Source organism: Burkholderia sp. Ed8, from assembly GCF_040761425.1.
GTDB classification, from domain to species: Bacteria; Pseudomonadota; Gammaproteobacteria; order Burkholderiales; family Burkholderiaceae; genus Burkholderia; species Burkholderia seminalis.
Genome location: NZ_CP142886.1, coordinates 850,024 through 905,817 on the forward strand (window position 1 = coordinate 850,024; position 55,794 = coordinate 905,817).

50 protein-coding genes (2 of these 50 cut by a window edge) are annotated in these 55,794 nt (G+C 69.4%); 29 read left to right on the plus strand and 21 right to left on the minus strand.

The genetic code is table 11. The features are described from left to right. A protein-coding gene (gene bioD / locus VXM69_RS17855; protein ID WP_034189157.1) for a dethiobiotin synthase crosses the window boundary here: on the plus strand, positions 1–657 show its 3' portion. The gene continues 66 nt to the left of window position 1, outside the view; the window shows 657 of its 723 coding nt (coding positions 67–723); its start codon lies off the left edge, out of view; the stop codon is at positions 655–657. Positions 658–698: 41 nt separating this feature from the next. Continuing rightward, positions 699–1,718 carry a biotin synthase BioB gene (gene bioB / locus VXM69_RS17860; protein ID WP_034189156.1) on the plus strand — a complete coding sequence of 340 codons (1,020 nt, stop codon included), beginning with the start codon at positions 699–701 and terminating at the stop codon, positions 1,716–1,718. Between the two features lie 62 nt (positions 1,719–1,780). Here bioB and VXM69_RS17865 read toward each other — a convergent pair whose 3' ends face one another. The 3 genes from VXM69_RS17865 to VXM69_RS17875 form a co-directional block, all read right to left on the minus strand. Beyond that, positions 1,781–2,857: a suppressor of fused domain protein gene (locus VXM69_RS17865; protein WP_034189155.1), complete on the minus strand. Its 1,077-nt coding sequence runs from the start codon at positions 2,855–2,857 to the stop codon at positions 1,781–1,783. 50 nt (positions 2,858–2,907) lie between these two features. Continuing rightward, positions 2,908–3,633 (minus strand): copper homeostasis protein CutC, encoded by a 726-nt coding sequence (locus tag VXM69_RS17870; protein WP_059558851.1) that lies wholly within the window; start codon positions 3,631–3,633, stop codon positions 2,908–2,910. Positions 3,634–3,755: 122 nt separating this feature from the next. Then, positions 3,756–5,042, minus strand: coding sequence for an EAL domain-containing protein (locus VXM69_RS17875; protein WP_034189153.1), 1,287 nt, complete (start codon positions 5,040–5,042; stop codon positions 3,756–3,758). Between the two features lie 283 nt (positions 5,043–5,325). On the opposite strand from VXM69_RS17875, the gene VXM69_RS17880 reads away from it, so the two are divergent. Beyond that, positions 5,326–6,993 carry a Na+/H+ antiporter gene (locus tag VXM69_RS17880; RefSeq protein WP_367189969.1) on the plus strand — a complete coding sequence of 556 codons (1,668 nt, stop codon included), beginning with the start codon at positions 5,326–5,328 and terminating at the stop codon, positions 6,991–6,993. Positions 6,994–7,089: 96 nt separating this feature from the next. Here the strand turns inward: VXM69_RS17880 and VXM69_RS17885 are convergent, their stop codons facing one another. Continuing rightward, positions 7,090–10,662, minus strand: a complete 3,573-nt coding sequence (locus tag VXM69_RS17885) for an indolepyruvate ferredoxin oxidoreductase family protein (RefSeq protein WP_367189970.1) — start codon at positions 10,660–10,662, stop codon at positions 7,090–7,092. Positions 10,663–12,376: 1,714 nt separating this feature from the next. Then, positions 12,377–12,934, minus strand: coding sequence for a DapH/DapD/GlmU-related protein (locus VXM69_RS17890; RefSeq protein WP_069245716.1), 558 nt, complete (start codon positions 12,932–12,934; stop codon positions 12,377–12,379). A gap of 374 nt (positions 12,935–13,308) precedes the next feature. Between VXM69_RS17890 and VXM69_RS17895 the strand changes: the two genes are divergently transcribed. Further along, complete coding sequence (locus VXM69_RS17895) at positions 13,309–13,923, plus strand: glutathione S-transferase N-terminal domain-containing protein (RefSeq protein ID WP_034189149.1); 615 nt, start codon at positions 13,309–13,311, stop codon at positions 13,921–13,923. A gap of 23 nt (positions 13,924–13,946) precedes the next feature. On the opposite strand, the gene VXM69_RS17900 is transcribed toward VXM69_RS17895, so the two are convergent. Then, the gene (locus VXM69_RS17900) at positions 13,947–14,915 is read right to left on the minus strand and encodes an ion channel (protein ID WP_059558857.1); all 969 of its coding nucleotides are present in this window, start codon (positions 14,913–14,915) and stop codon (positions 13,947–13,949) included. Between the two features lie 169 nt (positions 14,916–15,084). Then, complete coding sequence (locus VXM69_RS17905) at positions 15,085–16,104, minus strand: sulfate ABC transporter substrate-binding protein (protein ID WP_034189147.1); 1,020 nt, start codon at positions 16,102–16,104, stop codon at positions 15,085–15,087. Between the two features lie 451 nt (positions 16,105–16,555). Between VXM69_RS17905 and dapA the strand changes: the two genes are divergently transcribed. Continuing rightward, positions 16,556–17,449 carry a 4-hydroxy-tetrahydrodipicolinate synthase gene (dapA, locus tag VXM69_RS17910; protein WP_124670243.1) on the plus strand — a complete coding sequence of 298 codons (894 nt, stop codon included), beginning with the start codon at positions 16,556–16,558 and terminating at the stop codon, positions 17,447–17,449. A 186-nt stretch (positions 17,450–17,635) separates the two neighbouring features. Here dapA and VXM69_RS17915 read toward each other — a convergent pair whose 3' ends face one another. Next, positions 17,636–18,679, minus strand: coding sequence for a LysR substrate-binding domain-containing protein (locus tag VXM69_RS17915; RefSeq protein WP_367189971.1), 1,044 nt, complete (start codon positions 18,677–18,679; stop codon positions 17,636–17,638). Between the two features lie 106 nt (positions 18,680–18,785). Between VXM69_RS17915 and VXM69_RS17920 the strand changes: the two genes are divergently transcribed. Further along, positions 18,786–20,054, plus strand: coding sequence for an MFS transporter (locus VXM69_RS17920; protein WP_226229386.1), 1,269 nt, complete (start codon positions 18,786–18,788; stop codon positions 20,052–20,054). A 26-nt stretch (positions 20,055–20,080) separates the two neighbouring features. On the opposite strand, the gene VXM69_RS17925 is transcribed toward VXM69_RS17920, so the two are convergent. Then, the gene (locus tag VXM69_RS17925) at positions 20,081–22,276 is read right to left on the minus strand and encodes a TonB-dependent siderophore receptor (RefSeq protein ID WP_034189143.1); all 2,196 of its coding nucleotides are present in this window, start codon (positions 22,274–22,276) and stop codon (positions 20,081–20,083) included. A 136-nt stretch (positions 22,277–22,412) separates the two neighbouring features. Then, positions 22,413–23,051: a glutathione S-transferase gene (locus VXM69_RS17930; RefSeq protein ID WP_049031439.1), complete on the minus strand. Its 639-nt coding sequence runs from the start codon at positions 23,049–23,051 to the stop codon at positions 22,413–22,415. Positions 23,052–23,162: 111 nt separating this feature from the next. Here VXM69_RS17930 and VXM69_RS17935 point away from each other — a divergent pair, with 111 nt between their 5' ends. The 3 genes from VXM69_RS17935 to VXM69_RS17945 all read left to right on the plus strand — a co-directional run bounded on the left by VXM69_RS17935 (position 23,163) and on the right by VXM69_RS17945 (position 26,787). Beyond that, entirely contained in the window at positions 23,163–24,083 is a 921-nt protein-coding gene (locus tag VXM69_RS17935; RefSeq protein WP_367189972.1) for a LysR substrate-binding domain-containing protein, read from the plus strand. A 254-nt stretch (positions 24,084–24,337) separates the two neighbouring features. Next, entirely contained in the window at positions 24,338–24,622 is a 285-nt protein-coding gene (locus VXM69_RS17940; RefSeq protein WP_034189140.1) for a hypothetical protein, read from the plus strand. Between the two features lie 44 nt (positions 24,623–24,666). Then, positions 24,667–26,787, plus strand: coding sequence for a phosphocholine-specific phospholipase C (locus VXM69_RS17945; RefSeq protein ID WP_367189973.1), 2,121 nt, complete (start codon positions 24,667–24,669; stop codon positions 26,785–26,787). 18 nt (positions 26,788–26,805) lie between these two features. Here the strand turns inward: VXM69_RS17945 and VXM69_RS17950 are convergent, their stop codons facing one another. Next, entirely contained in the window at positions 26,806–27,429 is a 624-nt protein-coding gene (locus VXM69_RS17950) for an alpha/beta hydrolase (RefSeq protein WP_034189138.1), read from the minus strand. Positions 27,430–27,779: 350 nt separating this feature from the next. Between VXM69_RS17950 and VXM69_RS17955 the strand changes: the two genes are divergently transcribed. From VXM69_RS17955 to VXM69_RS17970, 4 genes are read left to right on the plus strand one after another with little or no spacing between them, the layout of a single operon-like run. Continuing rightward, entirely contained in the window at positions 27,780–28,721 is a 942-nt protein-coding gene (locus VXM69_RS17955) for a glyoxylate/hydroxypyruvate reductase A (protein WP_034189137.1), read from the plus strand. 31 nt (positions 28,722–28,752) lie between these two features. Then, a complete protein-coding gene (locus VXM69_RS17960) occupies positions 28,753–29,685 on the plus strand; it encodes a hydroxymethylglutaryl-CoA lyase (RefSeq protein ID WP_367189974.1) in 933 nt (310 codons plus the stop codon). A gap of 26 nt (positions 29,686–29,711) precedes the next feature. Next, a complete protein-coding gene (locus tag VXM69_RS17965) occupies positions 29,712–30,218 on the plus strand; it encodes a YbaK/EbsC family protein (protein WP_034189135.1) in 507 nt (168 codons plus the stop codon). Next, the gene (locus VXM69_RS17970) at positions 30,215–30,421 is read left to right on the plus strand and encodes a DUF1289 domain-containing protein (RefSeq protein ID WP_034189134.1); all 207 of its coding nucleotides are present in this window, start codon (positions 30,215–30,217) and stop codon (positions 30,419–30,421) included. The genes VXM69_RS17965 and VXM69_RS17970 overlap by 4 nt, the downstream gene beginning before the upstream one ends. 243 nt (positions 30,422–30,664) lie before the next feature. On the opposite strand, the gene VXM69_RS17975 is transcribed toward VXM69_RS17970, so the two are convergent. Next, positions 30,665–31,567, minus strand: coding sequence for a DMT family transporter (locus tag VXM69_RS17975; RefSeq protein WP_059558901.1), 903 nt, complete (start codon positions 31,565–31,567; stop codon positions 30,665–30,667). A gap of 112 nt (positions 31,568–31,679) precedes the next feature. Here VXM69_RS17975 and VXM69_RS17980 point away from each other — a divergent pair, with 112 nt between their 5' ends. Continuing rightward, a complete protein-coding gene (locus VXM69_RS17980; protein WP_034189293.1) occupies positions 31,680–32,171 on the plus strand; it encodes an Lrp/AsnC family transcriptional regulator in 492 nt (163 codons plus the stop codon). A 33-nt stretch (positions 32,172–32,204) separates the two neighbouring features. On the opposite strand, the gene VXM69_RS17985 is transcribed toward VXM69_RS17980, so the two are convergent. After that, positions 32,205–33,101, minus strand: a complete 897-nt coding sequence (locus tag VXM69_RS17985) for an alpha/beta hydrolase (RefSeq protein WP_034189132.1) — start codon at positions 33,099–33,101, stop codon at positions 32,205–32,207. 290 nt (positions 33,102–33,391) lie between these two features. Between VXM69_RS17985 and VXM69_RS17990 the strand changes: the two genes are divergently transcribed. Beyond that, positions 33,392–34,351 (plus strand): nitronate monooxygenase family protein, encoded by a 960-nt coding sequence (locus VXM69_RS17990; RefSeq protein ID WP_200086544.1) that lies wholly within the window; start codon positions 33,392–33,394, stop codon positions 34,349–34,351. Between the two features lie 117 nt (positions 34,352–34,468). Here VXM69_RS17990 and VXM69_RS17995 read toward each other — a convergent pair whose 3' ends face one another. The 3 genes from VXM69_RS17995 to VXM69_RS18005 all read right to left on the minus strand — a co-directional run bounded on the left by VXM69_RS17995 (position 34,469) and on the right by VXM69_RS18005 (position 37,532). Continuing rightward, positions 34,469–35,431, minus strand: a complete 963-nt coding sequence (locus VXM69_RS17995) for a LysR family transcriptional regulator (protein WP_059558877.1) — start codon at positions 35,429–35,431, stop codon at positions 34,469–34,471. Positions 35,432–35,615: 184 nt separating this feature from the next. Beyond that, positions 35,616–36,692, minus strand: coding sequence for a porin (locus VXM69_RS18000; protein WP_034189129.1), 1,077 nt, complete (start codon positions 36,690–36,692; stop codon positions 35,616–35,618). A 345-nt stretch (positions 36,693–37,037) separates the two neighbouring features. Beyond that, the gene (locus tag VXM69_RS18005; RefSeq protein WP_034189128.1) at positions 37,038–37,532 is read right to left on the minus strand and encodes a hypothetical protein; all 495 of its coding nucleotides are present in this window, start codon (positions 37,530–37,532) and stop codon (positions 37,038–37,040) included. Between the two features lie 346 nt (positions 37,533–37,878). On the opposite strand from VXM69_RS18005, the gene VXM69_RS18010 reads away from it, so the two are divergent. The 6 genes from VXM69_RS18010 (at position 37,879) to VXM69_RS18035 (ending at position 44,835) form a co-directional block, all read left to right on the plus strand. Continuing rightward, positions 37,879–38,910 carry a bile acid:sodium symporter family protein gene (locus VXM69_RS18010; protein ID WP_034189127.1) on the plus strand — a complete coding sequence of 344 codons (1,032 nt, stop codon included), beginning with the start codon at positions 37,879–37,881 and terminating at the stop codon, positions 38,908–38,910. A gap of 185 nt (positions 38,911–39,095) precedes the next feature. After that, positions 39,096–40,934 (plus strand): phosphodiesterase, encoded by a 1,839-nt coding sequence (locus tag VXM69_RS18015; protein ID WP_069706963.1) that lies wholly within the window; start codon positions 39,096–39,098, stop codon positions 40,932–40,934. Between the two features lie 364 nt (positions 40,935–41,298). Next, positions 41,299–42,318, plus strand: coding sequence for a LacI family DNA-binding transcriptional regulator (locus tag VXM69_RS18020; protein ID WP_034189125.1), 1,020 nt, complete (start codon positions 41,299–41,301; stop codon positions 42,316–42,318). After that, positions 42,315–43,595 carry an AGE family epimerase/isomerase gene (locus tag VXM69_RS18025; protein ID WP_069706962.1) on the plus strand — a complete coding sequence of 427 codons (1,281 nt, stop codon included), beginning with the start codon at positions 42,315–42,317 and terminating at the stop codon, positions 43,593–43,595. The genes VXM69_RS18020 and VXM69_RS18025 overlap by 4 nt, the downstream gene beginning before the upstream one ends. Further along, the gene (locus VXM69_RS18030) at positions 43,592–44,500 is read left to right on the plus strand and encodes a carbohydrate kinase (RefSeq protein WP_049031811.1); all 909 of its coding nucleotides are present in this window, start codon (positions 43,592–43,594) and stop codon (positions 44,498–44,500) included. Before VXM69_RS18025 ends, VXM69_RS18030 begins: the two co-directional genes overlap by 4 nt. 113 nt (positions 44,501–44,613) lie before the next feature. Beyond that, positions 44,614–44,835 (plus strand): hypothetical protein, encoded by a 222-nt coding sequence (locus tag VXM69_RS18035; RefSeq protein WP_021163760.1) that lies wholly within the window; start codon positions 44,614–44,616, stop codon positions 44,833–44,835. A 26-nt stretch (positions 44,836–44,861) separates the two neighbouring features. Here the strand turns inward: VXM69_RS18035 and VXM69_RS18040 are convergent, their stop codons facing one another. Continuing rightward, positions 44,862–45,056, minus strand: coding sequence for a DUF2905 domain-containing protein (locus VXM69_RS18040; protein WP_006477606.1), 195 nt, complete (start codon positions 45,054–45,056; stop codon positions 44,862–44,864). Positions 45,057–45,068: 12 nt separating this feature from the next. Further along, positions 45,069–46,259 carry an SAM-dependent methyltransferase gene (locus tag VXM69_RS18045; RefSeq protein WP_034189122.1) on the minus strand — a complete coding sequence of 397 codons (1,191 nt, stop codon included), beginning with the start codon at positions 46,257–46,259 and terminating at the stop codon, positions 45,069–45,071. 13 nt (positions 46,260–46,272) lie between these two features. Here VXM69_RS18045 and VXM69_RS18050 point away from each other — a divergent pair, with 13 nt between their 5' ends. The 7 genes from VXM69_RS18050 (at position 46,273) to VXM69_RS18080 (ending at position 52,616) form a co-directional block, all read left to right on the plus strand. Next, on the plus strand, positions 46,273–47,016 hold the full coding sequence (locus tag VXM69_RS18050; protein WP_367189975.1) for an SDR family oxidoreductase: 744 nt from the start codon (positions 46,273–46,275) through the stop codon (positions 47,014–47,016). 75 nt (positions 47,017–47,091) lie between these two features. Next, entirely contained in the window at positions 47,092–47,496 is a 405-nt protein-coding gene (locus VXM69_RS18055) for a dihydroneopterin aldolase (protein ID WP_034189120.1), read from the plus strand. Further along, positions 47,493–48,485 carry a tRNA 2-thiocytidine(32) synthetase TtcA gene (ttcA, locus tag VXM69_RS18060; RefSeq protein ID WP_034189119.1) on the plus strand — a complete coding sequence of 331 codons (993 nt, stop codon included), beginning with the start codon at positions 47,493–47,495 and terminating at the stop codon, positions 48,483–48,485. The genes VXM69_RS18055 and ttcA overlap by 4 nt, the downstream gene beginning before the upstream one ends. Positions 48,486–48,620: 135 nt before the next feature. Further along, on the plus strand, positions 48,621–49,982 hold the full coding sequence (gene glmU / locus VXM69_RS18065; RefSeq protein WP_124609004.1) for a bifunctional UDP-N-acetylglucosamine diphosphorylase/glucosamine-1-phosphate N-acetyltransferase GlmU: 1,362 nt from the start codon (positions 48,621–48,623) through the stop codon (positions 49,980–49,982). Positions 49,983–50,036: 54 nt separating this feature from the next. Next, complete coding sequence (glmS, locus tag VXM69_RS18070; protein WP_059558882.1) at positions 50,037–51,854, plus strand: glutamine--fructose-6-phosphate transaminase (isomerizing); 1,818 nt, start codon at positions 50,037–50,039, stop codon at positions 51,852–51,854. Between the two features lie 91 nt (positions 51,855–51,945). Next, positions 51,946–52,398 (plus strand): hypothetical protein, encoded by a 453-nt coding sequence (locus VXM69_RS18075; protein WP_034189116.1) that lies wholly within the window; start codon positions 51,946–51,948, stop codon positions 52,396–52,398. After that, on the plus strand, positions 52,398–52,616 hold the full coding sequence (locus VXM69_RS18080) for a hypothetical protein (protein ID WP_034189115.1): 219 nt from the start codon (positions 52,398–52,400) through the stop codon (positions 52,614–52,616). Before VXM69_RS18075 ends, VXM69_RS18080 begins: the two co-directional genes overlap by 1 nt. Positions 52,617–52,722: 106 nt before the next feature. On the opposite strand, the gene VXM69_RS18085 is transcribed toward VXM69_RS18080, so the two are convergent. Beyond that, positions 52,723–53,559 carry an FTR1 family protein gene (locus VXM69_RS18085; RefSeq protein ID WP_124609006.1) on the minus strand — a complete coding sequence of 279 codons (837 nt, stop codon included), beginning with the start codon at positions 53,557–53,559 and terminating at the stop codon, positions 52,723–52,725. Positions 53,560–53,571: 12 nt separating this feature from the next. Continuing rightward, positions 53,572–53,904, minus strand: a complete 333-nt coding sequence (locus tag VXM69_RS18090; protein ID WP_011353437.1) for a cupredoxin domain-containing protein — start codon at positions 53,902–53,904, stop codon at positions 53,572–53,574. Positions 53,905–54,238: 334 nt separating this feature from the next. On the opposite strand from VXM69_RS18090, the gene VXM69_RS18095 reads away from it, so the two are divergent. After that, positions 54,239–54,439 carry a heavy-metal-associated domain-containing protein gene (locus VXM69_RS18095; protein ID WP_011353438.1) on the plus strand — a complete coding sequence of 67 codons (201 nt, stop codon included), beginning with the start codon at positions 54,239–54,241 and terminating at the stop codon, positions 54,437–54,439. Positions 54,440–54,497: 58 nt separating this feature from the next. Here VXM69_RS18095 and VXM69_RS18100 read toward each other — a convergent pair whose 3' ends face one another. After that, a protein-coding gene (locus tag VXM69_RS18100) for an aldehyde dehydrogenase (RefSeq protein WP_069707075.1) crosses the window boundary here: on the minus strand, positions 54,498–55,794 show its 3' portion. The gene runs 194 nt beyond the window's last position; only the last 1,297 of its 1,491 coding nucleotides appear in the window; its start codon lies off the right edge, out of view; it ends in the stop codon at positions 54,498–54,500.

The following is a 55,794-nucleotide window of genomic DNA, read 5'->3' on the forward strand; positions in this document are numbered from 1 at the left end:
TCGGCCGCGATGCTGCACGGCTTCGCGCGGCGCGGCCTGCGCGCGGCCGCGCTGAAGCCCGTCGCGGCCGGCGCGTACGAACGCGACGGCGTCTGGCGCAACGAGGACGCCGACCAGCTCGATGCGGCCGCGAACGTCGTGCTGCCGCCCGAGCTGCGCACGCCGTTCCTGCTGAAGGCGCCGGCCGCGCCGCACATCGTCGCCGCGCGGGAAGGCGTGACGCTCGACATCGACACGATCGTCGCGTGCCATCGCGAGGCGCTGACGCGCGCGGACATCGTCGTCGTCGAAGGCGCCGGCGGCTTTCGGGTGCCGCTCACCGACACACGCGACATGGCCGACCTCGCGGTCGCGCTCGGCGTGCCGGTCGTGATGGTGGTCGGCGTGCGGCTCGGCTGCATCAGCCACGCGCTGCTGACGGCAGACGCGATTCGCCAGCGCGGCCTCGCGCTCGCGGGCTGGGTCGCGAATCATGTCGACCCGGCGATGTCGTTCCCGGACGAGAACGTCGCGACGCTGCGCGACTGGCTCGCCCGCGAGCATCGCGCCCCGCTCATCGGCCGCATTCCGTACATGGCGCCGGCCGCGCCCGAATCCGCCGCGGCGATGCTCGACATCGACGCGCTCGTCGAGTCGCTGCGCACCGCGCGGCGTTGACCCAACCGAATCCCCATTCCCGCCCAGGACAGGAAACCGAAATGACCCAAGCCCAGACCGCCGCCGTGCAACCCGACGCGATTCCCGTGGCCGCACCGGCCCCGCAGCGCTGGCGCGTCGCCGACGTCGTCGCGCTGTTCGCACTGCCGTTCAACGACCTGATCTTCCGCGCGCAGCAAGTGCATCGCGAACATTTCGACGCGAACGCGGTGCAGCTGTCGACGCTGCTGTCGATCAAGACGGGCGGCTGCGAGGAAGACTGCGGCTACTGCTCGCAATCGTCGCATCACGACACGGGCCTGAAGGCCGAGAAGCTGATGGACGTCGACGCGGTGCTCGACGCCGCGCGCGCCGCGAAGGCGAACGGCGCGAGCCGCTTCTGCATGGGCGCCGCATGGCGCAACCCGAAGGAACGCCACATGCCGGCGCTGACCGAGATGGTGCGCGGCGTGAAGGAACTCGGCCTCGAGACCTGCATGACGCTCGGCATGCTCGAGGACGAACAGGCGCAGCAGCTCGCGAACGCCGGCCTCGACTACTACAACCACAACCTCGACACGTCGCCGGAGTTCTACGGCCAGGTGATCTCGACGCGCACGTACCAGGACCGCCTCGACACGCTCGACCGCGTGCGCGACGCCGGCATCAACGTGTGCTGCGGCGGCATCATCGGGATGGGCGAATCGCGCCGCGAGCGCGCGGGCCTGATCTCGCAGCTCGCGAACCTGAACCCGTATCCGGATTCGGTGCCGATCAACAACCTCGTCGCGATCGAAGGCACGCCGCTCGAAGGCACCGCGCCGCTCGATCCGTTCGAGTTCGTGCGCACCATCGCGGTCGCGCGCATCACGATGCCGAAGGCCGTCGTGCGCCTGTCGGCCGGCCGCGAGCAGCTCGACGACGGGCTGCAGGCGTTGTGCTTCCTCGCCGGCGCGAACTCGATGTTCTACGGCGACCAGCTGCTGACGACCAGCAATCCGCAATCGCAGAAGGACCGCGCGCTGTTCGAGCGCCTCGGCATCCGCGCGAGCGACGCGGACGCGATGTCGGCCAGCGCGTAAGCGACCTCGGCCGGCGGGCCGGGTTCGCCGACGAAACAACCGGGGCACGCCCCGGTTTTTTTTCATCCGATGGTCTGCACCGGGTTGCCGTTCGCGTCGCGGATCACCGTCTTTTCCACGCGCCAGCGCACGCCGTCGAGCCCGTCGATCGCATACTCGCCGGCGCGCGGCTTCAGCGTGCGCGCCAGCGCCCGCACCGTCGCGTCGGTCAGGCGCAGCGTCAGCGTGCCGTCTTCGTCGGTCACGCCATTCGCGTCGGCGCGCACGAATCGCACCGCGCCGTCATGGCCGACCAGGCGAAACGGCCGGTCAAACGGCAACCGCAACGGCAGCAACGCGACGAGTTCCTCGACCTGCCGTGCGCCGACGGTGATCTCGATCACGGGCGCGCGCAGCAGCCGCTTGCGCGTGCCCCATCCGAGCACGTCGGTGAACAGATAGCCGCTCGCCGAGCCGTCGCGCTGCGTGCCGGCATCGACCTGCTCGCGCACGTCCGCCCGTTCGAGCAGCGACGCGCGGCCGAGATCGGTCACCCAGAGCGGCATGTGCGGCAGCAGCGCGTCGAGCAGCGCGCGCGTGCGCCAGCGCTTCGCGGCGCGCTCTTCGTCGAGCGTGAGCCCGACGACCTGCAGGAACGCGAGACGGCCGTGCGGCGTGTCGATCGCCGGCAGTTCCGGATCGAACGCGAAACCCATCGAGCAGAGCGCCGTGCCGGTATCGAGCGCGATCGGGCCGTTGGCCGTCATCCAGTGGCCATCGTCGAACGCATTGCCGCTCTCGAACACGTAGCGCGCGAGATTCTGCAGGAAGCTGAACACCCAGCGCGGCGGCTCGTCGTCGCCGGCCGCGCACGCGACGCGCATCGTCAGCTCGAACCCGAAGCCGCTGACGGCCGGATCGTCGGACGCCTTCTCGTACAGCTCGCTCAGCCCGTACGTGACGAAGTGCCAGTGCGGCACGGGCGCCGCGCGCCTCCACACGCTGATCCCGTCGAGCGGGTCGGGGCCGCCGAGCCGCCACTTGACCAGCGTGCCGTAGTGCTTCGGCGCCTGGCCCGGATAAAGGCGGGCCAGCGCGCCGTCGATCGCGTCCCAGCCGGGGGCGGCGTCGTCCGGTGTGTCGTGGGTTGCGTCGGTCATGTGGCCCTCGTCCTCGATGCGTGTTCTGGTGCGTGGTGCCGCCGCGCGCGTCACACGTGCGACGTCGCGCCGTCGAGCGCCGCGCGCACGCGCCCGACGCGCTGTTCGTCGACGGGCGCCAGCACCTCGCCGCGCGGCCGCACACCCGAGCCGAAATGCACCGCGCGCACGCCGGTCGCGCGAACGAAATCGCCGACCGCGTCGATCGTGAGCCCCGAGCCGGCCAGCACCGTGCAGGTCGAACCGGCGGCCTGCCGCACCAGCCGCGTGATCGTCGCGACGGCATCGAGCACCGACGGATGGCCGCCCGACGTCAGCACGGACGTGACGGCCGGCACGCGCAGCAGCGCGTCGAACGCGGCGTTGAGATCGCGTGCGACGTCGAAGGCACGGTGGAACGTGAGCGCCCGGCCGTCCGCGGCGGCCGCGATGCGGGCCAGCGCCTCGAGATCGACGTCGCCGCGCGCGTCGAGCGCGCCGAACACGACACCGTTCGCGCCGGCCGCGACGGCCGCGCGCACGTCGCGCTCGATCACGCGCAGATCGTCGGCGTCATAGACGAACGACCGGCTGTGCGGTCGCACGATCACGTTGACGGGAATCGGCACGGCGGCCACGACGGCCTCGATCAGGCCGACGCTCGGCGTCAGCCCGCCTTCGGTGATCGCGGTCACGAGTTCGAGGCGGTCGGCGCCCGCGCGGGCGGCGGCCCTTGCATCGCCGACGGTCGTGGCGATCACTTCGAGAAGCACGGAAGAAGCGGCATGTCGGTTCATGGGCGGCCCGCGAATCGTCTGGACAATTCGCGCATCCTAGCCGAGCCGCGTGACGGACGCCAGCGTGACGGCGGCCGTCCCGCGCCGCCGCGCCCCGATCGCCGCATGCGATCCGGGCGGTGCTAGCCGGCGTCCGCTTCGTCGTCGACCCAGTCGATATCGCCGCACAGCACGCGCTGCGCATCGCCGACGCGCACGGCCACCGACAGCGTCACGCACGGCTGCGCCTCGTTGATCGACAGGTACGGCCGCGTAACCTGCACGCGTCCCGGCTCGGCGATCGCCGAACGGAAATACGGGCGACGCAGCCAGTTCGCGCCCTGCGCGTCGGCCAGCGGCGAGAAGCGCGCCTCGCTCAGCGCGCGATCGGCGCGCAGCACGACGTTGCGTCCCGACTGGCGGCCGTGCGCGTCGAGCAGGAAGCAGCGCGCGGCCGCGTCGAGCGCGAGGAAGTTCCAGCACACCTCGTCGAGCGGCTCGCCGGCCGCGAGACGCTCGGCCGCCCGCTCGAACGCGCGCAGATACGGCGCGAGCCGCTGCGCGTCGCGCCGCTCGCGCGCTTCGGTCTGCTGACGGAAGCGCTCGGTCAGCTCGCCGATGCAGCCCGTCGCGGTCGCGCTGTCCGGCAGCCCCGGCGCCGGGCGCCCGAAGTAGTAGCCCTGCACGAAATCGGCCTCGCACGACAGCGCGATCTGCGCCTCGTGCTCGGTCTCGATCCCCTCGACGAGCACGAGCTTGCCGGCCTCGTGCAGCAACGTGACGAGCCCGTGCAGGATCGCGGTGAGCCCGGTGCGGTGTGCCGCGTGCGACAGCATGATCCGGTCGAGCTTCACGATGTCCGGGTTCAGCTGCCAGATCCGTTCGAGGTTCGAATGACCGGCGCCGAAATCGTCGAGCGCGATCAGGAAGCCGTGCGTGCGGAATTCACGCACGGCCTCCGCGAGGCGCTCGACGTCTTCCGCGCGCTGCTCGAGCACTTCGAGCACGATGCGGCGCGGCGGCATGCCGAGCCGTTTCAGGTTCGCGAGCAGCGCGGCCGCCTGGAACGGATCGGTCAGCACGCCCGGATGGACGTTGAGAAACAGCCATTCGCGCTCGGCGCCGAGCAGCGCGAAGTTCTCGAGATGCAGCGCCTGCGCGAGCCGGTCGAGCTGCAGCAGCTCGCCCCGGCGGGCGGCTTCGCCGAACACGTCGAGCGGCGACACCGCGCGGTCGAGCGCATCGTGCGCGCGCAACAGCGCTTCGTAGCCGACCGCACGCTGGTGCGACAAGCTGAATATCGGCTGGAATACGGTCGTCAGCGTCAGGTCGTGATGCTGCGTGGCCAGACGTTCGAAGCCGGAACTCATCTCCCGCTCGAACCGGTACGGCGACGCGGCGGACGGACGCTCCTGTTGAACGATCGTCATGCCTTCCTCCTGGTCGCGCCGTCCGACGAAGCGGACAGTACGTGCAATGTCATGGTTGGACCCTCGGTTGCCCGATCGAAGCCGGGCGGCTGCCACCTTCAAGCAAGCTCCGTGCAAGGCGCCGACAACCCATATGCCATGCGGCTGCGCCGGGCCATCGCACCACCTTGGCACACGCCCGACGCACCATCTTCGTGCGCGCGCACCGGCCGCTCGAGCGCAGCCGTCACGTCGGCACGCTACACTCCGTACGATCGTTTCATTCCCCGTATTCGCCGTATCGATGGAAATCGTCTTCACAGTCCTGATTCTGCTGCTGACCGTTGCGCTGTCCGGCGCCGTCACGCGCAACCTGCCTTTGCAACTGCCGCTGCCGCTGATGCAGATCGCGTTCGGCGCGCTGCTCGCATGGCCGAAACTGAACCTGCACGTCACGTTCGACCCCGAAATCTTCATGCTGCTGTTCATTCCGCCGCTGCTGTTCGCGGACGGCTGGCGGATTCCGAAACGCGAGCTGTACCTGCAGCGCCGCGCGATCCTGATGCTCGCGTTCGGGCTCGTGTTCATGACGGTACTCGCAGTGGGCTACTTCGCGCATTGGCTGATTCCCGAGTTGCCGCTGCCGATCGCGTTCGCGCTCGCGGCCGTGCTGTCGCCGACCGACGCGGTCGCGTTGTCCGGCATCGCCGGCAAGGGCCGGATCCCGCCGCAACTGATGCACATCCTCGAAGGCGAGGCGCTGATGAACGACGCGTCGGGCCTCGTCGCGCTGAAGTTCGCGATCGCGGCCGCGCTGACCGGCGTGTTCTCGCTGCGCGCCGCGTCGGTCACGTTCGTGATCGTCGCCGCCGGCGGCCTCGCGACGGGCGCGATCGTGTCATGGGTGTTCAGTGCGCTGTCGACGCGTTTCCTGAACGCCGAGCAGGAAGGCGATCCGGCCCCCGGCATCGTGATGACGCTGCTCGTGCCGTTCGCGGCCTACCTGTTCGCCGAGCATCTCGATCTGTCGGGCGTGCTCGCGGCCGTGTCGGCGGGGATGATGATGAATTACACGAGCTTCTCGCGCAAAAGCACGGTCGCGTCGCGCGTGCGTGCCGAAAGCACGTGGGCGATGATCGAGTTCGTGTTCAACGGCATGGTGTTCATCATGCTCGGGCTGCAGTTGCCGCACATCATCGGCCGCGCGCTCGTCGATGCGCACCACACGAGCGACGCGCTGGTCGGCCGGATGATCTTCAACGTGTGCGCGATGATGCTCGCGCTGTATGCGATCCGCTTCCTGTGGGTCTGGCTGCTGCGCTGGTTCGCGAGCCGCCGCGCCGCGCGCCAGGGCCTCGCGGGCACGATGGCCGGCGTGCGCACGATCGCGGTGATGACGGTCGGCGGCGTGCGCGGCGCGGTCACGCTCGCGGGCGTGCTGTCGATCCCGGTCGCGCTGTCCGACGGCGCGCCGCTGCCGGGGCGCGACACAGCGATCTTCGTCGCGTCGGCCGTGATCCTCGGCTCGCTGATCGTCGCGGTGATCGGCCTGCCGCTGCTGTTGCGCGGCGTGCGCTCGACGCGCAACCCGCTCGGCGACGAGGAGCGCACCGCGCGCGCGGCCGCCGCGCAGGCCGCGATCCGCGCGATCGATTCGTCGCACGATGCGATCTCGACCGATCTCGACGAATCGGGCGCCGCGCGCTGCGCGGACATCTCCGCACGCGTGATGGACCAGTACCGCCGCCGGCTCTCCGCGCTGGCCGAGGACGGCCCCACGCCGCGCGCGGAAGCGAAGCAGGCCGAAACGATGGAGCTGCAGATGCGGATCGCGGCCGTGCGCGCGGAGCGCTCCGCGCTGTACCGGCTGCGCAGCGACAGCAAGATTTCCGACGAGACGCTGACGAAGCTGATCCGCGAGATCGACCTGTCGGAAACCGCGCTGTCGACGCGCAAGAAAGGCATCCTCTGACTGACGGGCCGGAAACGGCCCGCGCACAACGGTCGGGACGCATGAAAAAACGGCGACGCCCAGGCATCGCCGTTTTCACTTCCCCACACGTTCGCGTTACTTCGCGACGACGACCGGAATCCCCTTCAGCATCCCCGCGCCCTTCATCTCGTCGAGCGCGTGCTGCACGGCCGCGCTCGTCGCCGCATCGATGCCGAGCTGCAGCGCGAGCTCGCGCTCCGCGCGCTTCACGCCGGCCAGGTTGCGCACCTTCACGTGACCGAAGCCGCGCACGCGGGCGTGCAGGTCGGCCAGTTGCACGACCTGCGCCGCATTGCCGGCCGTCATCGCGGCGAACGCACGCGCGAGCGTCGTCTCGTAGTCGTCGGCCAGCGCGCGCTCCATCTTGCGCTCGACGGTGCGGCCAAACGGGTCGAGCCAGGTGCCGCGCAGGCTGCGCACGCGCGCCAGCATGCCGAACACCGGCCACATCCACTGGCCGAACACGCGCTTCCTCGGCGCGCTGCCGTCGCGGCCGGCCTTCGCGACCGTCGGCGGCGCGAGGTTGAACTTCACGCGGTACGCCTGCCCCGGCACGCCTTCGAACTGCGCCTCGAGCGCGGTACGGAACGCATCGTCCGTGTACAGCCGCGCGACTTCGTATTCGTCCTTTACCGCGAGCAGCCGGTAGAACGTCGTCGCGACCGCGCGCGTCAGCGCGTCGTCGCCCTTCGCGCGGGCGGCGTTCACGAGCGCACGGTAGCGCTCGACGTAACGCGCGCCGCCGTAGGCGTCGAGACGCGCTTCGCGATCGGCGATCAGCCCGGCGAGCGTCTCGGGCGCCGCATGCACGGCCACCGTGTGACGCGCGTTCCACAACGCGTCGAGGCCCGCCGCGTCGCCGGCCGCCATCCGGCCGATCGAGAACGCGAGCTTGTTCATCGGCACCGCGACGTTGTTCAGCTCGATCGCGCGCATCATCGCGGCGAGCGACACCGGCACGAGGCCGAGCTGCCACGCATAACCGAGCATCAGGATGTTCGCGCCGATCGAATCGCCGAGGAACTTCGCGGCGAGCGCTTGCGCGTCGCAGCTCGACAGGTAGCCGTCGCCGGCCGCGTGATGCATCTTCTCGAGCAGCGCATCCGCATGCAGGTTCGCATCCGGGTTCTGCACGAACGACGCGTTCGGGATCCGGTGCGTGTTGACGACGATCCGCGTGCGCTCGTGACGCACCGTCTGCAGCGCTTCCGCGCTCGCGCCGACGACCATGTCGCACGCGAGCAGCACGTCGGCCTGCTGCGTGTCGATGCGCACCTGGTTCAGCCACCGGTCGCTCGATGCGATCCGCACGAACGACAGCACCGAGCCGCCCTTCTGCGCGAAGCCCATGAAGTCGAGCACCGATGCGCTCTTGCCTTCGAGGTGCGCGGCCATGCTGATCAGCGCGCCGACCGTCACGACGCCCGTGCCGCCCACGCCCGTCACGAGCATGTCGAACGGCGCCGCGTCGAGATGCGTCGCCGGCACCGGCAGCCCGTCGACGCGCGCGGCGAGCGCCGCTTCGTCGAACGCGGCGCCGGCCGCCTTCTTCAGCGCCGCGCCTTCGACCGTCACGAAGCTCGGGCAGAAGCCGTTCACGCACGAATAGTCCTTGTTGCACGACGACTGGTCGATGCGGCGCTTGCGGCCGAGCGGCGTCTCGAGCGGCTCGACCGACAGGCAGTTCGACTGCACGCCGCAGTCGCCGCAGCCTTCGCACACCGCGTCGTTGATGAACAGGCGCTTGTCCGGGTCGGGGAATTCGCCTTTCTTGCGGCGGCGGCGCTTCTCGGCCGCGCAGGTCTGGTCGTAGATCAGCACGGTAACGCCCGGCGTCTCGCGCAGCTCGCGCTGCACCGTGTCGAGCTCGCTGCGGTGATGGAAGGTCGTGCCCGTCGGGAACTGTCCGTGATGGCCGTCGTACTTCTCCGGCTCGTCGGACACGACGACGAAGCGCGACACGCCTTCGGCCTCGACCTGGCGCGCGATCTGCGGCACCGAGATGCTGCCGTCGACCGGCTGGCCGCCCGTCATCGCGACCGCGTCGTTGTAGAGGATCTTGTACGTGATGTTCGCCTTCGCGGCGACTGCCTGGCGGATCGCGAGGATGCCCGAGTGGAAGTAGGTGCCGTCGCCGAGGTTCTGGAACACGTGCTTCGTGTTCGTGAACATCGCGTGCGCGGCCCAGTCGACGCCCTCGCCGCCCATCTGGATCAGCCCCGTCGTGTCGCGCTCCATCCACGACGCCATGAAGTGGCAGCCGATGCCGGCCTGCGCGATCGAGCCTTCCGGCACCTTCGTCGATGTGTTGTGCGGACAGCCCGAGCAGAAGTACGGCGTGCGCTTCACCGCGTCGGCCTCGTTCGACAGGATCTGCGGCGCGACCAGATCGACGACGCGCTCGCGCCGGTCGAGCGCCGGCTTGTGGCGCGCGAGCCAGTCGGCGAACACCGGCAGGATGCGCGACGGGCGCAGCTCGCCGAGCTCGGACAGCAGGCACGCGCCGGCGGCGTCGTGCTTGCCGAGCACGCGCGGGCGCGCGCCTTCGGCGCGGTTGTACAGGTAGTCCTTGATCTGCTGCTCGATGACCGGGCCTTTCTCCTCGATCACGAGCACTTCGTCGAGCCCGTCGACGAAGGTCTCGACGCGCGTCATCTCGAGCGGATACGACAGGCCGACCTTGTAGATCCGCACGCCGGCCGCGTCGAGATCGGCGACCGTCAGGTCGAGACGGCGCAGCGCTTCCATCAGGTCGAGGTGCGCCTTGCCGCAGGTGACGATGCCGACGTTCGCGTGCGCGCTCGGCGCGATCCACTTGTCGATGCTGTTGGTGCGCGCGAAATGGCGCACCGCGTCGAGCTTCGCGGCGAGACGCGCCTCGATCGTCAGGCTCGGCAGGTCGGGCCAGCGGTTGTGCAGCCCGCCCGCCGGCGGCGTGAAGCCGGCCGGCGCCGGCCACCGCGTCTGCAGTGCATCGAGGTCGACCGTCGAGCCCGACTCGACCGTTTCCGAGATCGCCTTGAAGCCGACCCACGCGCCCGAGTAGCGCGACAGCGCCCAGCCGTACAGGCCGAACTCGAGCATGTCGGCGATATTCGCCGGGTTCACGACCGGCATGTGCCACGCGATCATCGCGAAGTCGCTCTGGTGCGGCATCGACGACGACACGCAGCCGTGATCGTCGCCCGCGACGACCAGCACGCCGCCGTGCGGCGACGAACCGTACGCGTTGCCGTGCTTCAGCGCGTCGCCGGCGCGATCGACGCCCGGGCCCTTGCCGTACCACATCGCATACACGCCCTCGACCGTGCGCTCGGGATCGGCTTCGACGCGCTGCGTGCCGAGCACGGCCGTGCCGCCGAGTTCCTCGTTGATGGCCGGCAGGAAGCGCACGCTGCTCGCGTCGAGCAGTTTCTTCGCCTTCCACAGCTGCTGGTCGACCATCCCGAGCGGCGAGCCGCGATAGCCGCTGACGAAGCCGGCCGTGTTGAGGCCCTGTTCGGTATCGACCGTGCGCTGCATCAGCAGCAGGCGGATCAGCGCCTGCGTGCCGGTCAGGAAGATCCGGCCGCGCGTCGCGGTCAGGTTGTCGGTCAGTCGGTAGTCGGACAGGGTAGGCGTGCCGTCGACGGGCAGGCGGGCAGTCATGGGGGAAGTCTCCGGATTGTGCTGTTCTGGGCTGCGCGGCGGGCCATCGGGCGGCGGGTGACCGGCGGCAGCGAATGGCTCTATTTTTTCGCGCGCAGCCGAGAATGTTTTTTCTCATCTTGCTCGACCGGCGCTTGTGCGAGAAAAACTGCGCAGGTTTTTGCCGTGATTTGAGAGAGTTTTCACGCGAGCACCGGGCGAGCGGTTGGCGGGACGCCGGGACGGCCGGCTGGCACGACAAAAGGGGCGGCCCACCAGCCCGCGCGTGCCGCAAGGCGCGCCTCGCGCCCGTCGACTGGCGCTCGAACCCCGCGCGACAAGGGTTTCGCGGGAATCGGGCGGTCCCCCTCACCGTTGCAACGCACAGCGTTCCGATTGGTCCGGCGCGCCGGATGTCCACAACGTCGGACCCTTCTCGCCGACCGGGTTCGCGCGCTCACCGTTCGATTGCACAGCGTTTCGAGTGGCGTCGGGACCGGGATATCCACATCCGGAACCGGCACGCGGTTCGCTCGGGCGCCGACCCTCACCGTTGAAAGTCACAGCGCGGCGAGTGGTTGATGGCGGTGGATATCCCCATCTCGGCCTGCTCGTTTCGTCGATCCGCTGTCCACCCTCACCGTTCGAATACACAGGGCCGAGAGTGGCTTTGTCCGTCGGATCCTCACGCCGGAATACGCATGCGCCGCGACCACCGCTTCTCCCTCACCGTCGACATGCACAGGGTTTCGACTGGCCGCGGCGACCGTTTTCCGTGCCCGAACCTGCATTGCCTTCCGGCCATGCACGCCCCTTCACCGTTGGAAACCACAGCGCTTCGAGTGGCTTGTGACGCCGGATATCCACATCGGAGCGCCTCGGCAGATCGATCGCGAAAGCGTGTTCCAAAGCGCGCCGGCGGGCGGCAAGCCATGCCCGAAGCGGCCTGTCACCCGATCGGACGCCGACCCTCACCGTCGAAAACCACAGTGCCGCGAGTCGTTCCGATGGCCGGATATCCACACTGAAGCGCGCGCGGCGCGCCTGACCGGGCACGTGCCCCCGGCGGCGGCGTCGGCCGGACAGCCGCGTCCGGACTGGCTGCCGGCCAGCCGGACGCTCATGCTCACCATCGATTCCCACAGCATGTCGAGTCGCTCGGGAGAGCACGGGCATGCGACGAAAATCGCACGTTGGAAGCCACGCGCCCGCGCTCACCGTTAGAATGCACGACCCTGCGACCGGGATCCGCACCCGGATGCCGGCATCGCGACGCACACGGGGTTCGGTCACGCCTTCGCGCGTTCCGTTAGAATGCGCGGCGCCCCGAATCACGGCAGAGGCCGGCAAGCCTTGCCGGAACGGGCGCCTCGCGCGATCGGGCGGCGACACTCACCAGTGGATTTCACAGCATTTCGCTTCGTCTCGCGGCGAGTTGTCCACACCCCGCTTCGCCTCTTGAGCGGCATCCGGTGATCCTCACCAGTGAAATCCACAGCGCGCCGAGTCGTTTCGGGGCGAGGATATCCACAAGCGGTCGCGCGACGAGACCGCCATGCGCGCATCGGCGAACGCCTCGGCGCACCGCAACCGGAAAAGCCGGAAAGCCTTGTCCGGACGGCCTCGGCGGCACCCTCACCATTCAAATGCACAGCGTTTCGAGTCGCTGCGGGGCGAGTTGTCCACATCCGTCCGACGATGCGCCGTCGCCCCGACAGGGGCGCCCGGGCAAACGCTACTCCGCAATCGACCGGATGACCTTCGCCGGATTGCCGCCGACCAGCGTATTCGGCGGAACATCACGCGTGACGACCGCCGCGGCCGCGACGACCGCGTTCTCGCCGACCGTCACGCCGCCGATGATCGTCGCGCCGGCGCCGATCCACACATTCCGTTCGATCACGATCGGCTTCGCAACGACGCAGTCGCGCCGCCGCGAAGGCTCGACCGGATGACCGGACGTGATCAGGCTGACGTTCGGGCCGATCATCACGTCGTCGCCGATCTCGAGTCCGCCCAGGTCGTAGAACGTGCAGTTCTGGTTGACGAACACGTTGCGCCCGAGCTTCATGCCGGTGCCGCCCGTCGCGTGAAACGGCGGGATCAGCACGAAGCCGTCGTCCACTTGCGTGCCGATCAGTTCGCCGAACACTGCGCGCACTGCCGCCGCATCGTCGAACGTCAGACGGTTGAGCCGCGCCGTGATCGCCATCGCGCGTTTGACCTCGGCCACCATCGCCGCCGATTCCGGCGTTCTTCGCGGAATGATCGTGGTGCGATCGTCGTTTGCCATGCGTGACTTGTCCCTGGTGATTTCCGCGTTTCGTGATGCGTCGGCGGTGGTGGTCGAATGCCTGCGAGGCCGTGTGCGAGGATGCCGCGGGACCGGCGGCGACCCCGGGTGGTAACGCCGTTTCCGTCAGGGTCACTCTCGATTTTACTAACTAGTCAATATATAACTAGTTATTGCAAAACTTCCTTGTGCCGTCAGGCTTTGCCCGATTTTCCGCCCGATCCGCGCTCGCCATACAACGCCCGAACAGGCTCGCTCGACCGAATGGCCCCTGGCCGGGCGCCCCTGGCCGGGCGCCCCTGTCCGAACCTCCTGCGCTCGGGTACGCTTGAGCATCGACCGGACCGACACCTGCACCCACACGCGGAGGCGCGATGAAGCTCTACTACTGGCCGAAGACCCGGGCATTCCGGGCGTTGTGGATGCTCGAGGAAATCGGTGTGGTGTACGAACTCGTGCCGATCGACCTGCGCTCGCACGAACAGGGCAGCGACGCGTTCGTGCAAGTCAACCCGATGGCCAAGCTGCCCGCGCTCGACGACGGCAGCGCGCCGTTCGCCGAATCGGGCGCCGTGCTGCTCTACCTCGCCGACCGCTGCCCGGGCGCCGGGCTCGGCATCGCGCCCGACGATCCGCTGCGCGGCCGCTTCCTGCAATGGATGTTCTTCACGCCGACCTGCCTCGAACCGGCGATGGCCGAAAAATTCACCGGCGCATCGGGCAATCCGGTCGCGTTCGGCTGGGGCAACATCACGCGCGTCCAGCGCGCGCTCGCGCAAGCGCTCGCCCATCGCCCGTGGCTCGTCGGCGAGCGCTTCACCGCGGCCGACCTGCTGCTCGCGAGCACGTTGAAGATCGCGTTCGACGCGCACCTGCTGCCGCACGAAGGCGTGCTCGGCGACTACGTCGCGCGCGCCGAGGATCGCGACGCATTCCGCCGCGCCGTTGCGATCGAACAGCGCGAAGCGGCGCGGTTGCTGCATGCGTGACGGCTGACGGGCCGGCCCGTCGATCACGCCTGCGCGGCCGGCCCCTGCGCCGGTGCATCGGCGTCGATCACCACGCCCGGCGAGCCGCGCTCGTCGGTATCGACGTCGATCGGCACGACTTCGTGAAAATGCGTGTAGTCGATGTGCGTGATGCCGTCCTCGTCGTGCATCAGGTCGACGTAGCGATGACGCCAGCGGATCTCGCCATGCGCCCATGAATGACGCGCCTGCATGACCTGCGCGGTCGTCTCGTCCGAGCCTTCGATCGTGATCAGCAACGACGCGTCGCGCGCGGCCAGCGATTCGGGCGTCTCGCCGAACAGCGCGCTCGACTCGTCGATCACGTGCATCAGGTTCCAGCCGAGCAGGAAGATCGGATGCTCGCTGCGCACGAGCGGCAGGTCGTGGATCTTGCGCAGCGAGTAACCCTCGTGCGTGCCTTCGATGCGCATCAGCCGCAACTTCGCCTGCGCCTCGGCGATCACGTTCTGGCGCGCATTCGCGGCGCGCACCATCAGCGTCATCCGGCCGTTCAGCGGCCGCACGATCGCGTTGCGCGCGAACAGGATCTTCGCCTGCGGCCGCGAAAAGCGCGCAAACACGAGCCCCGTGGCCAGCGCGATGCCCGACATCCCGACGAAGATCTCGAACGTCGCGACGAGGTGGGCGTAAACGGTCTGCGGATGCATGTCGCCGTAGCCGACGGTCGCGAGCGTCTCGACGCTGAAGAAGAACGCGCCGCCGAAGCCGGCCGGCGACTGGTTCGCGATCGGCGCATGGCCGAGCAGATAGAGCGTCGCAAAGCCGCCGTTGAGCAGCAGGAACAGCACCGCGAGCGACAGGAAGAACACGGGCCAGCTCACCGTCAGCGCGCGATGGTAGAAGTCGCGCCAGCCGAGCGGCGGCATCCCGTACGCGATCACCGGGCGGGTGCCCGACCAGATCTTGCGGCCGCGGCCGCGGGGGGCTGGGGAAGACGAATCGACGTTCATCGCGCGGCGCCGGTTGCAGGGAGGCGATGAGCGTAGCATGCGCGGCGGCGGCCGGGAACGCGTACCGGCGCGAAACGGAAATCCGCCGCGCCGTGCCGAAAAAAAACCGGCCGCGTGTGCGGCCGGCTGCGTCGTCATCGTGCGGACCCGCGCGCGAGGCGCGCCGCGGTCACTTCCGGTCGACGATCACCTGGTCGAACGTGCCGCCGTCGGCGAAATGCGTCTTTTGCGCGTTCGCCCAGCTGCCGAAAACCTGCTCGACGCTGAACGTCTTCAGCGCCTTGAATTCGGCCGCGTGCTTCTTCAGCACGTTCGCGTCGCGCGGGCGCAGATGGTGCTGCGCGATGATCTCCTGCGCTTCCGGCGTGTACAGGTAGTCGAGATACGCCTGCGCGACCTTGCGCGTGCCCTTCTTGTCGACGACCTTGTCGACGACGGCGACCGGCGGCTCCGCGAGGATGCTCGCAGACGGATACACGGCGTCGAACTGCGCGCCCGATGCGCCGGTGTCCATCAGCGCGACCTCGTTCTCGAACGTCACCAGCACGTCGCCGATGCCGCGCTGCGTGAACGTCGTCGTCGCACCACGGCCGCCCGAATCGAGCACCGGCACGTTGCGGAAGATCGCCTTCTCGAAATCGAGCGCCTGCTGGTCGGTCGCACCCTTCAGCTTCTCGAAACCCCATGCGGCGAGATACGCGTAGCGGCCGTTGCCCGACGTCTTCGGGTTCGCGATGATGACCTGGACGCCCGGCTTCGCGAGATCGCTCCAGTCCTTGATCGCCTTCGGATTGCCCTTGCGCACGAGGAACACCATCGTCGTCGAGTACGGCGAGCTGTTGTCCGGGAAGCGTGCGCGCCAGTCCTTCGGCAGCAGCTGGCCGCGCTCGGCGAGCAGGTCGATGTCGTTCGGCTGGTTCATCGTCACGACGTCGGCCTGCAGCCCCTGCAGCACCGACAGCGCCTGCGCGCTGGACGCGCCGTGCGACTGCTTGATCGTGACGGTCTCGCCGGTCTTCTGCTTGTATGCGGCCGCGAAGCCCGTGTTGATGTCCTTGTACAGCTCGCGCGTCACGTCGTACGACACGTTCAGGATCGACGTGTCCGCATGCGCGGCCGTCGCCGCCACGACCAGCGCCGCCGCCGCGCCCGTGTGCAGCCAGCGGCCGATCCCCTTGATGCTTGCCATCGTGATATGCCCCGTTTCCAGTGGTGGTGAATGTGCGTGACGGCACGCGTACGCGCTGTCATCGAAACGTAAGCGGGCATTCTAGCGGCCGGGCGCGGCGCGCCTTCCAATCAGTCGTGGAAAGCAAATCTCGAATCCTGCTAAACGGCGGCCGGCGCTCGCGCGCGCCGCCGATCCGGTGTTAAGATCGCCGCTCAGCCCACTTACGGTTCATCCATGTCCGCACCCCTGCGCCCGCTTTCGATCCTCGCCGCCGTCGCGGCAGGTACGCGCGCGGCCGGGCTGAAACTGAAAAAACGACTCCTCGACTGACGGGGACGTCGCGTCCCGTCAGGCGAATGCCGGACGGGATGCCCGCAGGTCGTTTCATTCTCCTTGCACGCACGCCTCGCTCCGGCACACCGCCGGCGGAACGGTTCCTTCCCACTCCGTTTCCACCATGAGGCTTTGCATGAACACACGTTTCGAAGGTATCTGGCTGCCGATCATCACGCCGTTTCACCACGGCGAAGTCGACCATGCGGCGCTCGCGCGGCTTGCGCGTCGTTATGCGGCCGCGGGCATCGCGGGCTTCGTCGCGGGCGCGACGACCGGTGAAGGCGTCCTGCTCGACGCGCGCGAACAGGACGCGGTGTTCGCGACGCTGCGCGACGCGGCGCCCGGGCGGCCGATCGTCGTCGGGCTGACCGCGAGCGCGACGCATGTCGCGGCCGCGCGCGCACGCGAACTCGCGGCCCTGCGGCCCGACGGCCTGCTCGTCACGCCGCCCGTCTACGTGCGCCCGACGCAGGACGGCATCCGCCGCCATGTCGAGGCGATCGTCGACGCGGCCGACCTGCCGGTGCTCGTCTACAACATCCCGTACCGCACCGGCGTGAACGTCGAACTGGACACGCTGCAGGCGCTCGCGCGCGACCCGCGCGTCGCGGGCATCAAGGAATGCGGCGGCACGCTCGACCGGATGAGCCGGCTCGTGCACGACACGCCGCTCGCGATCCTGTCCGGCGACGACAACCAGAACTTCGCGGCGATGTGCGCCGGCGCGCACGGCGCGATCGCGAGCAGCGCGCACGTGCTGCCCGAATGGCACGTGCGCATTCATGCGCTACTGCGCGACGGGCGGCTCGCCGACGCGCGGCGCCTGTCGGTCGCGCTGCAGCCGCTCGTCGCAGCGCTGTTCGCGGAGCCGAACCCGGCGCCGGTGAAGGCCGTGCTCGCCGCGCAGGGGTGGTGCGAGGACGAGTTGCGGCTGCCGTTCGTGCCGGCGAGCGAAGCGCTGCGGGAGCGATTGGCAACGATCCGTGCCGCGCTCGAAGCAAGCGAGCCGGACGCCGCCGCGGCATGAGCCGCACCACCGCACATGGCGCCGCCGGCCGATGAATGCCGGCCCGACGCAGCGGCGTATCGAAGTCATCCGCGATTCGGGTCCTTCCCTTGCAGGACTCCGGATCGAATGGGTAGCGAGGCAGGCGCGAGGTGACCGGCAGAGGGGCGAACGAATCGCGGCCCGCGGCGGCGACCGACGGTATCGTCAGGCCGCCAGCGCCGCCGCCCCGTCCGTCGCCTCCCTGACCGCCTGCGTCACGATCCGCGCGAGCCGGTCGACCGTCGGCGTCGCCGGCGACGTGCGCCGCAGCAGGATCAGCGGCAGGCTCGGCAGCTCCGGCAACCCGCACGACGCCGCGTCGAGCGCGCGCACCGATGCGGGCAGCCCGTAGCGCGAGCGCACCGTGAGCCCGAGGCCGGCCGCCGCCGCGGCCCACAACCCGGCGAGGCTCGGCGTCGTGAACGCGACGCGCCACGGCGTGCCGGCGCGGTCGAGCGCATCGGCCGCCGCGCCGAAGAACCGGCACGGCCGGTCGAACACGACGAGCGGCAACGGCTCGCCGGGCACGTGCCCGGCGCGGCCGCCCGTTTCATCCGCCTCACCGTCGGCCGCCGCGTCGCCGCCCTCCGGTGCCCCGAATCCACCGCTCCCCACCGCGCCGATCCATTGCATCGGCACCTGCGCGATCGTTTTGCTGCCGATCCCCGCGCGCGACCCGAAATCGGCCGACGCCGGATCGCCCCACACGAGCGCCAGATCGAGCTGGTTCGCGTCGAGCCGGTCGAACAGGTCGGCATTGCGCGCCACGCGCGCCTCGATCCTCACCTTCGGATGCGCGCGCGCGAATCGCCCGAGCACATCGGGCAGGATCGCCTCGCCGAAGTCTTCCTGCAGCCCGACACGCACCCAGCCGTCGAGGTTCACGCCGCGCACGGCCGCCGCGGCCTCGTCGTTCAGCGCGATCATGCGCCGCGCATAGCGCAGCATCGCGTCGCCGGCATCGGTCAGCGCGAGCCCGCGCCCGGCCTTCACGAACAGCGGCGTGCCGGCCTGCTCCTCGAGCTTGCGGATCTGCGCACTCACCGCCGACGACGAGCGCGCGACACGGTCGGCCGCCTTCGCAAAACTGCCGAGATCCACGCCCGCGACCAGGCTGCGCAACGCGGCCACGTCGAAATTGGGCCGCGCCAGCGCGGCATCGGCCACGGCGAGCGGCGCGCCGCCGCGCGGAAGGTCTTGTCCGGGCATCTCAATCATCCTGTTTTATCGAACGATTCATCAAAAACTTTCCGATTTTCAGGATGAATGTAGGCCGCCAGACTGTGGATGTCAATTTACAACCGGGCCTGCCGTCATGGACACCTCGTGCATCGCTTCCCCCTCCTCGCCCGCCCGCGACGTACGCGGCCCGGCTCATCGCTGGCGCGTGCTGGCGGCCGGCGTCGCCGCGAACCTGAGCTTTTCGGCGGCCGCGGCCGGCATTCCGACCACGGCCGTGTGGATGCGCACGGCCTATCACCTCGACAACGGCGCGCTCGGCCTCGTGCTCGGCGCGCTCGGCTTCGGCGTCGCGCTGTCCGAGCTGCCGTGGGGGATCGCCGCCGACCGCTTCGGCGACCGCCGCGTGCTGCTGACCGGGCTCGTCGCGACGGCCGCGATGCTCGCGCTGATGGTGTGCACGATCGTCCCGAGCGCGCACGCGGTGCCGCCGCTGCTGCGCGTCGTCGCGGCGATGTGCTGCGTCGGCCTGCTCGGCGGCAGCGTCAACGGGTCGAGCGGACGCGCGGTGATGCGCTGGTTCGGCGAGCGCGAACGCGGGCTCGCGATGAGCATCCGCCAGACGGCCGTGCCGCTCGGCGGCGGCATCGGCGCGGCGTTGCTGCCGTCGCTCGCGTCGCATCTCGGCTTTGCCGCGGTGTTCGGTGCGCTGATGCTGCTGTGCGCGGGCTCGGCCGTACTCACGTGGCGCTGGCTGCACGAGCCGCCGGCCGAGCCGGCCGTGGCGCACCTCGTCGCGCATCGCCCCGTCGAGCGTCAGCCGTCCGTCCCGCATGCGCGCACCCCGCTCGCAAGCGGCCCCGTGTGGCGCATCGTGCTCGGCATCGGCCTGCTGTGCGCGCCGCAGTTCGCGGTGCTCACGTTCGCGACGGTGTTCCTGCACGACTTCGGCCGGCTCGGCCTTGCCGGCATCAGCGCGGCGATGGTCGCGCTGCAGCTCGGCGCGATGGTGATGCGCGTGTGGAGCGGCCGCCATACCGACCGGCACGGCAACCGGCGCGCGTATCTGCGCGGGTCGGTACTCGTCGCGGCCGGTTCGTTCGCGCTGCTCGCGGCGGCGACGGCCGGCAGCGCGCACGTGCCGTTCGCCGCGATCGTCGGGATTCTCGTGTTCGCGGGCATCTGCGTGTCGGCGTGGCACGGCGTCGCGTACACGGAGCTCGCGACGCTCGCGGGCGCGAACCACGCGGGCACCGCGCTCGGGATGGCGAACACGATCGTCTACCTCGGGCTGTTCGCGACCCCGCTCGCGATTCCGCCGCTGCTCGCGGTCAGCTCGTGGGGCGTGGTGTGGCTCGCGACCGCGCTGATCGCGGCTGCGACCTATCCGCTGTTCGCGCGATAACCGCGACACCTATGCAGCGCACGCCGTCAGAACTTGTACACGGCCGACAGCATCGCCGAGCGGCCGTCACCGAGTTCGACCGCGGACGATCTCGCCTCGCTCCCCGACACCTGGCGCACACGCTCGACATAGGCGCGGTCGAACAGATTGTCGATGTTCAGCTGAAAGCGCAGCCGGCGGTTCACGTCGTAGCCGGCCATCAGGTTGTGCACCCAGTACGCGCCGAGCGTGCCGTTCCCCTCCGACGTCACGTTGCGCCGGCCGACGAAGTGCGAGCCGTAGCCGAGCGTCCAGCCGGCCGGCAGGCGATAGGTCGTCCAGACATTGAACGCATGGCGCGGCGTATTGCCGAGTGCCTGGCCGTCGCGACGCGGCGACGCCGGCGAACTCAGCGTCACGCTCGCCAGATACGTGTAGTTCGCGAACACGTCCCATTGCGGCGTCACCTTGCCGGCCGCCCCGAGCTCGATGCCGCGCACGCGCTGCCTGCCCGCGAGCGCGTAGCTGCCGTCGGCCATCCGTTCGCGCGCGTTCTTCTTCTCCGTCTGGAACAACGCGCCGTTCAGCGCGAGTCCCGCCAGCCCTTCCCACTTCGCGCCGAGCTCGAGGCTCTCGTTCTTCTCCGGCGCCAGTGCGCCGGTCGCTGCGCTCACGCCGGACCCGGTCGTGACCAGGTATTCGGCCGACGGATTGAACGACGTGCCGTATGCGAAATACGCGCGCCCGTTCTCGGTCGGCTTGAACACCAGCCCCGCGCGCGTGCTCAGGTGCCGGCCGGCGCTGTCCGCACGTTCGGTCGGCTGGCCGGCCGGCGTGCTCCGCGACCAGCCGTCGATCCAGTCGTGGCGCAGCCCCACGTCGATGTTCCAGTATCGGCCGACCACAATCGTATCGAGGGCATAGAGCGCCTTGACGACGAGCGCCGTGTCGTTGCGTCCGCTGTCCCGACGCTGCGCGGGACCGCGCCATTCGCCCGGCGGCGCGGCCAATGAAAAACCGCCCGGCGGATAGAACCGGTTGAGGCCGTACGAGTATGTGGTGCGCCCATAGGTTTCCCGCGAGAGGTCGAAACCCGCGACGAGTGTATGGCCAAGCCCGAGTGTGTCGAACGCGGCCGTGACGTTCGTTTGGTTGGCCCACATCGCCGTCGACGAATCGCGGCCGTAGCCTTGCGGCCCGGCCGGCCTGTAATGCCCGGGCGGCACCCCCTGGAGATTGACGTGCGATGCGGAGATCGCGGTGTCGCGGCCCAGGTGCGCATACCGGCTCAGGTTCTGCAGCTTCAGGTTCGGCGAAAAGTCGTGCTCGGCCTTCACCGTGACGGCATCCGACGCGATGCGCTCGCGATCGAGGTTGCGCCACCCGAAGTAGCTGTCGCGCGACACGCCGGCCAGCACCTGTCCGCCGCGGGCCGGCAACCCGTAGTCGGGCAGGTTGTTGTCGTACTGATGGAAGTAGCCGAGCGTGACGCGCGTGGGCGTGCCGAGCCCGAAGGCAAGCGAGGGCGCCACGCCCCAGCGCCGCTTGCGGATGTCGTTCCGGCCGGGAACGTCGTTGACGTGCGCCATCGCGTTCAACCGGAATGCCGCACGGCCGTCGGTGCCCGGCAACGGCCGGTTCGCGTCGAGCGTCACGCGCCGGTAGTCGGACGTGCCGAGCACCGTGCCGGCCTCGACGAATGCGTCGCGCTTCGGCGCCTTGCTGACCAGGTTCACGGAGCCGCCGGTCGTGCCCGCGCCGCCGAACACCGAGTTGGGCCCCTTGATGACCTCGACCGCCTCGACGTTGAACAGATCGCTGCGATTGTTCTGCGCGCTGTCGCGCAGGCCGTCGAGCTGCAGGTTCGCATTCGCGCCGAAGCCGCGAATATTGAACATGTCACCCGACCCGCCGCCCCCCTCGCCCGCATTGAACGTGATGCCGGCGACGTTGGCCAGCGCGTCGCGCAAGCTCGTGACCTGCTGCTCGTCGAGCACCTCGCGCGGCACGACGGTAATCGTCTGCGGCACGTCGAGCAGCGGCGCCGCATACTTCGCCGAACCCGAGCGGTCGACGCGCGAGCCGGCGTCGCGGCTGCCCTGCACGACGATCGGGTCGAGATGCGGCGCCGGCCGCGGATCGGTTTCATCCGCGGACGCGGACGCGCACGTCATCATTGCAAGCGCGACGGAAGCCGTCGCGCGACGCGGCGGTGTCGCGCTCGACCGGATGCGGTATGTCATGGTCACTCCATTTCTTTGATGAGAATGATTCCCATTCAAAAGAAATGACTGCAACATGGCAATTGGACACGTTCGAATTTCGTGATCCGAACGAAATGACAGACCCAGTATCGCGCCGCGCGAGATCCCCAACGTGTCAGCCGGCCTCGCGCGCCAGCGCACGCCGCGCGGCCGGCCGTTCGGCCTCGCGCTGCGCATGGGCCGTCCACGCCGCATGCCGCGTCATGTCGAGTCCGATCGCGGCACCCCAGCGATACAGCACGAACAGGAACGGATCGACGATCGAATGCGCACCCGGTTCGGCCCACGTGCGGCCATCGGCGAGCGCTGCTTCGATCGACGCGTTCGCCGCTTCGATCGTGCCGCGCCCGTGCGCGCTGACCGCGCCGTGCAGCGCCGGATCGCCGATGAAGCGGCCCGGCCGCCACAATGCGCCGTAACCGACACCGTGCACCCAGCCGACCAGCCAGGCAAGCCACTCGTGACACCGTGCCTCGCGCAGCGGATCGCCGAGCGGCAGCAATTGCGCGTCCGGATAGCGGCGCGCGAGATACGTGAGGATCGCCGGCGTTTCGGTCAGCACGCGCGGCTCGCCCGGAATCGCGAGCACGGGCACGCGCGCCTTCGCGTTGATCGCGAGATAGGGCGCCGCGAGGTTCTGCTGCTTCTGCACCGAGACGATCTCGATGTCGAACGGCGCGCCGGTTTCCTCGAGCGCGATGTGGGCGGCAAGCGAGCAGGCGCCCGGCGAAAGATAGAGGCGGTAGGCGTTCATGGTGTGTGCCCCGACGGGGATGTGGAAGACGGAACCGAGTGTAGGAACGCGTACCGACGGGCGGCAAACGATGAATTGTCGTGCTCGGCCATTAGTGTTACTAATACCCGCATGCGACGCATCCACCTCCCTCCGCTGCAGACGCTGCGCGCGTTCGAAACCGCCGTGCGGCTGCAGAGCTTCACGCGCGCGGCCGACGAACTCGCGCTCACGCAAGGCGCGGTCAGCCAGCACATCCGCGCGCTCGAGGCGCAGCTCGGCTATCCGCTCTTCACGCGCGAACGCAACGGCGCGACGCCGACGCACGCCGCGCATGCCCTCGCGCTGCAGGTGCGCCAGGGCCTGAGCGTGCTCGAACGCGCGTTCGAGCCGGCACTCGTGGTACGCCGCCGCCCGCGCACCTGCGACGTGACGCTGAACGTCAGCGTGCTGCCGAGCGTCGCCGAGCGCTGGCTCGCGCCGCGCCTGCCGCGCTTCACGGCCGCGCATCCGCACATCGCGATCGCGCTGCACCCGGACGTGGCGCTCGCGCCGCTGCGCAAGCGCGACCGCATCGACGTCGCGCTGCGTTACGGACCCGGCACCTGGCCGGGCGTCGTCGCCGAAAAACTGATGAACGAGACGATCTTCCCGGTCGCGAGCCCCGCGTACCGCAATCGCGACGGCATCGCACCGCGCACGCCCGCCGATCTCGTGCGCGCGACGCTGCTGCGCCATCCGGCGCAGCCGTGGGAACCGTGGTTCCAGGCGGCACGGCTCGACCTCACCGAATCCGCGCGCGCGCCACGCTTCACCGACGCGAACGCGCTGATCGACGCGACGCGGCAAGGCCGCGGCGTCGCGCTCGCGCGCCGCTCGCTGATCGAGCCCGAACTCGCGGACGGCACGCTCGTGCGCGTGTCGACGGTACGCATCACCGACGTGTATGCGCATTACGTCGTGTGGCGCCCCGGCCATCCTCACGAAGCGGCGATCCGCACCTGGCTCGACTGGCTGCGCAGCGAAGTGCGACGCAGGACGCCGCGGCGCTGACGCCGCGCGATCGGCCGCGCATGCCCGTCGCGAACGGTCATGCCGTCGCGTATCGCGTTGCGCGTCCGCGTAAAAGTGCCGGGCCCGCCTCGCGCGCCGGGAAATATTGCCGCCCCGCGATCGCGCGAAAGTGTTTGGTCAGGCGCGCGAAAGCATTCCGCGATCATGCGCCGGTCGCAAACGATTCACCGAAACGTCGCATCGCATCGGCATACTCGAAAACGTTTCCCGATCAGCCCGCCAGGAGAGAAGTCATGCGCCGCGTTTCCGTCGCCGTCGTTCTTTGTGCCGCCGTTTTCGTCGCCGCCTGCAGCGACGACGCGCCGCACGACGCTCACGCGACCGACGCCTCCCAGCAAGGCAGCGCATCGGCCGGCTCCGCCAGCGCGTTCAACAGCGAGGCAGCCGCGGGCGGTGCCGCATCCGATGCCGCGCCGCTCGCGCCGCCCGTCGTGCACTACCCGCCCGATGACGACGACGACGCGAAGCCGGCGTCGAACGCGGCCGCGTCGAGCGCCGCGGCGTCGTCGCCGGGCTGATCCCGCCGCTTCCGTCCCCCGACCGCAGAACCGAGGTGAACCACATGACGTCATCGAGCCGCCGCGGTTTCCTGCATACCGTCGCACAATCCGCGGGCGCCGCCGTCGCGCTCAACGCCTTTCCCGAATCGATCCGCCGCGCGCTCGCGATTCCCGCCGCACGCGGCACCGGCACGATCCGCGATGTCGAGCACATCGTCGTGTTCATGCAGGAGAACCGCTCGTTCGATCATTACTTCGGACACCTGCGCGGCGTGCGCGGCTACAACGACCGCTTCCCGATCCCGCTGCCGAACGGCAAGCCGGTGTGGTATCAGCCGTCGAAGGCCGATCCGGGCAAGCCCGTGCTGCCGTTCCGGCTGAACACGCTGACGACGAGCGCGCAGTGCGTCGGCGATCTCGACCACTCGTGGTACAAGACGCACGCGGCGATCGACGGCGGCCGCTACGACCAGTGGCCCGCGAACAAGACCGACATGACGATGGGCTATCACGTGCGCGAGGACATTCCGTTCCACTACGCGCTCGCCGACGCGTTCACCGTATGCGACCACTACTTCTGCTCGCTGCCGGGCCCGACGCATCCGAACCGTTCCTACCTGATGACGGGCACGGTCGACCCGACCGGCAAGTTCGGCGGCCCGCTGCTCGACAACAGCGACTACGTCGACGGCGACGGGCCGCCCGCCTACCAGCTGCTGTCGTGGACGACCTTTCCCGAGCGTCTCGACGCGCACGGCGTGTCGTGGCAGATCTACCAGCAGGGCACGACGGGCAACGATCCGTACAACGGCAACTACGGCACGAACGTGCTGCAGAACTTCGCGAACTTCATCAACGCGAAGCCCGGTTCCTCGCTGTACCAGCGCGCGCAGACGGTACGCACGCTCGACCACCTGAAGGACGACGTGATCAACGACCGGCTGCCGCAGGTGTCGTGGCTGTGCCCGCCGGCCGCGTTCTCCGAGCATCCGAAATACACGCCGGCGTACGGCGCGAACTACACGTCGCAGATCCTCGATGCGCTCACGTCGAACCCGGACGTGTGGCGCAAAACCGTGCTGTTCATCATGTACGACGAGAACGACGGCTTCTTCGACCACATCGTGCCGCCGCAGCCGCCGACGTCGGCCGCGCAGGGCGCGTCCACCGTGACGACCGACGGCGAGCTGCATACGGTCGTGAACCCCGGCCGCGGCGGCAGCTACACGGCCGACGGCCTGCCGTACGGCCTCGGGCCGCGCGTGCCGATGACGGTCGTGTCGCCGTGGACCAAGGGCGGCTACGTCTGCTCGCAGGTGTTCGACCATACGTCGGTGATCCGCTTCATCGGCGCGCGCTTCGGCATCGACGAACCGAACATCACGCCGTGGCGCCGCACGGTGTGCGGCGACCTCACCGCCGCGTTCGACTTCCGCTCGTCGGATACCGCGTTCCCGCCGCTGCCGGATACCAGCCAGTACCGTTCGATCGCGGACCAGCAGTGCACGTCGCAGCCCGCGCCCACCGTGCCCGCGACGCCGTCGCCGGTCGATCCGCAGGAGCCCGGCGTGCGGCCCGCGCGCGCCCTGCCGTACGAACTGCATGTGAACGCGAGCCTCGACGGCGGAACGAAGCTGCGCATCGAATTCGCGAACCGCGGCAACCAGGGCGCGCACTTCCACGTGTACGCGACGAACCGCACCGACGGCCCGTGGCGCTATACGGTCGGCGCGCGCCGCGTGCTGCACGCGGACTTCGACCTGACGGCGACGCACGGCGTGTATGCGTTCGCGGTGTACGGGCCGAACGGGTTCGTGCGGATGTTCTCCGGCAACGTGCCGGCCACGGCCGCGCCGCACCGCAATCCGGCCCAGCCGGAGGTGAAGGCCGGCTACGACGTCGCGAACGGGAACCTGTACCTGAAGCTGCGCAACCACGGTGGCGCGCATGTCACGCTGACGCTGACCGACAACGCATACGGCGCGCCGTCGCGGCAGGTGACGCTGCACGGCGGCGACGAGCGGGTCGAGCAGTGGGCGCTCGCGTCGAGCCACCAGTGGTATGACGTGACGGTCAGCGACGGCGCGAGCGGCACGTTCTCGCGCCGCTTCGCGGGCCACGTCGAAAACGGCCGGCCGAGTTATTCGGATCCGGCCGCCGTCAAGCCCGTCGCCGCGTGGTAAGCGCGACGGCCCGCGCCGTCAGACCGCGTGCGCGAGCGCGCGGTCGACGAGCGCGGCTTCGAAGCCGTCGTCCGCGTCGCGAAAGCGCAGCGGCGCCGCGCAGTGCACCAGCGTATCGATGAAGTATTTCGCGCGCGGCCACGGCCCGAAGCCGGCCGCCGTGTTGATGTGCCCGGCGTCGCCCAGGTTCACGAACGCGCTGCCGAGGCGCTGCGCGAGCGTGCGCGCGTCGGCGAGCGGCATCCACGGATCGGTCTCGCTGCCGATCACGATCGACGGCACCGCGAGCCGGCGTGCGTCGAACGGCCCGGCGAACGTGAATTTCTTCGGGCTGGCCGGCGCGACGAACAGCACGCCCGCGACATCGCCCGTATGCGGCCCCTGCGCGAGCGCATGCGCGGTCGCGAGGCAGCCGAAGCTGTGGGCGGCGAGCACGAACGGCCCGCGCTCGCGTTCGAGCAGCGTGCGCACCGAGTGCGCCCAGCCGGCGAGATCGGGGGCGTCCCAGTCGTCCTGCTCGACGCGCAGCGAACGCGGGAATTGCCGCTCGAGCCAGGTCTGCCAGTGAGCGCCTTCGCTGCCGTGCAGGCCCGGAACGGTGACGAGCCGCGGCGGCCACGCCGATTTGCTGCATGCGCTCATGATTGCCCTCGCTTGCTTGAAGACGAGGTTCGATTGTGGCGCCGCGTCCCCGGCGGCCGAACCAATATTTTGTGCTTTGCTTTTGCGTGGGGCGGCCATCCGTGGGCCGGCCATCCCGCGCGTCCATCCGCGTGCCGGCCGCCTGCGCGGGCCCGCGCGACGGCGCAATGTGCCGCGAAACCGTAGAATGTGGGCTTCCCGTCAGCTTCACACCGAGCCGGGCCGGGCGCCGATGCGCCGGGCCCGCTCGCCAGGAGACGCCCGATGTTCGCTACGCCCGCCGGCGCGCCGCGCCCGGCTCCGCTCGCCTTGCCCGTGACGCGCCCCGCCGGCGCGCACGCCGTCACGCAATGAAGATTCTGTTCTACTCCCCGCACCAGGAAGCCGGCGCATGGCGCGACGAGATCGCCCACGCGCTGCCGGAAGCCGAGCTGCGCGCGTGGCAGCCGGGCGACACGGCCGCCGCCGACTATGCGCTCGTGTGGCGCGCGCCGCGCGAATTCTTCGCGCCGCGCGACGGCCTGCGCGCGATCTTCAATCTCGGCGCGGGCGTCGACGCGCTGCTCGCGCTCGAGCGCGCGCATCCGGGCACGCTGCCCGCGCACGTGCCGCTGGTGCGGCTGGAAGATTCGGGCATGGCACGGCAGATGGTCGAGTACGTGACGCACGCGGTGCTGCGCTACCTGCGCCGCTTCGACGAATACGACGCGCTGCAGCGCGAGCGCCGCTGGCAGCCGCTCGACCCGCATCCGCGCGCGAGCTTCACCGTCGCCGTGCTCGGCCTCGGCGTGCTCGGCACGCAGGTCGCGCGCGCCCTCGCCGCGCTCGGCCTGCCCGTGCGCGGCTACAGCCGCAGCGCGAAGCAGCTCGACGGCATGACGACCTTCGCCGGCGACGGCGCATTCGACGCCTGCATCGACGGCGCGAAGGTGCTCGTCAACCTGCTGCCGAGCACGCCCGACACCGACGGCATCCTGTCGGCGCGCGCGTTCGCGCGGCTCGCGCCCGGCGCGTACGTCGTCAACGTCGCGCGCGGCGCGCATCTCGTCGAGGCCGACCTGCTCGACGCGCTCGCGAGCGGCCGGATCGCCGCGGCCACGCTCGACGTGTTCCAGCACGAACCGCTGCCGGAAGACCATCCGTTCTGGCATACGCCGCGCATCACGATCACGCCGCACAGCTCGGCCGAGACGCTGCGCGCGGAGGCCGTCGAGCAGATCGCCGGCAAGATCCGCGCGTTCGAGCGCGGCGAACGCGTCAGCGGCGTCGTCGACTACGCGCGCGGCTACTGAATTCCGCCTCGAGAGAAACCAGGAGACAACCATGACGTTCCCCACCGCCGTCAAGATCGTCGAAGTCGGCCCGCGCGACGGGCTGCAGAACGAGAAGACCTTCGTGCCGACCGACGTGAAGATCGCGCTCGTCGACCGGCTGTCGCGCGCCGGCTTCCGCAACATCGAGGCCGCGTCGTTCGTGTCGCCGAAATGGGTGCCCCAAATGGCCGACGGTGCCGACGTGATGGCCGGTATCGAACGCCGCGCGGGCACCGTGTACTCGGTGCTCACGCCGAACCTGAAGGGTTTCGAGAATGCGCTCGCCGCACGCGCGGACGAGGTCGTGATCTTCGGCGCGGCGAGCGAGGCATTCTCGCAGCGGAACATCAACTGCAGCATCGCCGAGAGCATCGCGCGCTTCGAGCCCGTCGCGAAGGCCGCGAAGGATGCCGGCCTGCGGCTGCGCGGCAGCGTGTCGTGCACGCTCGGCTGCCCGTACCAGGGCGAGGTGCCGGTCGCGTCGGTCATCGACGTCGTCGAGCGCTTCGCGGCGCTCGGCTGCGACGAGATCGACATCGCCGACACGATCGGCGTCGGCACGCCGAAGCGCACGCGCGAGGTGCTCGCGGCCGTCACGCGCGTGTTTCCGCGCGAGCGCCTGTCGGGCCACTTCCACGACACCTACGGCCAGGCGCTCGCGAACATCTACGCGGCGCTGTTCGAAGGGATCGAGATCTTCCACGCCTCGGTCGCGGGTCTCGGCGGCTGCCCGTACGCGAAGGGCGCGACCGGCAACGTCGCGACCGAGGACGTGCTGTACCTGCTGCAGGGCCTCGGCATCGACACCGGCATCGATCTCGCGCAGGTCGTCGCCGCCGGCGACTTCATCTCGAACGCGATCGGCCGCGCGAACGTGTCGCGCGCCGGTCGCGCATTGCTCGCCAAGGCACAAAGCGCGGCCGACGACACGGCCTGCGTGTGACCACGGCACTCCATGGATTCCTCAACATGACGACACCTGCTTCATTCGATTCCCTCCCCGATTCCGCGCGACGCGTCGCGCTGTTGCTGCGCGAGCGCGGCCACGCGAAAGGCATCGTGATGCTCGCCGAAACCGGCAAGACGTCGGCCGAGGCCGCGGCCGGGCTCGGCTGCTCGGTCGCGCAGATCGCGAAGTCGATCCTGTTTCGCCGGCAGTCGGACGGCGCGCCCGTGCTGGTGGTCGCGAGCGGCGTCAATCGCGTCGACGAGAAGAAGGTTGCCGCGCAGGTCGGCGCGGTCGGCCGCGCGGACGCGAAATTCGTGCGCGACAACACCGGCTACGCGATCGGCGGCGTCTGCCCGATCGGCCATCTCGTCGAACCCGTCACGCTGATCGATGCCGACCTGCTCGCGCTCGACAGCCTGTGGGCGGCCGCCGGCCATCCGCACGCGGTGTTCAACCTGTCGCCGCACGAACTCGTGTCGCTGACCGGCGCGCCGGTCGCGGACGTCGCGTTGCGGGACCCGGCATGAGCGACGTGCCGCTGCCGGTCGGCACGGTCGCGTCGCCGTGCACCGACGTCTGCCGGATCGATCCGCGCACCGACTGGTGCGCGGGCTGCCTGCGCACGCGCGGCGAGATCAAGGGATGGCGCACGTCGGACGACGACGCGAGGCGTGCGCTGCTCGCGCGGCTCGACGCGCGGCGGCGCCTGCTCGCCGGAAGCGAGACATAAAAAAAAGCCGTTCAGCCTCGCGGGCGAACGGCGTCGAGATCGGAATCCTGTGAACGTGATCAACGTCACAGCCCGCATCATACGAGCGACGCGGCCGCATTGCATCGGGTGTTTCCCTACAACTTCTTACAGCGTTTTCCACGCGTGCGCGCGGGCCGCTTTCGCGCGCAATCGTCGTTCCCGAAACGGGCGCCCGGCGGGCGGCGGCGGCATCGTTCGGCCATGCCGAATCGTACGATCGTTTCAGTTGCCGATCGCCGCGCGACGCGCGGGCACGATGCGCCAGCCGAGGTTCACGCCGGCCGCCGCGAGCAGGATCAGCAGCGCGCCAAGCACCTGCGACCACGCGAGCGTCTGCCCGAACGCGAAGTGATCGACGACGATCGCGACGACCGGGTAGACGAACGACAGCGCGCCGGTCATCGCGGTCGGCAGCTTCTGGATCGCGCCGTACAGCAGCACGTACATCAGGCCCGTGTTGACGACGCCGAGCACGATCAGGTCGAGCCACTGCCCGGCCGTCGCGGGCAGCGTGCCGAAGTGCGCGAACGGCGCGAGCAGCACGATGCCGATGCCGGCCTGCAGCAACGCGAGCAGGTGCGGCGGCGTCCCCTTCAGATGCTTCGTGACGATCGACGAGATCGCGTACAGGAACGCCGCGCCGAGCGACAGCGCCACGCCCTCGAGATACTCGCCGGGCACCGCGAGCACGGACGGCTCGACGCGCACCACGAACACGAGCCCGGCGAAGGCGAGCGCGAGCCACGCGACCGTCGACGCGGTGATCCGTTCGCGGAACACGATCGCGCCGAGCGCGACGAGCATGAACGGCTGGGTGTTGTAGACGGCGGTGGCCATCGAGATCGACGCCCGCGAATACGCGGCGAACAGCAGCAGCCAGTTCGCGACGATCGCGACGCTGCCGAGCGTCGCGAGCGCGAGCATGCGCGGCGAGAACAGCGAGCGGCGCAGGAAGCCGAACGCCGCGCAGACGATCGCGAGCGTCGCGGCGCCGAACAGGCAGCGGAAGAACACGACATTCGTCAGCGGCTGCTGCGACGACATCACGAGCCAGCCGATCGTGCCGGACATCAGCATCGCGACGACCATCTCGGCGCCGCCGCGGCGAATTTCATTCGAGGCCATCATGAACTCCGTTGAAGAGACTGGATGACTTCGATTCTAGAAACTTGCTTTCGCCGAAACCACGGCTAAACTGAAGCGAATCAGCCGATTGACCTTCGAAAGCAAAGCAATCATGCCGAAACGCCTTTCTCCTCCCGCCGTCGCGTCGCTCGACGCGACCGACCGCGCGATCCTCGCGGCGCTCGCCGACGATGCGCGCATCGCGACCAGCGAACTCGCCCGGCAGATCGGGCTGTCGGCGCCCGCCACCGCCGACCGCGTGCGCCGGCTCGAGGCGCAGGGCGTGATCGCCGCGTTCACCGTCGAGCTCGACCCGCGCGCGCTCGGCTACACGTTGCAGGCGATCGTCCGCGTGAAGCCGCTGCCGGGCCAGTTGCACCTGGTCGAGGAGTTGTTGCGGCGCATTCCCGAATTCGTCGAATGCGACAAGGTCACCGGCGAAGACTGCTTCATCTGCCGGCTCTACCTGCGCACGATCGCGCACCTCGACGACATCCTGTCGAAGGTGACCGAGCGCGCGGAGACGAGCACCGCGATCGTGAAGTCGACACCGGTGCCGCGACGCCTGCCGCCGCTGGCCGACGACGACCACGCGCAGCGCTGAGCAGCGGGCCGCGCGCGCTGCCCGCACGCACCGCTACGCAGCCGGGTCGCGCGCTTCGAAGAACGCGAGCAGTTCGTCGATCAGCGCGACGGGCGCCTCTTCCGGAATGTAGTGGCCGCAGTCGAGCGCACGGCCGCTGACGTCGCGCGCGACGCGTCGCCATTCGTCGAGCGGATCGAAGCAGCGGCCGACGATCCCGTGCTCGCCCCACAGTACGCGCAGCGGGCACGCGACCTTGTTGCCGCGCTCGAGATCGGCGCGGTCGTGCTCGAGGTCGATCGTCGCCGACGCGCGATAGTCCTCGCACATCGCATGCACGGCGCCCGGCTGCGCGAGCGCCGCGCGATAGGCGTCGAGCGCCGCGGGCGCGAACGGCGCGAGCCCGGCCGAGCGGTTTCCCATCACGCGCTCGATGTAGGCATCGGTATGGGCGCCGATCAGCGTCTCGGGCAGCGGCGCCGGCTGGATCAGGAAGAACCAGTGGAAATACGCGGTCGCGAATGCGCGGTCGGTTTTCTCGTACATCGCGAGCGTCGGCGCGATGTCGAGCAGCATCATCCGCTCGACGGCGTCCGCGTGATCGAGCGCGAGGCGGTGCGCGACCCGCGCGCCGCGATCGTGCGCGCACACGTGGAACTGCTCGAAGCCGAAATGCCGCATCACCGCGACCTGGTCGGCCGCCATCGCCCGTTTCGAATACGGCATGTGCCGCGCGTCGCTCGGCGGCCGGCCCGACGCGCCGTAGCCGCGCAGGTCGGTGGCGATCACCGTGAAATGATTCGCAAGCGTCGCGGCGACGCGATGCCAGATCATGTGGGTTTGCGGATGCCCGTGCAGCAACAGAAGCGGCGGACCCGCGCCTCCTTTGACACCGAAGATGTCGGTGTCCTGCACCGTCACGCGAAACGGTGCAAACGCCTCAAACGACATGGTTTGTTTCTCGTTGGTTTGTTATGGCGGCTATTTTAGGAGCGCCGGTGCGTCTACACAGCGGGGTAACCACCCGAAACCGTAGAAAGAGAACACTCCCTCGATTGCCGCCACACCGCGCATTTTGTTAAGCTCGCGTAGAATCGCACGACCGTTCGTATTAATATGAACGCCATCGAGCGCACCGCGGTTCGCGGCTACACTCGAATCACCGTTCGCACGCCAAGCATGGGTGTCGGCGCCACGCGACCGCGCGGGCGCCGACGGCCCCTGGAGACTGGAGACATCACATGGCATTGCCCGCTGTCCTGCAGAACCTGACGCTGCCCGTCATCGCGTCGCCGATGTTCATCGTCAGCTACCCCGAACTCGTGCTCGCGCAATGCAAGGCGGGCATCGTCGGTTCGTTCCCCGCGCTCAACGCGCGTCCGGCCGAGCAGCTCGACGCGTGGCTCACGCAGATCCAGTCGGAGCTGGCCGACCACAAGGCGAAACACCCCGACGCGGTGATCGGCCCGATCGCGGTCAACCAGATCGTCCACCAGTCGAACGCGCGGCTCGAGCACGACGTGCGCGTGTGCGTCGAGCACAAGGTGCCGATCTTCATCACGAGCCTGCGCGCGCCGGCGCGCGAGATCGTCGACGCGGTGCACAGCTACGGCGGCATCGTGCTGCACGACGTGATCAACCTGCGCCACGCGCAGAAGGCGCTCGAAGCCGGCGTCGACGGGCTGATCCTCGTCGCGGCCGGCGCCGGCGGCCACGCGGGCACGACGTCGCCGTTCGCGCTGGTCGGCGAAGTCCGCAAGATCTTCGACGGCCCGATCGTGCTGTCCGGCTCGATCGCGAACGGCGGCTCGATCCTCGCCGCGCAGGCGATGGGCGCCGACCTCGCGTACATGGGCACGCGCTTCATCGCGACGCAGGAAGCGCACGCGGTCGAGGACTACAAGCGTGCGATCGTCAACGCGAAATCGTCGGACATCATCTACACGAACCTCTTCACCGGCGTGCACGGCAACTACATCCGCGAGAGCATCGAGAAAGCCGGCCTCGATCCCGAGGCGCTGCCGGAATCCGACAAGACCAAGATGAATTTCGGCAGCGACAAGACGAAGGCGTGGAAGGACATCTGGGGCGCCGGCCAGGGCGTCGGCCTGATGGACGACCTGCCGAGCGTGGGGGCGCTCGTCGAGCGGCTGAAGCGCGAGTACGACGACGCGAAGGCGCGGCTCGGCATCCCGCGCTGACGCATGCGGCGGCCCCCGCCGCCGCGATCGACACGCCAACCGTCGGCACCAACAAAAAAGCGCGAACCGCTGCGGTTCGCGCTTTTTTTGTTGCCCCGCCGCGGCGGAATCCGCGGCTCAGACCACCCGCTTCATCCGCGTGATCGGCAGCACGCGCAGGCGCGATTCGATCGACGGGCACAGCGACTGCCCTTCGAAACGCGCCGCGAGGAAATCGACGAACGAGCGCACCTTCGCGGACACGTGACGACGGCTCGCGTACACCGCATAGATCGGCGCTTCGTGCGGCGGCACCGAATCGAGCAGCACCGGCACGAGCCGGCCCGACTCGATGTCGTCGCCGACCACCTCGGTGCCGAGCAGCGCGATGCCCGCGCCGGCGAGCACGGCTGCGCGCAGCCCTTCGAGATGATTCACGATCAGGTTGCCGTTCAGGTTCACGCGCGACGCGGCGGCCGCGTCGATCACCAGCGAATCGAGCATCGTCGAATTCGAATCGCGCCGCAGGTAGTTGTGGTGCGCGAGATCGGCGATCGTCTGCGGCGTGCCGTGCTTCTCGAGATACTCGGGCGACGCGACCAGCAGGATGTGCGCGGTCGCGATCTGCCGCGCGACCAGCGACGACGATTTCAGGCCGTTCGGCGCCGCGCGCACCGCGACGTCGTAGCCTTCCTCGATCAGGTCGACCACGCGATCGGACAGCGTCATGTCGACGGTCACGTCCGGGAAGCGGCCCGCGTAATCGGTGACGGCCTGCATCACGTGCCGCAGCCCGAACGCGGACAGCGACGTCACGCGCAGCCTGCCCTGCGGCACCACGCTCGCGGCGCCGACGGCCTGCCCGGCTTCGTCGAGTTCGGACAGCGCCTGCACGAGGCGCTCGTAGTATTCGCGTCCCGCCTCGGTAGGCGCGACGCGTCGTGTCGTGCGATGCAGCAGGCGCGCGCCGAGCTGCTGCTCGAGATGCATCACGTGCTTGCTCGCCATCGCAGCCGACATCTGCATGCGCTCGGCCGCGCCGACGAAGCTGCCCACTTCGACGACGTAGCGAAACACATTCATGCTGACGAGGGTATCCATCGAACTAGCTCGTAATGACGGGGGGAATGGTCCAATTACGAGATAGGGTAACAAAGGCGAGGAAACAGAAAGGTCAAGAAAGGCAAAACGGCGCCGCGTGTGGCGGCGCCGTTTCTGGCGGGAAAACATGCAGCCGGAACGCGCGATTTACACGCGCGGCCCGCGCACCGTTCGCGCGTGCGCGTCAGAACTTCGCGCGGATACCGGCACCGAACGTGTTGCCGGTCGACAGGCCGCTGATGTGGTCGTTCATGTAGGCCGCGTAGACGTCCGTGCGCTTGGACAGCGGATAGTCGTAGCCGACGGCCCAGGTCTGGCGCGTCTGGTCGAGGCCGCCCGCGTCGCGCGAGTACGCGTACGACGCCATCGCGTTGCCCACGCCGAGCGGCACGGACACGCCGCCCTGCGCGGTGTTCACGTGCCAGCTTCCCGCGACCTGGTCGTTCTTCGTATACATGTACTGGCCGAACAGCTTCACGAGCTTCAGGTCGTAGGTCGCGCCGACCAGCGCGATCCCCTGACTCTTCATGCCGGCGACGAGCGCGCTCAGATCCTGCGGGCCGTTGTTGAAGTTCACGTACTGATACATCGCGGTCGCCGCGAACGGGCCGTTCGCGTAGTTGAACTGCGCGCTCCACTTCTTCGAACGGTTGTCGCCGGCCTGGTTGCCGAGCGCGTACATCGCGCCGAAGTTCAGGCCGCCGAACGAAGGCGACGTGTACGACAGCGCGTTGTTCCAGCCCGAATCGCCGACCGCGCCCTGGTCGCTCGGATAGGTCGGGAACGTACCGAGGCCGAGGAACACGTGATACACCATCGGCGAGAAGGTGTACGAGTCGTAGAACGGGTTGAACAGGATCGTCGACAGGAACAGGTGCGTCGTCAGGCGGCCGGCCGTCACCGTGCCGTACGGCGAGCTGATGCCGACGTACGCATTGCGCGCGAAGAACGTGTCGCCCTGGAAGCGGCCATACTGGCCGTTCTGCGCACGGAAGAAGCTTTCCAGCGTGAAGATCGCCTTGTAGCCGCTGCCCAGATCCTCGGCGCCGTGCAGGCCCCAGTACGACGTCGACATCCCGCCGCCCGACACGTTCCATGCGCGATCGCTGCCCGGGAACTTGGTCGCGCCGACCCATTCGTCGACCTGGCCGTAGAGCGAGACGCTCGATTGCGCGTGGACGGGTGCGGCGGCCGCCACGCAGGCGGCTGCGGCGATCAGCTTGACGGACGTGCGCGAGGCACGGCGAGCGAATCCTTTCATGGGATCTCCAGGTTTTGTCGAATAGTCGATAAGTGGCGCGAGCGTTGTTTTTTGGAGCCGAGTGCTTGCGTCGTATGGGGCGCAGCCATCTTTACGGATCATTCGTCCGGTCAAAATTGCGCACACTTATTGCGGGTATAGCGGCGGCATTAACTTCGCGGGATCGATACATGGCCGGATGCACGGCGGCGGCCCGGCGCGAACGCGGTCGCGCGGCGCAGCGGCGGCGTGGCATACGCGTGCCGGGCGCGAAAGATAGCGCAATGCGACGGGAAAATCAGCGGAAATCTGCGCGCGACTGTGGCGAATTCGCATCAGCCGGCGGGGGGGCGAATGCCGGGGCGCTCAGTTTCGGTAGAACGGGGAGAAAAACGGCGAGTGCGAAGGTTCTTCCTGCGAGCGGGGCGGCGGCATCGGACGGCCGCCGCGCTCCTCGTTGTAGCGCGCAACGTCGGCGCGGATCGACCCGGCACGCAGCGGCACGTTGCCGCCGCCCGGCGGGCGCGGCATCTGGCGCGCCTCGGCGCTGATCGGGCGATACGGGCTTTGCGCGGCGTAGTGGCCGTACGACGGCGTCGGCCGCAGCCCCCAGCGGGAGCCGGAGCCGCTCACGCCGCCGGGGCGCATCCCGCCGGGCGGCGGAACGCGGCGCCAGACCGGCACGCCGCCGGGCCCGCCGCCATTCGGCTGACCGTACGCGCGCATGTCGCCGCCACCGAAGCCGTGGCCGCCGAACCCATGACCGCCGTGGGGCGGTTGCGCGAGCGCGAGCGGCATCAGCAACGTGCCGAGCACGCCTGCCACCCATCGTCCGATCTTCCGTTTCACCCGTTCCGTCATCGTTCAGTGCCCGTCCACGCCCGCCGCCGGCTCCTTTCGGCCGACCCAAGGCTTTCAGCAGTAATTTATGAGCGGCCCGAAACTGTGTCGAGCCAAAAAGTGTTATGTCGCGGGCACCGGTGTAACACCATGTTACTGCTAGGTTTTTTCACTTCAGGGCGCGATCGCGACAGAACATTCTTCTGCCATCCCGCGTGTCGACGGGCCGCTGCGACAGCCGCCGTTACATGCAATCAGTTCATCAATCGATTCCCACAATGAATTTGTGTAGTGAATCGTCAACCGGGACAATGACGCCATCCGCGCGCGCGACGCGCGCCTCCGTCGTTTCCGAATCGAGTTCCCGATGGCCCGTCCCCGTTTTCTTCCCGACAACTTCACGCTCGCGCTCGTCGGCACCGTCGTGCTCGCGAGCCTGCTGCCCTGCCGCGGCCCGGCCGCCCACGCGTTCAACTGGGCGACCAACATCGCCGTCGGCCTGCTGTTCTTCCTGCACGGCGCGAAGCTGTCGCGCGAAGCCGTCGTCGCGGGCGCGACCCACTGGCGGCTGCACGCGGTCGTGCTGCTCAGCACGTTCGCGCTGTTCCCGCTGCTCGGCCTCGCGCTGAAACCCGTGCTGCAGCCGCTCGTCACGCCGACGCTGTATGCGGGCGTGCTGTTCCTGTGCACGCTGCCGTCGACGGTCCAGTCGTCGATCGCGTTCACGTCGATCGCGAAGGGCAACGTGCCGGCCGCCGTGTGCGCGGCATCCGCGTCGAGCCTGCTCGGGATCTTCGTCACGCCGGCGCTCGTCGGGCTGATGATCACGTCGCAGTCGGCCGGCGCCGCGTCGCCGTGGAGCACCGTCGGCAGCATCGTGATGCAGCTGCTCGTGCCGTTCATCGCCGGTCAGTTGCTGCGCCCCGTGATCGGCGGCTGGATCGACCGCAACCGCGGCGTGCTGCGCTTCGTCGACCAGGGCTCGATCCTGCTGGTCGTCTACGTCGCGTTCAGCGAGGCCGTCAACGAGGGCCTGTGGCACCAGATCCCGCCGCGCGCGCTCGGCGGCCTGCTCGTCGTCAACCTCGTGCTGCTCGCGATCGCGCTGCTGCTGACCGCGTTCGTCAGCAAGCGGCTCGGCTTCAACCGCGCCGACCAGATCACGATCATCTTCTGCGGATCGAAGAAGAGCCTCGCGGCCGGCGTGCCGATGGCGAAGGTGATCTTCTCGGCGAACGCGGTCGGCGCGGTCGTGCTGCCGCTGATGCTGTTCCACCAGATCCAGCTGATGGCGTGCGCGGCGCTCGCGCAGCGCTGGGGGGCGCGCGACATGAGCGGCGAGCACGACGAGGGCGACGCGACGTCCGCGTCCGGCGCGCTGAGCGCGGGCAAGCGCTGACGCGGGGAAGGCAGGACGGCCGCCGGAAGGCCGCCGCCCCTTCTCCTGCCGGCCTTCCGGGCGTGCACCGACACGCGTGCGGCGCGATGCGCCATCGGCGCCCATCGTGTCACGAAATCTTCATTCAATTCCGCGCGAGCGCTGCCGTTAAGCCGGACGTCCCGTCGATTCGGCTGCCCTCGCCCATGCCCGCGCTCCCCACCGACTCCGCTGCCGCCCGCACCTCGCGCCTGATCGCGGATCGCGCGCTCGCGGCCGTCTTCCAGCCGATCGTCGACCTCCGGTCGGGGACGGTCGTCGGTTACGAAGGGCTGATCCGCGGCCCGCGCGGCACGGACCTCGAACCGCCCGCCGCGCTGTTCGCACAGGCCGCGCGCGAAGGCGAGACCATCGCGCTCGAGCAGGCCGCCGCGCTCACCTGCCTCGACGCGTTCGCGGCGCTCGGCTGCGACGGCAAGCTGTTCCTCAATTTCAGCGCCGGGACGATCCTCGCGCTCGCCAGCAAACGCGAGCGCGCACGGCAGTTCCTCGGCCGCGCGCGGGTCGGCGCCGAGCGCATCGTGATCGAGCTGACCGAGCAGAATGCGATGCCCGATGTCGCGCACATCGGGCCGGCGGTCGCGTCGCTGCGCGACGCCGGCGTCCAGTTCGCGCTCGACGACTACGGCACCGCGAACGCGAGCATGAACCTGTGGCTGCGCCTGCAGCCGGACGTCGTGAAGATCGACCGCTTCTTCATCCACGACATCGCGCGCGACCCGCTCAAGTTCGAGGCCGTGAAGGCGATGCAGCACTTCGCGCAGGCGAGCGGCGCGCAACTGATCGCGGAAGGCATCGAGAACGAATGCGACCTGATCGTCGTGCGCGACATGGGGATCTGCTGCGTGCAGGGTTTCCTGCTCGGCCGGCCGAACGCGCGGCCGTCGCGCGTCGTCGCGCCGGCCGCGCGCGACGCGATCCGCGCGCCGCACATCGCGGTGTTTCCCGGCGCGACGCGCTCGGTGCGGCCGGCCGGCACGATCGCCGGGAAGATGCTGGTGCCCGCGCCGGCGCTGCCGCGCGACGCGACCAGCAACGACGTGCTCGAGCTGTTCAACCGGATGCCCGACCTGCACGCGGTCGCGCTCGTCGAACGCGGGCGGCCCGTCGCGCTCGTGAATCGCCGCGGCTTCATCGACCGCTTCGCGTTGCCGTATCACCGCGAGGTGTTCGGGAAGAAGCCGTGCCTGCAGTTCGCGAACGACGCGCCGTTGATGATCGACAACGCAACGACGTTCGAGCAGCTCGCAAGTCTGCTCGCGAGCCACGACCAGCGCTATCTCGCGGACGGCTTCGTGATCACCGAACACGGCCGCTACGTCGGGCTCGGCACCGGCGAGAGCCTGGTGCGCGCGGTGACCGAGATGCGCATCGAGGCCGCGCGCTACGCGAATCCGCTGACGTTCCTGCCCGGCAACATCCCGATCAGCGCGCACATCGACCGCCTGCTGCAGCGCGACGCCGGCTTTCACGCGTGCTACGTCGACCTGAACCAGTTCAAGCCGTTCAACGACCAGTACGGCTACTGGCAGGGCGACGAGGTGCTGAAGTTCGCCGCGACGGTGCTGGCCGGCGTGTGCGATCCGCAGCGCGACTTTCTGGGCCACGTCGGCGGCGACGATTTCCTCGTGCTGTTCCAGCGCGACGACTGGCGCGAACGCGCGGCCGACGCGATCGCGCGCTTCAACGACGGCGCGCGGCTCTTCTACACGCAGGCCGACCGGCAGGCGGGCGGGCTGCACGGCGAGGACCGCCACGGCAACCCGGCGTTCTTCGGCTTCGTGACGATGGCGATCGGCGCGGTCGGCGTACCGGCCGGCGCGCATGGCGCCAAACGGTACGGCAGCGACGAGATCGCATCGGTCGCGGCGCTCGCGAAGCGGCGCGCGAAACAGCAGCCGGACGGGCTGGCGGTCGTCGATCTCGACGCGGGCCGCGCCGCGCTGCGCCATCGCGGCGAACCGCCGGCCGCGGCGGCAGGCTGAGCGGCACGCGGCCGGCGGTTCGCGGCGGCACGGCCGCGTCTCGGGCGATGGCGACGGAGGTCCGCCCGCCGCCGTTGCACCGACCGTGGCGCACCGGCTGCCGGCCTGCCCGTGCAAGCCGTCGCGCATGCCGCCCGGACGTGCGAAGCCCGTTCGCTTCCGGCCCGCCTCCCGGCCGCGACGCCTCGCACGCGTGCCTTGCCTTTTGCACGTTTTGTTTAGTATTTTTAGTAACGGCGTTTTCGCAGATTAGCCCTTAAAAACCCGTTATTTGCGGGTATTCCCCGGTTATCCGGCCCGAATTCCGCATCGGGTTTTACTATACAATCGCCCCCACCCTAAACAAACCGGACCCGAACGAACGATGGGTACGACCATTCGCGATGTGGCGCGAGCGGCAGAGGTCTCGATCGGCACCGTCTCGCGCGCGCTGAAGAACCAGCCGGGCCTGTCCGAAGCCACGCGGGCGCGGATCGTCGAGATCGCGCAGCGGCTCGGCTACGATCCCGCGCAGTTGCGGCCGCGCATCCGCCGGCTCACCTTCCTGCTGCATCGCCAGCACAACCGCTTTCCCGCCAGCCCGTTCTTCTCGCACGTGCTGCACGGCGTCGAGGACGCGTGCCGCGAGCGCGGCATCGTGCCGACGCTGCTCACGGTCGGCCCGAACGACGACGTGCTGCGCCAGATGCGCCCGCACGCGCCCGACGCGATCGCGGTGGCCGGCTTCATCGAGCCCGAGACGATCGAGGCGCTCGCCGCGACCGGCCGGCCGCTCGTGCTGATCGACCTGTGGGCGCCCGGGCTGCGCTCGGTCAACATCGACAACGCGACGGGTGCCGCGCTCGCGATGCGCCACCTGCTCGCCACCGGCCGCACGCGGATCGCGTTCATCGGCGGCTCGCCCGCGCACTACAGCATCGCGCAGCGCGCGATCGGCTACCGGCGCGCGTTCTTCGAAGCCGGGCGGCTGTTCGACCCCGCGTACGAAGTGACGATCGACGCGGGGCTCGATCCCGACACGGGCGCCGCGCGCGCGATGGAGCAACTGCTCGACGCGCCGGGCCCGCGCCCCGAAGCCGTGTTCGCGTACAACGACGCGGCCGCGCTCGCCGCGCAGCGCGTGTGCACCGCGCGCGGCCTGCGGATTCCGGACGACATCGCGATCGTCGGCTTCGACAACATCCCGGCCGCCGCGCACGCGAGCCCGCCGCTCACGACGCTGTCGGTCGACAAGGAGGCGCTCGGCCGCCGCGGCGTCGAGCTGCTGCTCGCCGAGTCGCCCGAGCGCACCGAGATCTCCCTGCCCGTCGAGCTGATCGTGCGGGCCAGCAGCCAGCCCGCCGGCTCGCCGGCACTCGATACCGCAACGGTCACCGAATCATGAACATGCCCCCGGTCCAACCCTGCACGGCCGCACCGGCCGCCCACACGCCAGACGCACCGTTCGTCGCGAGCTTCCGCGATCCGTCGTTCCTGCTGTCGCACATCGAGGACACGCTGCGCTTCTACGCGACGAACGCTTTCGACCCGACGGGCGGCTTCTACCATTACTTCCGCGACGACGGCAGCATCTACAACCGCACGTCGCGCCACCTCGTCAGCAGCTGCCGGTTCGTCTTCAACTACGCGATGGCGTACCGGCATTTCGGCGACCCGCGCCACCTGGAATACGCGCGCCACGGGCTGCGCTTCCTGCGCGACGCGCACTGGGACGACGAACTGCAGGGCTACGACTGGGAACTCGACTGGCGCGACGGCGGCAAGCGCGCGACGCTCGACGGCGCGCGCCACTGCTACGGGCTCGCGTTCGTGCTGCTCGCGGCCGCGCATGCAACGATGGCCGGCATCGACGAGGCGCGCCCGCTGATCGCCGCGACCTACGAACTGGCCGAGCACCGCTTCTGGGATGCGGCCGCGGGCCTGTACGCGGACGATGCGACGCCGAACTGGATCGTGTCGTCGTACCGCGGCCAGAACGCGAACATGCACATGACCGAGGCGCTGCTCGCGGCGTACGAGGCGACCGGCCACCTCACATACCTCGATCGCGCGGAAAAGCTCGCGAGCCACGTCACGCAGCGCCAGGCCGCGCTGTCGGGCGGGCTCGTGTGGGAGCACTACCATGCGGACTGGTCGGTCGACTGGGATTACAACAAGGAAGACAGCTCGAACATCTTCCGCCCGTGGGGCTTCCAGCCCGGACACCAGACCGAATGGGCGAAGCTGCTGCTGATCCTCGAACGGCACCGCCCGCTCGACTGGCTCGTGCCGCGCGCGGCCGAGCTGTTCGACGCGGCGCTCACGCATGCGTGGGACGCCGACCACGGCGGCCTGTACTACGGTTTCGGCCCCGACTTCACGATCTGCGACCACAACAAGTACTTCTGGGTGCAGGCCGAAACCTTCGCGGCGGCCGCGATGCTCGGCGCGCGCACCGGCAGCGAGCGCTTCTGGGACTGGTACGACGAGATCTGGCGCTACAGCTGGGCCCATTTCGTCGATCACCGCTACGGCGCGTGGTACCGGATCCTCACCTGCGACAACCGCAAGTACAGCGACGAGAAGAGCCCGGCCGGCAAGACCGACTATCACACGATGGGCGCGTGCTACGACGTGCTCGCGACGCTCGCGCGCGCGCAACGCGGCGAACCGACGCAATGAGCGGCGGCACGTTTCCGGCTTTCGTGTCGGCGGGCGACATCCTGACCGACATGGTGCGCGCGGGCGATGCGCAATGGACCTCGGTGCCGGGCGGCGCCGGCTGGAACGTCGCACGCGCGGTCGCGCGGCTCGGCGTGCCGAGCGCGCTCGCGGGTTCGATCGGCGAAGACTGCTTCTCCGACGAACTGTGGCGCACGAGCGAAGCGGCCGGGCTCGACCTGCGCTTCCTGCAGCGGGTCGCGCGGCCGCCGCTGCTCGCGATCGTCCACGAGACCCGCCCGCCCGCCTATTTCTTCATCGGCGAAGCGAGTGCCGATCTCGCGTTCGATCCCGCACGGCTGCCGGCCGGCTGGGCCGACCACGTGAAATGGGCGCATTTCGGCTGCATCAGCCTCGTGCGCGAACCGCTCGCGGGCACGCTGGCCGCGCTGGCAGCCGAGCTGCACGCGCGCGGCGTGAAGATCAGCTTCGATCCGAACGTCCGGAACCTGATGACGGACGCGTACCGGCCGACGCTCGAGAAGATGGCCGCGCTCGCCGACCTGATCAAGGTATCCGACGAGGACCTGCGGCACCTGTTCGGCGGCGACGGCCCCGATGCGATCGCGGCGGTGCGCGCGCTGAACCCGCGCGCGGCCGTGCTCGTCACGCGCGGCGCGCAGGCGGCGACGCTCTACGCGGGCGGCGACGTGCTCGAGGCCAGCCCGCCGCGCGTCGAGGTGGCCGATACCGTCGGCGCGGGCGATGCGTCGATCGGCGGCCTGCTGTTCAGCCTGATGGCCGCCCCGCAGCGGTCGTGGCGCGAGCATCTCGTGTTCGCGCTGGCGGCGGGCGCCGCCGCGTGCCGGCATACGGGCGCGCACGCGCCGACGCTCGACGAGGTCGTCGCGCTGATCGAGCGCTGATAGCGGGACGGTGACCGGCCGCCGCGACCGGACGCCGTTCGGTCACCGATAAGCGACGCTGTACATGCTGCGCCGCAGTGCTACGATGAAGTGTCCTTTTGCGGGAGAGCACGATGGACACGAACACGTTCACGAAAGGCATCTACACGGCCAAGGCGCATACCCAGCATGCGGGCAACGGGCAGTTTCAGGGTTACGTGATCCTCTCGCGCGACGACGGGGACGACACCGAGAACACACGTTACGACGTCCACTCGACGAGCCCCAGCGAGGAAGAAGCGTTCGACGAGGCGAAGGCGCTCGCGCACCGGATCCTCGGCGAGATCGAGCTGTAGCGCGCGCCCCCTCTTTCAGGCGCGGCTCAGAGCAGCCGCGCCACCATCGACAGCAGCATCGTCAGCACCAGCGTCGACATGAACGGGAACGGGTAGCGCCGCCCGCCGAGCGTCAGCGTGACGTCGCCCGGCATCCGCCCGATGCCGAGCTTGCCGAGCCACGGCCAGCAGCGCGTCAGGATCATCACCGCGATGAACGTCGTCAGCAGCCAGCGCAGCATGTCCGCCCTCGCTCAAAGCGCGTGCGAGCGGTCGCCGCGCGCGAACGCGTCGAGCGTGCCGTCGATGCCGCGCGAGAACGCGATCACCTTGAACAGCTCGCCCATCTCGGCTTCCGAGATCAGCTTCTGCACCGCGTTCGCGGCCGGCAGGAACGCGCGGATGTCGGACGGATCGATCGCGGCCAGCGCGTCGGTGATGCCGGCGTTCAGCAGGAAGCGCGCCTGCGACGTGTAGCCCAGCAGGTCGGCGCCGGTCGCGACGGCCGCGTCGTAGATGCCGGTGAATTCGACGTGCGCGGTGATGTCCTGCAGCCCCGGGTACAGGAACGGGTCGTCGTGCGCCTGGTGGCGGTAGTGGCACATCAGCGTGCCGCGGTCGCGCTGCGGATGGTAGTACTCGTGCGCCGGAAAGCCGTAGTCGACCAGCAGCACCGCGCCGCGCGCGAGCATCGTGCAGACGGTGCGCGTGAACGCCAGCGCGGCCTCGTGCGTCTCGGTCACGTAGCCGTCGCCGACGTCGAGCCCCGCGAGCGCCGGCGGCAGGCCGGCCGCGTCGGCGGGCCGGTCGTCGAACACGAACGCCTGGCGCGCGTCGAGCGCGACGCCGCGCTCGTGCCACGCGCCGCCCGCCTTCGCGAACAGCCGCACCGGCATCGCGTCGAGCACCTCGTTGCCGACCACGACGCCGTCGAACCGCTCGGGCAGCGCATCGAGCCAGCGCACCTTCGCGGCCAGCGCCGGCGCGGCGGCCGCGATCGTGTCGCGCTGCCGTTCGCGCAGTTCGCCGGACAGGTCGACGATCAGGTATTCGTCGAGTTCGACGCGCTGCGCGTCGAGGGCGGCGAGCAGCCCGGCCGCGAGCTTGCCCGTGCCCGCGCCGAATTCCATCACGCGGCGCGTGTCACTCGCCGCGAGCGCCTGCGCGACCGGTTGCGCGAGCGTTTGCGCGAACAGCGGCGACAGCTCCGGTGCGGTGACGAAATCGCTGCCGTCGTCGGCGCGGCGCCCGAACTTGCGGGCGCCGCCGCTGTAATAGCCGAGGCCGGGCGCATACAGCGCGCGCTCCATGAAGCGGTCGAACGGCAGCCAGCCGCCGGCCGCCGCGATCTCGTCGCGCAGTTGCGCGGCAAGGGTTTCGGACTGCGCGAGCGCGTCGGGGCCGGGAGCAGGTAAACTAGCGGGTTCGTGAGCTTTCGGGTTCATCCCGGCATTGTAAATGACCGTTTCAGCCGATACGTCGACCCCGCGCGTGGTGCTCGTCACGGGCGCCCTGGGCAGCGCGGCCGACGCCGCGTCGATCGGCCGCGCGCTCGCGACGGGGTTCGCCCGCCGCGGCTGGGACGTCGCGCTGCAGCGCGCCCAGGGCGCGCCGCGCGCGGCCGCCGATGCGCTCGTCGCCGACGTCGCCGCGCTCGGCCGCCGCGCGGTCGTGCTGGACGCCGATCTGGCCCTGGAAACCGATGCGGCCGCGCTCGTCGCCGCGTGCGGCGAAGCGCTCGGCCGGCCCGCGTGCGCGGTGTTCGTCAGCGCCAGCGCGGGCGCCGACGACGCGCGGACGATCGACGGCGCGTCGCTCGCCGGCGCGCTCGCGCGCAACGTGACGGCGCCGCTCGCGCTGGCCCGCGCGCTCGCCGATGCGACGCCCGACGCCGCGCGCGAGCATGAAGCGCTGCGCGCGTGCGCGATTCACGTGCTGGATCAGGCCCTGTTTCACCCGGCACCGGCGCAGCTGTCGCACGCGCTGATGCAGGCCGCGCTGAACCGCGCGACGTCGGCGCTGGCGCTGGCACTCGCGCCGAAGGTGCGGGTCGCGGCGCTCGTGCGCGGTCACGCGCCGCACGCGGACGACATCGCGGCGGCCGCCTGCTATCTCGCGAGCGCGCCCGGCGTCACGGGCGCGACGCTGACCGTCGACGGCGGCGAGCACCTCGTGCCGCCCGCCGCCGGCCCGAATGAATGAACCGCGCGGGCGCGGCCTGACCGCCGCCGCCCGCGCCGCTTTGCGTGCGCGCACGCCAATTTGACTGGGACGACCATGTTTTCCGCTCTCCTGCACCCCCGCCTCGCGGATTGCCGCAGGCTCTACCTGCGCGACTACGAGGTGCACATCAACATCGGGGCCTTCGAACACGAGAAGCGCGGCGAGCAGCGCGTCGTCATCAACGTCGACCTGTTCGTGCCGCTCGCCCTGTCCACCCCCGTCGACGACCGGCTGCATGAAGTCGTCGACTACGATCTGATGAAGCAGAGCGTCGCGCAATGCGTGGCGCGCGGCCACATCCACCTGCAGGAAACGCTGTGCGACGCGATCGCCGCACACCTGCTGGCGCACGACACCGTGCGCGCGGTACGCGTCTGTACCGAGAAACCGGACGCCTATCCGGACTGCGACGCCGTCGGCGTCGAAGTCTTTCGCATCAAGGACGAGGAGCGCGCATGAACGCCCCCCACACGAATGACACGGCGGCCGCGGCCGCCACCCTCGACGACGCCGCGCCGGCCGGCCGCCAGGCGCTGACGCGCCGCGAGCAGAAGGAAGCGTACGAGAACAACAAGCTGTACAAGCGGATCGTGCGCCAGGTCGGCCAGGCGATCGGCGACTACAACATGATCGAGCACGGCGACAAGGTGATGGTGTGCCTGTCGGGCGGCAAGGACAGCTACGCGATGCTCGACGTGCTGCTGCGCCTGCGCGAGCGCGCGCCGATCGACTTCGACATCGTCGCGGTGAACCTCGACCAGAAGCAGCCGGGCTTCCCCGAGCACGTGCTGCCCGAGTACCTGAAGCAGGTCGGCGTGCCGTTCCACATCGAGAACCAGGACACCTACAGCATCGTCAAGCGGCTCGTCCCCGAAGGCAAGACGACCTGCTCGCTGTGCTCGCGGCTGCGCCGCGGGATCCTGTACCGCGTGGCCGGCGAGCTCGGCGCGACCAAGATCGCGCTCGGCCACCATCGCGACGACATCGTGCAGACGCTGCTGCTCAACATGTTCTACGGCGGCAAGCTGAAGGGGATGCCGCCGAAGCTGCAGTCGGACGACGGCAAGAACATCGTGATCCGCCCGCTCGCGTACGTGAAGGAAACCGATCTCGAGAAATACGCGGAGTTGCGCGAATTTCCGATCATCCCGTGCAACCTGTGCGGCAGCCAGCCGAACCTGAAGCGCGCGGAAATGAAGGCGCTGATCCGCGAATGGGACAAGCGCTTCCCGGGCCGCGTCGACAACATGTTCAACGCGCTCGCGAAGGTCGTGCCGTCGCACCTGATGGACACGACGCTGTACCCGTTCCAGTCGCTGCGCGCGACCGGCGAGGCCGATCCGCAAGGCGACATCGCGTTCGACGAGGAACCGTGCGCATCGGGCGACGATACCGCCGCGCCGGGCGCCGCCCGGCCGATCTCGATCGTCCAGTTCGACGACCTGTAAGCAGGGCCCGAACCCAGCCGGAACAAGGGCCCGCGGCCCCTGTTCCGGCGCTGTCGCCCCGCCGCGACAGGCCCGGAACGGCGGGGGCCGCATGCTAAAATGGACGGCTTCGAACTCCTCAGACAAGCTGGCGCCATGAATATCGTGATTTTGGCGGCAGGCACCGGCAAGCGCATGCGTTCCGCGCTGCCGAAAGTGCTTCACCCCCTGGCCGGCAGGCCGCTTCTCTCCCACGTCATCGACACCGCGCGCACGCTGCAGCCGTCCCGGCTGGTCGTCGTCGTCGGTCACGGTGCCGAGCAGGTCGAAGCCGCCGTCGCCGCGCCCGATGTCCAGTTCGCGGTGCAGGCCGAGCAGCTCGGCACCGGCCACGCGGTGCGCCAGGCCCTGCCGCTCCTCGATCCCGCGCAACCGACGCTCGTGCTGTACGGCGACGTGCCGCTCACGCGCGCGTCGACGCTGCAGCGCCTCGTCGATGCCGCGCGCGAGGGCCGCTACGGGATTCTGACCGTCACGCTCGACGATCCGACCGGCTATGGCCGCATCGTGCGCGATGCGTCGGGCTTCGTCACGCGCATCGTCGAGCAGAAGGACGCCTCGCCGGACGAGCTGAGGATCGCCGAGATCAACACGGGCATCATCGTCACGCCGACGGCCCAGCTGTCGATGTGGCTCGGCGCGCTGAAGAACGAGAACGCGCAGGGCGAGTACTACCTGACCGACGTCGTCGAACTCGCGATCGAGGCCGGCTTCGAGGTCGTCACGTCGCAGCCCGACGAGGACTGGGAAACGCTCGGCGTCAACAGCAAGGCACAGCTCGCGGAACTCGAGCGGATCCACCAGCGCAACGTCGCGGACGCGCTGCTCGCCGACGGCGTCACGCTCGCCGATCCGGCGCGCCTCGACGTGCGCGGCACGCTGCGCTGCGGCCGCGACGTGTCGATCGACGTGAACTGCGTGTTCGAAGGCAACGTGACGCTCGCCGACAACGTGACGATCGGCGCGAACTGCGTGATCCGCAACGCGTCGGTCGGCACCGGCACGCGCATCGACGCGTTCACGCACATCGACGGCGCCGAGCTCGGCGCGCACACCGTGATCGGCCCGTACGCGCGGCTGCGCCCCGGCGCGCAGCTCGCGGACGAAGCGCACGTCGGCAACTTCGTCGAGGTGAAGAACGCGGTGATCGGCCACGGCTCGAAGGCGAACCACCTCACCTACATCGGCGACGCCGACATCGGCGCGCGCGTGAACATCGGCGCGGGCACGATCACCTGCAACTACGACGGTGCGAACAAGTTCCGCACCGTGATCGAGGACGACGTGTTCGTCGGCTCCGACACGCAGCTCGTCGCGCCCGTGCGCGTCGGCCGCGGCGTGACGATCGCCGCCGGCACGACGATCTGGAAGGACGTGGCCGACGGCCTGCTCGCGTTGAACGAGAAGACCCAGACCGCGAAGAGCGGCTACGTCCGCCCGGTCAAGAAGAAGAGCTGAACCTTTTGCGGGCGCCCCGGCGGCGCCCGCGTCGACTTACAGGATTGACCATTCATGTGCGGCATTGTCGGCGCAGTTGCGCAGCGTAATATCGTTCCGGTGCTGATCGAAGGATTGCGGCGCCTCGAATACCGTGGCTACGACTCGTGCGGCGTCGCCGTGCTCGAGCCGGGCGCGCCGAAGCGCGCGCGCAGCGTCGCGCGCGTCGCCGATCTCGACACGCAGGTGCGCGAGTCGCATCTCGAAGGCACGACGGGCGTCGCGCACACGCGCTGGGCGACGCACGGCGCGCCCGTCACGCACAACGCGCACCCGATCTTCTCGTCGAACGCACTGGCGCTCGTGCACAACGGCATCATCGAGAACTTCGAGCCGCTGCGCGAGGCGCTGCGCGCGAAGGGCTACGAATTCGTGTCGCAGACCGACACCGAGGTGATCGCGCACCTCGTGCACAGCCTGTATCGCGGCAACCTGTTCGACGCCGTGCGCGAAGCCGTGCAGCAACTGCACGGCGCGTACGCGATCGCCGTGATCCACAAGGACCAGCCGCATACCGTCGTCGGCGCGCGCCAGGGTTCGCCGCTCGTCGTCGGCCACGGCGACGGCGAGAACTTCCTCGCGTCCGATGCGCTCGCGCTCGCGGGCAGCACCGACCGCTTCACGTTCCTCGAGGAAGGCGACGTGTGCGAGCTGTCGCTCGACGGCGTGACGATCGTCGATCGTCACGGCGCCACCGTGCAGCGCGAGATCCGCGTGGTCAGCGCGTACGGCGGCGCGGTCGAGCTCGGCCCCTATCGCCACTTCATGCAGAAGGAAATCTTCGAGCAGCCGCGCGCGATCAGCGATACCGTGCCGCAGACGGAAGCCTTCGACGCGACGCTGTTCGGCGACGCCGCGCCCGCCGCGTTCGCGGAGATCGACAGCCTGCTGATCCTCGCCTGCGGCACGAGCTACTACTCGGGCCTCACCGCGAAGTACTGGCTCGAATCGATCGCGAAGATCCCGACGCAGGTCGAGATCGCGAGCGAATACCGCTACCGCGAATCGGTGCCGAACCCGCGCCAGCTCGTGCTCGTGATCTCGCAGTCGGGCGAGACGGCCGACACGCTCGCGGCGCTCAAGCACGCGCAGTCGCTCGGCCACACGCACACGCTCGCGGTGTGCAACGTCGCGACGAGCGCGATGGTGCGCCTGACGGAAATGCAGTTCCTCACGCATGCGGGCACCGAGATCGGCGTCGCATCGACGAAGGCGTTCACGACGCAGCTCGTCGCGCTGTTCGTGCTGGCCGCGACGCTCGGCAAGCTGCGCGGGCACGTCGACGCCGCGCAGGAAGCGCAATTCCTGAAGGAGCTGCGCCACCTGCCGGCCGCGCTGAACAGCGTGCTCGCGCTCGAGCCGCAGATCATCGCGTGGTCGGAGGAGTTCGCGCGCAAGGAAAACGCGCTGTTCCTCGGCCGCGGGCTGCACTACCCGATCGCGCTGGAAGGCGCGCTGAAGCTGAAGGAAATCTCGTACATCCACGCCGAGGCCTATCCGGCCGGCGAACTGAAGCACGGGCCGCTCGCGCTCGTCACGGAAGCGATGCCGGTCGTCACGGTCGCGCCGAACGACACGCTGCTCGAGAAACTGAAGTCGAACATGCAGGAAGTGCGCGCGCGCGGCGGCGAGCTGTACGTGTTCGCCGATGCCGATACGCAGATCGTCAACGACGACGGCCTGCACGTGATCCGGATGCCGGAACACTACGGGCAGCTGTCGCCGATCCTGCACGTCGTGCCGCTGCAGCTGCTCGCATATCACACCGCGTGCGCGCGCGGCACCGACGTCGACAAACCGCGGAACCTCGCGAAATCGGTGACGGTGGAGTAACGCAGGACGACCGGGATGGCCCGCGCCGGGCCACCCCCATCGCGCCGCGGTGCGAAGCAGGCCATTCGGCCAGGTCGAAGACGGAGAGACAATGGTAAGACTGATTGGATGCGGATTGCTGGCGCTGACGTTCGCGTCGACGGGCTGGGCCGCCGAGCATTACGTCGAGGTCTGGAACCCGCCCGAGGCACGACATCCGGCGGCCCGTACGCCGGCCGCGCGCACGGGCGCCGACGCGCGTACCGGCAAGAGCGCGGAGAAGCACGCGAGCGTCACGCCGAAAGCCCCCGCGAAGCCGCACAAGCGCCGTGTCGCGCAAGCCGTGAAAGCCGGCCCGCATCACCCGGCCGCCACCGCGACCGAAACGCCGGCGGCGCCGCGCCCTGTCGCACAACCCGCGCCGGGCCGCCTCACGGTGATGCACCCGGCCGGCTCCGACGAGACGCACGCGCTGGGCTTCTCCAACATCCCGCGTCAATACACGCCGGACGGCAACGTGCTGCAGGTCGGCACGCAGGGCCGCGCCGCGGAGGTGACTCGATAATGGAAGCGCAAACCTACCACGGCTACCAGATCTGGGGCCATGCGATCCTGCAGCAGGAGGAGATCATGCAGCCCGACCGCTTCGCGGCGAGCGGCACGATCACGCAGAACAACAAGCTGGTCGAGGCATCCGGCGTGCTCGGCGTCTTCGATACCGAGGACGAGGCGCGCGAAGCGGGGCTCGAATGGGCCCGCGCCTGGATCGACAGCCACCGCTGACCGGCCGCGCCACCGTACGCGTGCCGTGACGGTCGCGGCGCTCACGCATCGCACATGAAAGAAGGGGCGTCGACGACGCCCCTTCTTTCATTCGAACCCGCAACGCTCAGGCGGTCGCGCGCGGCGGCCTCGCCACCTGCCGCGGCCGGCCGACGAGCCGGGCCAGCACGAGGATCGCCGCCAGCGTCGCGACGTACGCGGCGATCTGGATGCCCGCCGGACGCGCGGTATAGCCGATCAGCGTATGGAGCGCCTTGCCGACGATGCTCGACTCCTTGAGCAGCCACGACGTGTCCCAGATCGCGTCGCCCCACGACGGCACGAGCCCCGCGGCCAGCAGGAAGCCGACGCACTGGCTCGCCATCCCCGCCGCGAGCAGCACGATCAGCGCATTGGTGACGGAGAACAGGCGCTTCAGCGGAATCTGCAGCAGGCCCGCATACATCGCATAGCCGAGCCCGGCGCCGCCGAGCACGCCGAGCAGCCCGCCCACGATCATCTGCGGCGTCTGTCCCGGATCGCCCGCCGCGATCCCGTAGAGGAACAGCACGGCCTCGGAGCCTTCGCGCAGCACCGCGACGCCGACCACGATGGCAAGACCCGTCAGCGGCCGGCGGCCGGCCGCGACGGCCCGGCCGACTTCGCCCATATGCAGCGCCATCTCGCGGCCGTGCCGGCTCATCCAGATGCAGTGCCACGCCAGCATCAGCGTCGCGACGAACATCACGCCCGCGTTGAAGACTTCCTGCCCCATGCCGGACGCCCATTGCGAGATCACGTCGGCGAACGCCGCGATCAGGCCGGCGCCGATCACGCCGCCGGCCAGCCCGCCGCTCACCCACCAGCCGCGCCGCGGCACGCCCTTCGTGGCGGCCATCACGATCGAGACCACCAGCGCGGCCTCGAGCACTTCACGAAAGACGATCAGGGCAGTCGACAGCATGTCGGTTTCCGCTTACTTGACGGTCAGGTGCGTCTTCGACTGCGCTTCGTGATACTCGTCGTGGAACTCGTAGGTGCCCGCCTTCAGCGGCCCGACGAGGATCTCGACCGACTTGCCGGCCGGCACGACCTTCTCCGCCTTGAAGTCGTCGCTCTCGAATTCCGCGGGCGTCGCGTCGAGGTTCTTCACGACGAATTTCACCTTCTTGCCGGCGGGGATCGTCACGCCATCGGGTGAAAACTTGTGGTCCTTCAGGGTCAGGTTGACGACGTCGTCGGCAGCGAATGCGGACGTTGCCGATGCGCCCAGCAGGGCCAGCGCGAAGCCGAAAGCAAAACGATTCATGGTCGGAAACGGAGAACGGATCTTGAGGGGAATCGATACTAAGAGCGATTCGCATTTCCACAACGAATGCCCACGTTTCCAATATGGAAATAATGCCCCACATCGTTTCACGGCATGTTGTCCGGAAAGGCTTTTCCCGACGCGCAACGCCGCGCGGCCATGGTCAATCGGGCCAAACACCGACCGGCATGCGCGGCGTCGCGCCGATTCGTCCGACCACCGCCCGACGCGTCATCCATCGGCCGCGCGGTATTCTGCACACAGTGCTTGACCTTCCCACCATGGCAAACTTCATGCTGACGGGGTTCGTCAATCATCCACTCAGGAGAACACGATGGAATTCGAAGTGCAGGACATGACCTGCGGCGGCTGCGCCAATGCGATCACGCGTGCGGTGACGGCCGCCGATCCCGCCGCGAAGCTCGACATCGACGTCGCGGCGAAAATCGTCAAGGTCGAATCGGCGCAAGGCGCCGAGCGCGTGCAGTCGATCATCGAGGCCGCCGGCTTCCATCCCGCGCTGCGCGCCGCCTGACGCGCCCTCGGAAAGGCGGGCGCACCGCCGCACGGCGATGCGCCCGCACACGGCAGCGTCAGCGCAGCCGGATCAGCGTCGACTTCAGCTCGGTGTATTTCTCGAGCGCGTGCAGCGACTTGTCGCGACCGTTGCCCGACTGCTTGTAGCCGCCGAACGGGAAGTTCATGTCGCCGCCCTCGTCGTAGCAGTTCACCCACACGGTACCCGCACGCAGCCGGCGCGACACGTCGTGCGCGGTCGTCAGGTTCGACGTCCACACGGCCGCGGCCAGCCCGTATTCGGTGTCGTTCGCGATCCGCACGGCCTCGTCGACGTCGTCGAACACGATCACCGACAGCACGGGCCCGAAGATTTCCTCGCGCGCGATCTTCGCATCGGGCTTCACCTCGAACACCGTCGGCTCGACGTAGAAGCCGCCCGTCTCCTCCTTCACGCGCGCCCCGCCCGTGACGAGCCGGCCTTCGCCGCGCCCCGCCTCGATGTATCCGAGCACGCGTTCGAGCTGGATGCCGTCGACGATCGCGCCCATCGACACCGACGGGTCGAGCGGATTGCCCGGCACGTACGCGCGGGCGGCCGCGACGAGCTTCTCGATGAAGGCGTCCTTGATGTCGCGATGCACGAGCAGCCGCGACCCGGCCGTACACATCTCGCCCATGTTGTAGAAGATCGCGCCGGCCGCCGTTTGCGCGGCACGGTCGAGATCGGGGCAATCGGGCAGCACGATGTTCGGCGACTTGCCGCCGAGCTCGAGCCATGCGCGCTTCAGGTTCGACTGCGCCGCGTACTGCATGATCAGCTTGCCGACGGCCGTCGAGCCCGTGAACGCGATGCAGTCGACGTCGCGATGCAACGCGAGCAGCTTGCCCGGTTCACCCGCGCCCGGCACGACGTTGAACACGCCGGCCGGGATGCCGGCTTCGAACGCGAGCTGCGCGACGCGGATCGCGGTCAGCGGCGATTTCTCCGACGGCTTCAGCACGACGCTGTTGCCGGCCGCGAGCGCGGGGCCGAATTTCCACGCGGCCATCAGGATCGGGAAATTCCACGGCACGACGGCCGCCACCACGCCGACCGGCTCGCGCGTGACGAGACCGACCAGATGATGATCGGCCGGCGCGACCTCGCCGCCGACCTTGTCGATCGCTTCAGCGAACCATTCGACGCAGTACGCGGCGCCCGGCACGTCGACCGTCGTCGTGTCGCCGATCGGCTTGCCCGCGTCGAGCGTCTCGAGCAGCGACAGTTCGTCGAGATGCTCGCGCATCAGCGCGGCCCAGCGCAGCAGCACGGCCTTGCGTGCACGCGGGTTCAGGCCGGCCCATACGCCTGCGTCGAACGCCCGGCGTGCC

What these genes read in the sequence shown, in the direction of transcription:
- VXM69_RS17900 (WP_059558857.1), bottom strand. Translation starts at nt 14,915, where the DNA reads ATGAACGTCGATTCGTCTTCCCCAGCCCCCCGCGGCCGCGGCCGCAAG.
- VXM69_RS18035 (WP_021163760.1), top strand. Translation starts at nt 44,614, where the DNA reads ATGGACACGAACACGTTCACGAAAGGCATCTACACGGCCAAGGCGCAT.
- VXM69_RS17975 (WP_059558901.1), bottom strand. Translation starts at nt 31,567, where the DNA reads ATGGCCTCGAATGAAATTCGCCGCGGCGGCGCCGAGATGGTCGTCGCG.
- VXM69_RS18040 (WP_006477606.1), bottom strand. Translation starts at nt 45,056, where the DNA reads ATGCTGCGCTGGCTGCTGACGACGTTCATCGCGGTGATGATCCTGACG.
- VXM69_RS17895 (WP_034189149.1), top strand. Translation starts at nt 13,309, where the DNA reads ATGAAGCTCTACTACTGGCCGAAGACCCGGGCATTCCGGGCGTTGTGG.
- dapA (WP_124670243.1), top strand. Translation starts at nt 16,556, where the DNA reads ATGAACACACGTTTCGAAGGTATCTGGCTGCCGATCATCACGCCGTTT.
- VXM69_RS17945 (WP_367189973.1), top strand. Translation starts at nt 24,667, where the DNA reads ATGACGTCATCGAGCCGCCGCGGTTTCCTGCATACCGTCGCACAATCC.
- VXM69_RS17930 (WP_049031439.1), bottom strand. Translation starts at nt 23,051, where the DNA reads ATGAACGCCTACCGCCTCTATCTTTCGCCGGGCGCCTGCTCGCTTGCC.
- VXM69_RS17885 (WP_367189970.1), bottom strand. Translation starts at nt 10,662, where the DNA reads ATGACTGCCCGCCTGCCCGTCGACGGCACGCCTACCCTGTCCGACTAC.
- VXM69_RS17925 (WP_034189143.1), bottom strand. Translation starts at nt 22,276, where the DNA reads ATGACATACCGCATCCGGTCGAGCGCGACACCGCCGCGTCGCGCGACG.
- VXM69_RS17935 (WP_367189972.1), top strand. Translation starts at nt 23,163, where the DNA reads ATGCGACGCATCCACCTCCCTCCGCTGCAGACGCTGCGCGCGTTCGAA.
- VXM69_RS17970 (WP_034189134.1), top strand. Translation starts at nt 30,215, where the DNA reads ATGAGCGACGTGCCGCTGCCGGTCGGCACGGTCGCGTCGCCGTGCACC.
- VXM69_RS18075 (WP_034189116.1), top strand. Translation starts at nt 51,946, where the DNA reads ATGGTAAGACTGATTGGATGCGGATTGCTGGCGCTGACGTTCGCGTCG.
- VXM69_RS18015 (WP_069706963.1), top strand. Translation starts at nt 39,096, where the DNA reads ATGCCCGCGCTCCCCACCGACTCCGCTGCCGCCCGCACCTCGCGCCTG.
- glmU (WP_124609004.1), top strand. Translation starts at nt 48,621, where the DNA reads ATGAATATCGTGATTTTGGCGGCAGGCACCGGCAAGCGCATGCGTTCC.
- VXM69_RS17865 (WP_034189155.1), bottom strand. Translation starts at nt 2,857, where the DNA reads ATGACCGACGCAACCCACGACACACCGGACGACGCCGCCCCCGGCTGG.
- VXM69_RS17980 (WP_034189293.1), top strand. Translation starts at nt 31,680, where the DNA reads ATGCCGAAACGCCTTTCTCCTCCCGCCGTCGCGTCGCTCGACGCGACC.
- VXM69_RS17905 (WP_034189147.1), bottom strand. Translation starts at nt 16,104, where the DNA reads ATGGCAAGCATCAAGGGGATCGGCCGCTGGCTGCACACGGGCGCGGCG.
- VXM69_RS18030 (WP_049031811.1), top strand. Translation starts at nt 43,592, where the DNA reads ATGAGCGGCGGCACGTTTCCGGCTTTCGTGTCGGCGGGCGACATCCTG.
- VXM69_RS17890 (WP_069245716.1), bottom strand. Translation starts at nt 12,934, where the DNA reads ATGGCAAACGACGATCGCACCACGATCATTCCGCGAAGAACGCCGGAA.
- VXM69_RS17875 (WP_034189153.1), bottom strand. Translation starts at nt 5,042, where the DNA reads ATGACGATCGTTCAACAGGAGCGTCCGTCCGCCGCGTCGCCGTACCGG.
- VXM69_RS18080 (WP_034189115.1), top strand. Translation starts at nt 52,398, where the DNA reads ATGGAAGCGCAAACCTACCACGGCTACCAGATCTGGGGCCATGCGATC.
- VXM69_RS18095 (WP_011353438.1), top strand. Translation starts at nt 54,239, where the DNA reads ATGGAATTCGAAGTGCAGGACATGACCTGCGGCGGCTGCGCCAATGCG.
- bioB (WP_034189156.1), top strand. Translation starts at nt 699, where the DNA reads ATGACCCAAGCCCAGACCGCCGCCGTGCAACCCGACGCGATTCCCGTG.
- VXM69_RS17965 (WP_034189135.1), top strand. Translation starts at nt 29,712, where the DNA reads ATGACGACACCTGCTTCATTCGATTCCCTCCCCGATTCCGCGCGACGC.
- VXM69_RS17985 (WP_034189132.1), bottom strand. Translation starts at nt 33,101, where the DNA reads ATGTCGTTTGAGGCGTTTGCACCGTTTCGCGTGACGGTGCAGGACACC.
- VXM69_RS18005 (WP_034189128.1), bottom strand. Translation starts at nt 37,532, where the DNA reads ATGACGGAACGGGTGAAACGGAAGATCGGACGATGGGTGGCAGGCGTG.
- VXM69_RS18000 (WP_034189129.1), bottom strand. Translation starts at nt 36,692, where the DNA reads ATGAAAGGATTCGCTCGCCGTGCCTCGCGCACGTCCGTCAAGCTGATC.
- VXM69_RS18055 (WP_034189120.1), top strand. Translation starts at nt 47,092, where the DNA reads ATGTTTTCCGCTCTCCTGCACCCCCGCCTCGCGGATTGCCGCAGGCTC.
- VXM69_RS18050 (WP_367189975.1), top strand. Translation starts at nt 46,273, where the DNA reads ATGACCGTTTCAGCCGATACGTCGACCCCGCGCGTGGTGCTCGTCACG.
- VXM69_RS17870 (WP_059558851.1), bottom strand. Translation starts at nt 3,633, where the DNA reads ATGAACCGACATGCCGCTTCTTCCGTGCTTCTCGAAGTGATCGCCACG.
- VXM69_RS18090 (WP_011353437.1), bottom strand. Translation starts at nt 53,904, where the DNA reads ATGAATCGTTTTGCTTTCGGCTTCGCGCTGGCCCTGCTGGGCGCATCG.
- VXM69_RS17960 (WP_367189974.1), top strand. Translation starts at nt 28,753, where the DNA reads ATGACGTTCCCCACCGCCGTCAAGATCGTCGAAGTCGGCCCGCGCGAC.
- glmS (WP_059558882.1), top strand. Translation starts at nt 50,037, where the DNA reads ATGTGCGGCATTGTCGGCGCAGTTGCGCAGCGTAATATCGTTCCGGTG.
- VXM69_RS18045 (WP_034189122.1), bottom strand. Translation starts at nt 46,259, where the DNA reads ATGAACCCGAAAGCTCACGAACCCGCTAGTTTACCTGCTCCCGGCCCC.
- ttcA (WP_034189119.1), top strand. Translation starts at nt 47,493, where the DNA reads ATGAACGCCCCCCACACGAATGACACGGCGGCCGCGGCCGCCACCCTC.
- VXM69_RS17995 (WP_059558877.1), bottom strand. Translation starts at nt 35,431, where the DNA reads ATGGATACCCTCGTCAGCATGAATGTGTTTCGCTACGTCGTCGAAGTG.
- VXM69_RS17950 (WP_034189138.1), bottom strand. Translation starts at nt 27,429, where the DNA reads ATGAGCGCATGCAGCAAATCGGCGTGGCCGCCGCGGCTCGTCACCGTT.
- VXM69_RS17920 (WP_226229386.1), top strand. Translation starts at nt 18,786, where the DNA reads ATGGACACCTCGTGCATCGCTTCCCCCTCCTCGCCCGCCCGCGACGTA.
- VXM69_RS17915 (WP_367189971.1), bottom strand. Translation starts at nt 18,679, where the DNA reads ATGCCCGGACAAGACCTTCCGCGCGGCGGCGCGCCGCTCGCCGTGGCC.
- VXM69_RS18020 (WP_034189125.1), top strand. Translation starts at nt 41,299, where the DNA reads ATGGGTACGACCATTCGCGATGTGGCGCGAGCGGCAGAGGTCTCGATC.
- VXM69_RS17990 (WP_200086544.1), top strand. Translation starts at nt 33,392, where the DNA reads ATGGCATTGCCCGCTGTCCTGCAGAACCTGACGCTGCCCGTCATCGCG.
- VXM69_RS18025 (WP_069706962.1), top strand. Translation starts at nt 42,315, where the DNA reads ATGAACATGCCCCCGGTCCAACCCTGCACGGCCGCACCGGCCGCCCAC.
- VXM69_RS18010 (WP_034189127.1), top strand. Translation starts at nt 37,879, where the DNA reads ATGGCCCGTCCCCGTTTTCTTCCCGACAACTTCACGCTCGCGCTCGTC.
- VXM69_RS18085 (WP_124609006.1), bottom strand. Translation starts at nt 53,559, where the DNA reads ATGCTGTCGACTGCCCTGATCGTCTTTCGTGAAGTGCTCGAGGCCGCG.
- VXM69_RS17955 (WP_034189137.1), top strand. Translation starts at nt 27,780, where the DNA reads ATGAAGATTCTGTTCTACTCCCCGCACCAGGAAGCCGGCGCATGGCGC.
- VXM69_RS17940 (WP_034189140.1), top strand. Translation starts at nt 24,338, where the DNA reads ATGCGCCGCGTTTCCGTCGCCGTCGTTCTTTGTGCCGCCGTTTTCGTC.
- VXM69_RS17880 (WP_367189969.1), top strand. Translation starts at nt 5,326, where the DNA reads ATGGAAATCGTCTTCACAGTCCTGATTCTGCTGCTGACCGTTGCGCTG.